Annotated in this window: 49 protein-coding genes and 2 pseudogenes (2 of these 51 cut by a window edge); 25 read left to right on the top strand and 26 right to left on the bottom strand. The window is 72.1% G+C overall.

Going from position 1 to position 56,699, the window contains the following annotated elements; translation table 11 throughout:
- Positions 1-778, bottom strand: the 5' portion of a protein-coding gene (gene pip / locus ACH47Z_RS30960; RefSeq protein WP_399079503.1) for a prolyl aminopeptidase. The gene continues 188 nt to the left of window position 1, outside the view; the window shows 778 of its 966 coding nt (coding positions 1-778); it begins with the start codon at positions 776-778; its stop codon lies off the left edge, out of view.
- Positions 779-959: 181 nt separating this feature from the next.
- Here pip and ACH47Z_RS30955 point away from each other — a divergent pair, with 181 nt between their 5' ends.
- From ACH47Z_RS30955 to ACH47Z_RS30925, 7 genes are all read left to right on the top strand, one after another.
- Positions 960-1,745 (top strand): polysaccharide deacetylase family protein, encoded by a 786-nt coding sequence (locus ACH47Z_RS30955; RefSeq protein ID WP_399079501.1) that lies wholly within the window; start codon positions 960-962, stop codon positions 1,743-1,745.
- A gap of 162 nt (positions 1,746-1,907) precedes the next feature.
- The gene (locus tag ACH47Z_RS30950; protein WP_399079499.1) at positions 1,908-3,116 is read left to right on the top strand and encodes an EfeM/EfeO family lipoprotein; all 1,209 of its coding nucleotides are present in this window, start codon (positions 1,908-1,910) and stop codon (positions 3,114-3,116) included.
- Complete coding sequence (gene efeB / locus ACH47Z_RS30945; RefSeq protein ID WP_399079497.1) at positions 3,113-4,354, top strand: iron uptake transporter deferrochelatase/peroxidase subunit; 1,242 nt, start codon at positions 3,113-3,115, stop codon at positions 4,352-4,354. The genes ACH47Z_RS30950 and efeB overlap by 4 nt, the downstream gene beginning before the upstream one ends.
- Positions 4,355-4,557: 203 nt before the next feature.
- The gene (locus tag ACH47Z_RS30940) at positions 4,558-6,372 is read left to right on the top strand and encodes a phospholipase C (protein ID WP_399079495.1); all 1,815 of its coding nucleotides are present in this window, start codon (positions 4,558-4,560) and stop codon (positions 6,370-6,372) included.
- A 123-nt stretch (positions 6,373-6,495) separates the two neighbouring features.
- Entirely contained in the window at positions 6,496-7,497 is a 1,002-nt protein-coding gene (locus tag ACH47Z_RS30935; RefSeq protein ID WP_399079493.1) for an aminoglycoside phosphotransferase family protein, read from the top strand.
- A gap of 86 nt (positions 7,498-7,583) precedes the next feature.
- On the top strand, positions 7,584-8,606 hold the full coding sequence (locus ACH47Z_RS30930; RefSeq protein ID WP_399079491.1) for a hypothetical protein: 1,023 nt from the start codon (positions 7,584-7,586) through the stop codon (positions 8,604-8,606).
- Positions 8,607-8,735: 129 nt separating this feature from the next.
- Positions 8,736-10,259 carry a N,N-dimethylformamidase beta subunit family domain-containing protein gene (locus ACH47Z_RS30925; RefSeq protein WP_399079489.1) on the top strand — a complete coding sequence of 508 codons (1,524 nt, stop codon included), beginning with the start codon at positions 8,736-8,738 and terminating at the stop codon, positions 10,257-10,259.
- A 22-nt stretch (positions 10,260-10,281) separates the two neighbouring features.
- Here ACH47Z_RS30925 and ACH47Z_RS30920 read toward each other — a convergent pair whose 3' ends face one another.
- The 3 genes from ACH47Z_RS30920 to ACH47Z_RS30910 all read right to left on the bottom strand — a co-directional run bounded on the left by ACH47Z_RS30920 (position 10,282) and on the right by ACH47Z_RS30910 (position 11,741).
- A complete protein-coding gene (locus ACH47Z_RS30920; protein ID WP_399079487.1) occupies positions 10,282-10,449 on the bottom strand; it encodes a hypothetical protein in 168 nt (55 codons plus the stop codon).
- Between the two features lie 112 nt (positions 10,450-10,561).
- Positions 10,562-11,089 carry a DinB family protein gene (locus ACH47Z_RS30915; RefSeq protein WP_399079485.1) on the bottom strand — a complete coding sequence of 176 codons (528 nt, stop codon included), beginning with the start codon at positions 11,087-11,089 and terminating at the stop codon, positions 10,562-10,564.
- Between the two features lie 25 nt (positions 11,090-11,114).
- A complete protein-coding gene (locus ACH47Z_RS30910) occupies positions 11,115-11,741 on the bottom strand; it encodes a TetR/AcrR family transcriptional regulator (protein WP_399079483.1) in 627 nt (208 codons plus the stop codon).
- A 233-nt stretch (positions 11,742-11,974) separates the two neighbouring features.
- Between ACH47Z_RS30910 and ACH47Z_RS30905 the strand changes: the two genes are divergently transcribed.
- The 4 genes from ACH47Z_RS30905 (at position 11,975) to ACH47Z_RS30890 (ending at position 16,323) form a co-directional block, all read left to right on the top strand.
- Entirely contained in the window at positions 11,975-13,447 is a 1,473-nt protein-coding gene (locus ACH47Z_RS30905) for an APC family permease (RefSeq protein WP_399079481.1), read from the top strand.
- 35 nt (positions 13,448-13,482) lie between these two features.
- Entirely contained in the window at positions 13,483-15,060 is a 1,578-nt protein-coding gene (locus ACH47Z_RS30900) for an amidohydrolase (RefSeq protein ID WP_399079478.1), read from the top strand.
- A 25-nt stretch (positions 15,061-15,085) separates the two neighbouring features.
- On the top strand, positions 15,086-15,814 hold the full coding sequence (locus tag ACH47Z_RS30895; protein WP_399079476.1) for a hypothetical protein: 729 nt from the start codon (positions 15,086-15,088) through the stop codon (positions 15,812-15,814).
- 119 nt (positions 15,815-15,933) lie between these two features.
- Positions 15,934-16,323: a VOC family protein gene (locus ACH47Z_RS30890; protein ID WP_399079473.1), complete on the top strand. Its 390-nt coding sequence runs from the start codon at positions 15,934-15,936 to the stop codon at positions 16,321-16,323.
- Positions 16,324-16,332: 9 nt separating this feature from the next.
- On the opposite strand, the gene ACH47Z_RS30885 is transcribed toward ACH47Z_RS30890, so the two are convergent.
- Positions 16,333-17,025, bottom strand: a complete 693-nt coding sequence (locus ACH47Z_RS30885; RefSeq protein WP_399079471.1) for an NAD(P)-dependent oxidoreductase — start codon at positions 17,023-17,025, stop codon at positions 16,333-16,335.
- Between the two features lie 188 nt (positions 17,026-17,213).
- Here ACH47Z_RS30885 and sigJ point away from each other — a divergent pair, with 188 nt between their 5' ends.
- On the top strand, positions 17,214-18,200 hold the full coding sequence (gene sigJ, locus ACH47Z_RS30880; RefSeq protein WP_399079469.1) for an RNA polymerase sigma factor SigJ: 987 nt from the start codon (positions 17,214-17,216) through the stop codon (positions 18,198-18,200).
- A gap of 63 nt (positions 18,201-18,263) precedes the next feature.
- Here the strand turns inward: sigJ and ACH47Z_RS30875 are convergent, their stop codons facing one another.
- The 7 genes and pseudogenes from ACH47Z_RS30875 to ACH47Z_RS30845 form a co-directional block, all read right to left on the bottom strand.
- On the bottom strand, positions 18,264-19,463 hold the full coding sequence (locus tag ACH47Z_RS30875) for a right-handed parallel beta-helix repeat-containing protein (RefSeq protein WP_399079467.1): 1,200 nt from the start codon (positions 19,461-19,463) through the stop codon (positions 18,264-18,266).
- A gap of 207 nt (positions 19,464-19,670) precedes the next feature.
- A complete protein-coding gene (bla, locus tag ACH47Z_RS30870) occupies positions 19,671-20,600 on the bottom strand; it encodes a class A beta-lactamase (protein WP_399079465.1) in 930 nt (309 codons plus the stop codon).
- Positions 20,601-20,813: 213 nt separating this feature from the next.
- The gene (locus tag ACH47Z_RS30865; RefSeq protein ID WP_399079577.1) at positions 20,814-21,011 is read right to left on the bottom strand and encodes a zinc ribbon domain-containing protein; all 198 of its coding nucleotides are present in this window, start codon (positions 21,009-21,011) and stop codon (positions 20,814-20,816) included.
- A gap of 256 nt (positions 21,012-21,267) precedes the next feature.
- Positions 21,268-21,408: pseudogene (locus tag ACH47Z_RS30860) on the bottom strand (RNA-guided endonuclease TnpB family protein); the annotation flags it as partial.
- Between the two features lie 137 nt (positions 21,409-21,545).
- Positions 21,546-21,752 carry a hypothetical protein gene (locus ACH47Z_RS30855; RefSeq protein WP_399079463.1) on the bottom strand — a complete coding sequence of 69 codons (207 nt, stop codon included), beginning with the start codon at positions 21,750-21,752 and terminating at the stop codon, positions 21,546-21,548.
- 288 nt (positions 21,753-22,040) lie between these two features.
- Positions 22,041-22,694, bottom strand: coding sequence for a response regulator (locus ACH47Z_RS30850; protein ID WP_399079461.1), 654 nt, complete (start codon positions 22,692-22,694; stop codon positions 22,041-22,043).
- Positions 22,691-23,833, bottom strand: coding sequence for a sensor histidine kinase (locus ACH47Z_RS30845; RefSeq protein WP_399079575.1), 1,143 nt, complete (start codon positions 23,831-23,833; stop codon positions 22,691-22,693). Before ACH47Z_RS30845 ends, ACH47Z_RS30850 begins: the two co-directional genes overlap by 4 nt.
- Before the next feature lie 276 nt (positions 23,834-24,109).
- Here ACH47Z_RS30845 and ACH47Z_RS30840 point away from each other — a divergent pair, with 276 nt between their 5' ends.
- Entirely contained in the window at positions 24,110-24,673 is a 564-nt protein-coding gene (locus tag ACH47Z_RS30840) for a heme-binding protein (protein ID WP_399079573.1), read from the top strand.
- 100 nt (positions 24,674-24,773) lie between these two features.
- Here ACH47Z_RS30840 and ACH47Z_RS30835 read toward each other — a convergent pair whose 3' ends face one another.
- From ACH47Z_RS30835 to ACH47Z_RS30825, 3 genes are all read right to left on the bottom strand, one after another.
- The gene (locus tag ACH47Z_RS30835; RefSeq protein WP_399079459.1) at positions 24,774-25,484 is read right to left on the bottom strand and encodes a DUF4232 domain-containing protein; all 711 of its coding nucleotides are present in this window, start codon (positions 25,482-25,484) and stop codon (positions 24,774-24,776) included.
- Between the two features lie 221 nt (positions 25,485-25,705).
- Complete coding sequence (katG, locus tag ACH47Z_RS30830) at positions 25,706-27,916, bottom strand: catalase/peroxidase HPI (protein ID WP_399079457.1); 2,211 nt, start codon at positions 27,914-27,916, stop codon at positions 25,706-25,708.
- Positions 27,917-27,949: 33 nt separating this feature from the next.
- Positions 27,950-28,387 carry a Fur family transcriptional regulator gene (locus ACH47Z_RS30825; RefSeq protein WP_399079455.1) on the bottom strand — a complete coding sequence of 146 codons (438 nt, stop codon included), beginning with the start codon at positions 28,385-28,387 and terminating at the stop codon, positions 27,950-27,952.
- Between the two features lie 380 nt (positions 28,388-28,767).
- Here ACH47Z_RS30825 and ACH47Z_RS30820 point away from each other — a divergent pair, with 380 nt between their 5' ends.
- Positions 28,768-29,166 (top strand): amidohydrolase family protein, encoded by a 399-nt coding sequence (locus ACH47Z_RS30820; protein ID WP_399079453.1) that lies wholly within the window; start codon positions 28,768-28,770, stop codon positions 29,164-29,166.
- A complete protein-coding gene (locus tag ACH47Z_RS30815; protein WP_399079451.1) occupies positions 29,163-29,912 on the top strand; it encodes an amidohydrolase family protein in 750 nt (249 codons plus the stop codon). Before ACH47Z_RS30820 ends, ACH47Z_RS30815 begins: the two co-directional genes overlap by 4 nt.
- A gap of 77 nt (positions 29,913-29,989) precedes the next feature.
- Here ACH47Z_RS30815 and ACH47Z_RS30810 read toward each other — a convergent pair whose 3' ends face one another.
- The gene (locus tag ACH47Z_RS30810; RefSeq protein ID WP_399079571.1) at positions 29,990-30,982 is read right to left on the bottom strand and encodes a LacI family DNA-binding transcriptional regulator; all 993 of its coding nucleotides are present in this window, start codon (positions 30,980-30,982) and stop codon (positions 29,990-29,992) included.
- A gap of 290 nt (positions 30,983-31,272) precedes the next feature.
- On the opposite strand from ACH47Z_RS30810, the pseudogene ACH47Z_RS30805 reads away from it, so the two are divergent.
- Positions 31,273-32,143 (top strand): annotated as a pseudogene (locus ACH47Z_RS30805) (sugar phosphate isomerase/epimerase family protein).
- Between the two features lie 303 nt (positions 32,144-32,446).
- On the top strand, positions 32,447-33,616 hold the full coding sequence (locus ACH47Z_RS30800) for an acyltransferase family protein (RefSeq protein ID WP_399079449.1): 1,170 nt from the start codon (positions 32,447-32,449) through the stop codon (positions 33,614-33,616).
- 71 nt (positions 33,617-33,687) lie between these two features.
- On the opposite strand, the gene ACH47Z_RS30795 is transcribed toward ACH47Z_RS30800, so the two are convergent.
- From ACH47Z_RS30795 to ACH47Z_RS30765, 7 genes are all read right to left on the bottom strand, one after another.
- Entirely contained in the window at positions 33,688-33,927 is a 240-nt protein-coding gene (locus ACH47Z_RS30795) for a chaplin (protein WP_399079447.1), read from the bottom strand.
- Positions 33,928-34,010: 83 nt separating this feature from the next.
- A complete protein-coding gene (locus ACH47Z_RS30790; protein WP_399079445.1) occupies positions 34,011-36,173 on the bottom strand; it encodes a discoidin domain-containing protein in 2,163 nt (720 codons plus the stop codon).
- Positions 36,174-36,310: 137 nt separating this feature from the next.
- On the bottom strand, positions 36,311-37,675 hold the full coding sequence (locus ACH47Z_RS30785; RefSeq protein ID WP_399079443.1) for an FAD-binding protein: 1,365 nt from the start codon (positions 37,673-37,675) through the stop codon (positions 36,311-36,313).
- Between the two features lie 70 nt (positions 37,676-37,745).
- Entirely contained in the window at positions 37,746-38,555 is an 810-nt protein-coding gene (locus ACH47Z_RS30780; RefSeq protein ID WP_399079441.1) for an inositol monophosphatase family protein, read from the bottom strand.
- 9 nt (positions 38,556-38,564) lie between these two features.
- Positions 38,565-40,370, bottom strand: a complete 1,806-nt coding sequence (locus ACH47Z_RS30775; RefSeq protein WP_399079439.1) for an RICIN domain-containing protein — start codon at positions 40,368-40,370, stop codon at positions 38,565-38,567.
- A gap of 126 nt (positions 40,371-40,496) precedes the next feature.
- Entirely contained in the window at positions 40,497-41,663 is a 1,167-nt protein-coding gene (locus ACH47Z_RS30770; RefSeq protein ID WP_399079569.1) for an FAD-dependent oxidoreductase, read from the bottom strand.
- A 50-nt stretch (positions 41,664-41,713) separates the two neighbouring features.
- A complete protein-coding gene (locus ACH47Z_RS30765) occupies positions 41,714-42,064 on the bottom strand; it encodes a hypothetical protein (protein ID WP_399079437.1) in 351 nt (116 codons plus the stop codon).
- 306 nt (positions 42,065-42,370) lie between these two features.
- On the opposite strand from ACH47Z_RS30765, the gene ACH47Z_RS30760 reads away from it, so the two are divergent.
- The 5 genes from ACH47Z_RS30760 to ACH47Z_RS30740 all read left to right on the top strand — a co-directional run bounded on the left by ACH47Z_RS30760 (position 42,371) and on the right by ACH47Z_RS30740 (position 48,632).
- Positions 42,371-43,378, top strand: a complete 1,008-nt coding sequence (locus tag ACH47Z_RS30760) for a Ppx/GppA family phosphatase (protein ID WP_399079435.1) — start codon at positions 42,371-42,373, stop codon at positions 43,376-43,378.
- A 341-nt stretch (positions 43,379-43,719) separates the two neighbouring features.
- On the top strand, positions 43,720-44,688 hold the full coding sequence (locus ACH47Z_RS30755; RefSeq protein ID WP_399079433.1) for an ABC transporter substrate-binding protein: 969 nt from the start codon (positions 43,720-43,722) through the stop codon (positions 44,686-44,688).
- On the top strand, positions 44,685-46,265 hold the full coding sequence (locus tag ACH47Z_RS30750) for an ABC transporter permease (protein WP_399079431.1): 1,581 nt from the start codon (positions 44,685-44,687) through the stop codon (positions 46,263-46,265). Before ACH47Z_RS30755 ends, ACH47Z_RS30750 begins: the two co-directional genes overlap by 4 nt.
- Positions 46,262-47,869, top strand: a complete 1,608-nt coding sequence (gene mdlC / locus ACH47Z_RS30745; protein ID WP_399079428.1) for a benzoylformate decarboxylase — start codon at positions 46,262-46,264, stop codon at positions 47,867-47,869. The genes ACH47Z_RS30750 and mdlC overlap by 4 nt, the downstream gene beginning before the upstream one ends.
- A gap of 4 nt (positions 47,870-47,873) precedes the next feature.
- Complete coding sequence (locus ACH47Z_RS30740; RefSeq protein WP_399079426.1) at positions 47,874-48,632, top strand: ABC transporter ATP-binding protein; 759 nt, start codon at positions 47,874-47,876, stop codon at positions 48,630-48,632.
- A gap of 30 nt (positions 48,633-48,662) precedes the next feature.
- Here the strand turns inward: ACH47Z_RS30740 and ACH47Z_RS30735 are convergent, their stop codons facing one another.
- From ACH47Z_RS30735 to ACH47Z_RS30725, 3 genes are all read right to left on the bottom strand, one after another.
- A complete protein-coding gene (locus tag ACH47Z_RS30735) occupies positions 48,663-51,302 on the bottom strand; it encodes a glycosyl hydrolase (RefSeq protein ID WP_399079424.1) in 2,640 nt (879 codons plus the stop codon).
- A gap of 105 nt (positions 51,303-51,407) precedes the next feature.
- Positions 51,408-52,532 carry a GNAT family N-acetyltransferase gene (locus ACH47Z_RS30730; protein ID WP_399079422.1) on the bottom strand — a complete coding sequence of 375 codons (1,125 nt, stop codon included), beginning with the start codon at positions 52,530-52,532 and terminating at the stop codon, positions 51,408-51,410.
- 281 nt (positions 52,533-52,813) lie between these two features.
- Complete coding sequence (locus tag ACH47Z_RS30725; RefSeq protein ID WP_399079420.1) at positions 52,814-53,668, bottom strand: helix-turn-helix transcriptional regulator; 855 nt, start codon at positions 53,666-53,668, stop codon at positions 52,814-52,816.
- Between the two features lie 167 nt (positions 53,669-53,835).
- Between ACH47Z_RS30725 and ACH47Z_RS30720 the strand changes: the two genes are divergently transcribed.
- The 3 genes from ACH47Z_RS30720 to ACH47Z_RS30710 all read left to right on the top strand — a co-directional run.
- Entirely contained in the window at positions 53,836-54,606 is a 771-nt protein-coding gene (locus ACH47Z_RS30720; protein WP_399079418.1) for an SDR family oxidoreductase, read from the top strand.
- 26 nt (positions 54,607-54,632) lie between these two features.
- Positions 54,633-54,848 (top strand): tautomerase family protein, encoded by a 216-nt coding sequence (locus ACH47Z_RS30715; RefSeq protein WP_399079416.1) that lies wholly within the window; start codon positions 54,633-54,635, stop codon positions 54,846-54,848.
- Between the two features lie 641 nt (positions 54,849-55,489).
- Positions 55,490-56,699: the 5' portion of a TIM-barrel domain-containing protein gene (locus ACH47Z_RS30710; RefSeq protein ID WP_399079567.1), read on the top strand. It continues 962 nt past the right edge of the window; the window shows 1,210 of its 2,172 coding nt (coding positions 1-1,210); its start codon is at positions 55,490-55,492; its stop codon lies off the right edge, out of view.

Raw genomic sequence — 56,699 nt, 5'->3', positions numbered from 1 at the left:
CCTTGAGCAGGTGGGCGTCGCGCAGGATCACGCCCTCGTCGTCGCCCTCGCCGAGGAAGTGGCCGTTGCCCCAGTAGTGCGTGACGGTGCGGGCGAAGCCCATACGGAACACCGGGTCCTCGTAGCGGGCGACCGAGCGCGGCGGTGCGGGAACCATGGCCGTCTCCCAGTCGGTCCAGGCCCGCGCGGCCCGCTCCCGCACCTCGGGGTCGGGCGATTCCAGCAGCCGGTTGTAGGCGGCGGCGAGATTGCCGTCGCGCTCGTCGGCGGGCACCAGGGACCTGAACTGCTCGAAGGCGTCCGGGAAGATCCGGCCGAGCCCCCGGGTCAGCAGCTCGACCTCGGCGTCCGACCCGGTGGCGACCCCGGTCAGCACGGTCTCGGAGACGACGCCCGGGTGGGTCTGTGCGTACCGCAGCGCCAGCACCGAGCCCCAGGACACCCCCCACACCAGCCACCGGTCGATGCCCAGGTGACGGCGCAACTGCTCCAGATCGGTGATGAGATGAGCCGTGGTGTTGACGCTCATGTCGGTGTCGTAGCGGCTCGCGTGCGGGGTGGAACGGCCGCAGCCGCGCTGGTCGAGCAGGACGATCCGGTAGGCGGCGGGGTCGAACAGCCGCCGGAAGTACGGGGTGCAGCCGGAGCCCGGCCCACCATGCAGAACGACGGCGGGCTTGCCGTCGGGGTTGCCGCATGTCTCCCAGTGGACGTGGTTGCCGTCGCCCACGCCGAGCATGCCGCTCTCGTACGGTTCGATCTCGGGATAGAGGGACATCCGGGCACCGTAACGCAGCTGGGAGCAGGGCGCTTCGGGATATACGCTCAGTGCGCTCTGTCGCGGAAGCGCCCCGGAATTGTCCGTGATCGGTAACAGACGGATCCCGTGCTCAACCCGGCCCGTCCTGACAGGTGCACAAGAAGTCGGCGACACGGCACGGAACAGAACAGGGGCGGACATGGCGCGGCACAACGGGCGGGGTTGGTACGGCCGGATGATCGCGGCGGCGGTCGGGGTCACCGCGGTCGCCGCCGCGACCTCCGTGTGGACCGCGCAGGCGGGGCCGTCGAGCGACGATGCGCCCGCACGGCATGCCCCGGGTGCGGCGGCGCGGCCCGCCGAGCCGAAGAAGGTGGCGGCCGTGTCCCCCGTCATCGCCCACGCCTCGGACGGCGGCGAGCACGCGGTCAACATCACCATCGACGACGGTCCGGACCCGAAGTGGACCCCGCAGGTGCTCCAAGTGCTGGGCGACAACGGGGTGAAGGCCACGTTCTGCATGATCGGTCCGCAGGCGCAGGCGCACCCGGACCTGGTCCGGCAGGTGGTGGCCGCCGGGCACCGGCTGTGCGACCACACCGTGTCGCACGACACCACGATGGACAAGAAGTCCGAGGCCTACCAGTCGCAGCAGATCCTGGAGGCCGAGCAGCAGATCACCAAGGCGTCCGGTGGCGTACGGCCGCTGTACTACCGCGCTCCGGGCGGCGCCTTCACGCCGTACAGCCGGAATCTCGCCGCCTCGCACGGGATGCGGCCGCTGGGCTGGAACGTGGACTCCAAGGACTTCGAGCGGCCGGGCACGGACGCCATCGTGGCCACCGTGAGGCGTGAGCTGGCCAACGGCCCGACGATCCTCTTCCACGACGCGGGCGGCGACCGCTCCCAGACCGTGGCCGCCCTGCGCACCCTCCTGCCGTGGCTGAAGCAGCAGGGCTACACCTTCGGTTTCCCGGTGCGCTGAAGACACCTCGATTCGAGGGCGTGAGTCTACGGCAGTGCGTCGGTAAAAGCGCCGGTGAACCCCGGGGGAATTCTTGGTCATCGAACTCTTGGGACGGGTGTTCGGATCCGGAGGGGTGCCTACCATGAGGCCGTCGCGTACGTCGTCCCGGAAAGGCTCGCCATGCCGTTGCCCCGCCTCGGCACGCGGTCCGTTCGTCTCCGGACGGCGCCTGGCGTGTTCGTCGTTCTCGCCGTGGCCCTCGGGGGCACGGCGCTGGCGTTCTCCCCGGGCGGCTCGCACCACGGCCGGACCGCCGACGGCTCGTCGGGGCACACCCTCATCGACGTCTCGGAGAGCCGCTGCGGCCGTGGCTGGACCCGGCCCGGGCCCGGGGTGCAGACCTTCGACCTGCACAACTCCTCCGACGGAGCCGCCGAGGTCTACCTCGAGGACCCGGCCGGCCAGGCGGTGTACGGCGAGGTGGAGGGCATCGCGCCCGGTACGACACGGCAGTTGACGGTCCGGCTCGGCAAGGGGTCGTACGCCTTCACGTGCGTGCCCGACGACGCCGACGCCGTCACCGGACCCATCGTGCGCATCACCTCGGGGCAGCCCGGTCCGGGCGCGGCCCCGGTCAGCGAGCACGATCTGATCCCGCCCGCGCTCGCCTACCAGAAGTGGGTCGGCGGCGGCCTCGACGAGGTCGTACGGCTGACCACGCGGCTCCGCCAGGACATCGACGGCGGTGATCTCACCGCCGCCCGGTCGGACTGGCTGCCCGCGCATCTGGAGTACGAGCGGCTGGGGGCGGCGTACGACGCCTTCGGGGACGCGGACGCGGCGGTCAACGGCACCGACGCCGGGCTGCCGGACGGCGTGCACGACAAGGACTTCGCCGGGTTCCACCGGATCGAGTACGGGCTGTGGCACGCTGAGTCGGCCGACGGGCTGCGCGCCCCGGCGGCGGCGCTGGTCAAGGCGGTGACCGGACTGCGCGACAGCTGGGCGCAGACCCGGATGGACCCGGCCCAGCTGGGTCTGCGCGCGCACGAGATCCTGGAGAACACCGTGCAGTTCGAGCTGACCGGCCGCACCGACTACGGCAGCGGCAGCAACCTCGCCACCGCTCGCGCCAACCTCGACGGCACCCGCCAGGTGCTGTCCCGGCTGCGCCCGCTGCTCGCCACCCGGTACGCCGGTCTGCCGGGCCTGGACAAGGAGCTGGACCGCGCCCAGCGGACCCTCGACGGCTTCCGGCACGGCGACGGCTGGACCGCGCTGAACGACCTGAGCCGCGCCCAGCGGGAGCAGGCCGACTCCGTGCTCGGCGACCTGGTGGAGCGGCTGGCCTCGGTGGCCACCCTGTGCGACCCGCGGAGGACCGTGTGAGCGCGACGGACCGTGTGAGCGGCGACGGACGATCCGACGGCCTGCGCCGGCGCGGCTTCCTGCGCGGCGCCGCCCTGGCGGGGGCCGGCATCGCGACCGGGGCGGCCGCACCTGCCGTATCGGCCGACGGCACCCCCGCGATCGCTCCCTTCCACGGCGCCCACCAGGCCTCGGCGATCGCCGCCCCGCGCCGTACCAGCGTCTTCGCCTCCCTCGACGTGACCGCCGGGACCCGGGCCGAACTCGCCGACGCACTGCGCACGTTGACGGACCGGGCCCGTTTGCTCACCTCCGGCGGGACGCCGGACCCGGTCGGCATCACCGGCCCGCCCGCCGACTCGGGCGTCCTCGGTGACCGGCTGCCGGCGGGACAGCTGGCCGTCACCGTGGGCGTCGGCGCCTCGCTCTTCGACCACCGGTACGGGCTGGCCGCCCGGAAGCCCAAGCGGCTGACCACCATGCCCGCCTTCCCCGACGACGACCTCCGGTCCGACTGGTGCCACGGCGACCTCAGCCTCCAGCTCCACGCCGACGATCCGGACACCACGCTGCACGCGCTGCGCGACATCGCCCGGCACACCCGGGGTGCCCTGCAGGTCCGCTGGCGGCTGGACGGCTTCAGCAGCCCGCCCCGCCCCTCGGGCACCCCGCGCAATCTGCTCGGCTTCAAGGACGGCATCGCCAATCCGGATCCGACCAGCGCCCGGGAGATGGACCGGCTGATCTGGGTCGGCAAGGGCGCGGGCGAGCCGGACTGGGCGGTCGGCGGCAGCTATCAGGTGGTACGGCTGATCCGCATGCTGGTGGAGTTCTGGGACCGGGTCTCGCTCAGCGAGCAGGAGCGGATGTTCGGCCGCGCCCGGGCCTCCGGCGCGCCGCTGGACGGGGACCACGAGTTCGACACGCCGAAGTACGCCGACGACCCCAAGGGCGACGTCATCCCGCTGAACGCGCACATGCGCCTCGCCAACCCGCGCACGTCCGCCACGGCCGACCAGAGGCTGCTGCGCCGCGCGTACAACTACGACCGGGGCATGGACGCCAACGGCAACCTCGACATGGGGCTGCTGTTCTGCTGCTACCAGCAGGACCTGAAGCGGCAGTTCGAGACGGTGCAGCACCGGCTGGCGGGCGAGCCGCTGACGGACTACATCAAGCCGTTCGGCGGCGGCTACTTCTTCGCGCTGCCCGGCGTACGGGACACGTCCGACTGGTACGGGCGCGCCCTGCTCGGCTGAACCTGTCCGGACAACTCCGTGGCCGGTTGGGTCAATACACCGTCAAGATTTGCCCTGGGATCCCTGACTCGGTGTTCACTCCCGCGCCATCATGGCTCCGCCGTCGCGCCGTGCGGCGGGCACAGCATCCGTGCTCGTACGACGCACAGACGTTCTGTCCGGAGGGGTTGACCACCATGGCCAGCAGAGGAAGACGAGCCGCTATGCGGAGCCTGGGCGCGCTCGCGGGCGCCGCCGCGCTCACCGTGCTCGGCAGTAACGCGCCCGGCTGGGCGGCCGCGCCCGCGAGCGCACAGGGCGGGCACTCCTCGACCGCCACGCCGATCCAGCACGTGGTCGTGCTGTTCGACGAGAACATCTCGTTCGACCACTACTTCGCGACCTACCCGAAGGCCGCCAACACCGACGGCACGAAGTTCACGGCGGCGAAGAACACCCCCAAGGACATCGACACCCTCGCGCACGCGGGTCTGCTCACGAAGAACCCGAACCAGTACGCGCCGAAGCGGCTCTCCCCGGCGCAGGCGATGACCTGCGACCAGAACCACAACTACGGCGCCGAGCAGCTCGCCGCCGACGGCGGCAAGGCCGACCAGTACGTGCAGAACACCGAGGTCGACAAGTGCAGCGGCGGCCTCTTCGGCGAGCCCGGCCTGGTGATGGACTACTACGACGGCAACACCGTCACCGCGCTGTGGAACTACGCCCAGCACTACTCCCTGGGCGACCGCTCCTACAGCTCGGTCTACGGCCCCTCCACGCCCGGCGCGCTGAACCTGGTCTCCGGCCAGACCCACGGCGTGATCTCCATGGACCCGAAGACCGGCACCGAGAACCCCCAGCAGACCTCGACGCCCGACCCGTACGCGGTGAAGTCCCCCGACGCCAAGGGCGTGGGCACGGTCATCAACGACCCCGACCCGGCCTACGACGACTGCTCCGGCAAGGGCCACACCAGCACCAACGCGCTGGCGTCCATGCAGGGCAAGAACATCGGTGACCTGCTCAACACCAAGAAGGTGACCTGGGGCTGGTTCCAGGGCGGCTTCCGCCCGTCGACCGCGTGGAACGGCACGTCCGGCTCCTACGCCAAGTGCGACACCACGCACACCAACCTGGGCGGCGCGGCCGTGTCGGACTACAGCCCGCACCACAACCCGTTCTCGTACTACAAGTCGACGGCCAACCCGCACCACCTGGCCCCGAAGAGCGTCTCCGAGATCGGCCACAACGGTCAGGCGAACCACAACTACGACCTGACCGACTTCTCCGCCGCGCTCAAGGCGGGCAAGCTTCCGGCGGTCAGCTTCCTCAAGGCGGGCGAGTACCAGGACGGCCACGCCGGCTACTCCGACCCGCTCGACGAGCAGCACTTCCTGGTCCAGCAGATCAACGCGATCCAGAGCTCACCGCAGTGGAAGTCCACCGCGATCGTGGTCGCCTACGACGACTCCGACGGCTGGTACGACCACGCCTACGTCACCCCGAAGAACGGCTCGACGGACACCTCCGTCGGCTCCAACGGCAAGGCGACGGACAGCCCGGCCTGCCAGAAGGCCCCGAAGGCGTCCGGCGGTTACGCCGACCGCTGCGGCCCCGGCACCCGCCAGCCGCTGCTCGTCATCTCGCCGTTCAGCAAGGTGAACAAGGTCGACCACACGCTGACCAACCAGGCGTCCATCACGCGCTTCATCGAGGACAACTGGAAGACGGGCCGCGTCGGTGACCACTCGTTCGACGCCACGGCGGGCTCCCTGTCCGGCCTGTTCGACTTCCGGCACCCGAACAACAAGCAGGTGCTGCTGAACGCCGACGGCTCGGTGAAGTCGGTCGGCCCGATCAAGCACGTCGCCCCGGTGACCACGAACATCACCCCGGGCCCGGCCATGCAGAACGCGGCCGACGCGACCAGCACCTCCGCCTTCCCGACCCTCCCGGTCGGCCTCGGCGTGGGCGCCCTGCTGGCCGCGGGCGCGACCGGCACGTACCTGACGATGCGCCGCAAGCAGCGCGCCTGACCCTCCCCGCACGACAGCGCGCCCCCGGTCGGTGACCGGGGGCGCGCTCGTGTCCGGTCGGGCCAGGGCCTCCCTCCTCGAAAAACGCTGGCCACAGCCCGGTCGTGCTGGTGAGATGGCGCGATGGGAGATCAGCGTGCGATCACGGTGGACCGGGGCGCCTACCCGGACGCCGTCACCCCGTGGGCGCAAGAGTCCTGGCGGGCCTCTGCGCTCGGGTGGGTGGAGGAGCAGCTCGGCATGCGGGGCCTGCGGGTGAGCGGTGAGCTGGGGGTGCGGCTGCGGCCCTGGTCGGTGCTGGTGCGGGTGCCCGTGGCAGAGCGCGGCGCCGTCTGGTTCAAGGCGAATCCGCCGGCCAGCGCGTTCGAGGGCCCGCTGACCGTCGCGCTGGCCCGCTGGGTGCCGGGGGATGTGCTGGAGCCGCTGGCCGTGGACGCCGGGCGCGCGTGGGTGCTGCTCCCCGACGGGGGCGACCTGTTCCGGGACGTGCTCTCGCGGGAACCGGTCGAACCCCGCACCTGGGCCCGGCTGTTGGGACAGTACGCGAGCATGCAGCGGGCGCTGGTCCCGCACACGCCCGAGATCGAGCGGCTGGGGGTGCCGTCCACCCGGACCGCCACTCTGCCCCACGTGTTCGACACACTGCTCGCCAAGAGCCATGGCCTGCCCCCGGAGGCACGGACCCGGCTGGAGCACCTGCGCCCCCGCCTCACCGACTGGTGTGCCGAACTCGCCTCCCTCGGCATCGAGGACACCCTCGACCACGCGGACCTGCACGACGGCCAGCTGTTCCGTCCCGCGCCGGACCGCTTCACCTTCTTCGACTGGGGCGACGCCGCCGTCTCGCACCCCTTCTGCAGCCTGCGCGTCCCCGCCGAGAAGGCTCGCGCGCGCTACGGGCCGCAGGTCCTGCCCCGGCTCCTCGACGCCTACCTGGAGCCCTGGACCGACACCGGCCGCACCCCGGCGGACCTGCGGGGCGCCGTCCGCCTCGCGTGGCGGCTGAGCGCCCTGAGCCGCGCCGCGGCCTGGGGCCGCACGTTCCCCGACCCGTCCGGTACGACACCGGTCGCCGCCCAGGGTTCCGAGTCCCTGCTGGAACTGCTCGCCGAGCCGCCGCTGTAGGCGCCTGGGCGCAGGCCCGGGGCACCTCGGGCCGGGGCGGGCACACCGCTCGCCCGTCCGGTGCCCCACGGCGGAGACTGGGCCGTATGACCCGCGCTCCCGAACCCGTGGCTCCCCCGCCGGGCCGTCGGGCCGTGCTCGCGTCCCTGGCCGGCCTCGCGCTCGGCGCGGCGGGCTGCTCCGGCGGTACGGCCTCCTCGGCCTCGCACCCACCCCGGCGCTCCGGCACACCGGCCCCGTCACCGTCCCGGCCCACGCCCTCGTCCTCCCCCTCGTCCGGCCTGCCGCACACCACCGCCTGGCGTCCGACCTCCGCCGAGGTGCAGCCGGCCGCCAAGCTGCGGGCCGTGCACCTGGTCGAGGCGATCGGTGCCTGGGCCGACGGGCAGGGCGGAGCGGCGGCGGCCCGGTCCCGGGTCGCGGCGCTCGGTCTGCCGACCGGCCTCGTCGGTCAGGCCGGGCCACTGCTGCCGACCGCCGACCAGGCGGCGTTGCAGGTCGTGGACGCGCAGTACGGCGGGATCCTGTCCCGGTCCGCCAGTGTGCTGGTGGTCTGCCGGCAGTGGACCCGGCACGGCGGCACGGTGCGTGCGGGCGGTACGACGGTCGACGTGCGGCTCTCCAAGGAGGGAAACGGGTGGACCGTCGACGCGCTGTACCCGGCGCGGCCGGGACCGGTCGCCGGGTCACTGGCCCCGGACGTCCGCGCGGTGCTGGCCGACGACCGGATCGTGCTGCCGCCCGCCGCCACGGCGGACCTGCGCAGCGGTCAGGTGCACACCAGCGTGGCGCGGGCGATGCTCGCGCTGGCGGGGACGTACAGGCTGGAGGTGAGCGTCGTCCGCTCCGGACATCCGCTGGACGTGTTCGGCACCAGCCGGCCCAGCGACCATCCGCGCGGCCGGGCCTTCGACGTGTGGCGGATCGACGGCCACGCGGTCGTCGACCCCGCGACCCCGCGTTCCCTGATCGAGCGGTTCATGCGGGACGCGGCGGCCGCCGGGGCGTACAACGTGGGCGGCCCGGTGCTGCTGTCGGGCGGCAGCGCCGGCCAGTTCTTCAGCGACGCCACCCACCACGACCATGTGCACATCGGCTTCCGGACCTGATCGCATCGGACACCGTCACCCGTACGGCCGTAGCTCCGGCGGCCGCGCACCGGTGCCGGGGCGCCCTGCGGTTGCGCCGGCCGAAAGGGCACCCGGACGCTGGAGCGGAAACGGCACCCGGGAGGTGAAGTGGCTCCGGTACCCGACCCCGCGCCTTCGCACGGCGGCCCCCGTCTCGGCCGCCGGCGCTTCCTCACCGTGTGCGCCGGTGTGAGCCTCGGTACGGCCGCCGCGTGCACGGCCCCACCGCCCCACACCCGCTCCGTCACCGCGCCCGCCGGACGGCTGCGGCCGGAGTCGGAGCGGGAGGCGCCGGGCACCGCCGACTGGCGGCTGGGCTCGACCGGCCCGGTGGACGCGGTGGCCGGGTATGCGGACCGGGTGAGCGTGACCCCGGGCGAGCGGTTCGCGCTGCACGTGTCGACCACCGCCGCCTCGTTGCGGGTGTCCGCGTTCCGGGTCGGCTGGTACGGCGGCCGGCAGGCCCGCCGGATCTGGGCGTCGGAGCGCATACCCGGCCGCGCCCAGCCGGCCCCTCGCACCCTGTCCGCCACCCGCACCGTGCGGGCCGACTGGCCGGCGACACTGACCGTGGACAGCACCGGGTGGCCGGAAGGCGCCTATCTGCTGCGGCTGGAGGCGGACACCGGTCATCAGCGGTACGTCCCGCTGATCGTCCGCTCCGCCGAGGGCGCGGGCCGTACGGTGCTGCTGCACGCTCCGGCGACCTGGCAGGCGTACAACCGCTGGGGCGGCAGCAGTCTGTACAACGGGACGTCCGGGGCGTACGCCACCCGCTCCCTCGCGGTGACCTTCGACCGGCCCTACGACGGCGTGGGCGCCGAGAAGTTCCTGGTCTACGAGTGGGCGCTGGTGGTGCTGGCCGAGCGCCTCGGCATCCCCCTCGCCTACAGCACGGGCGTCGACGTCCACCGGGATCCGGGGGTGCTGCGGGGCGCGCACGCGATCGTCTGTCTGGGGCACGACGAGTACTGGACGCCGGAGCAGCGGGCCCATGTGACCGCGGCCCGGGACGCGGGGTCGAACATCGCCTTCCTGGGCGCGAACACGTGCTTCCGGCGGGTCCGGCTGGAGGCCGGGGAGGGGGCGGACGACCGTACGGTGGTCTGCTACAAGTCCGACTTCCGCGCCGACCCCTGTTACGGCTCACGGCCGGCGCTGGTCACCACCGACTACCGACTGCCGCCCGCGCCCGACCCCGAGTCCTCCCTGACCGGCGTGCTCTACGAGGGCTACCCGGTGGACGCGCCCTATGTGGTCCGGGCCGCCGACCACTGGCTGTACGAGGGCACGGGCGTGCGCTCCGGCGACGGCTTCGCGCATCTCGTCGGTGTCGAGTACGACCGCGTGACCCCCGGTGCCCCCGCCCCCGGCCCGCTGGAGATCATCGCGCACTCCCCGCTGGTGTGCGAGGGGCGGCCCAGCCACAGCGACTCGGCGTACTACACGACGCCCGCCGGGGCGGGGGTGTTCGCGACCGGGACCATGCGCTGGGTGGAGGGCCTGGTGGCCGGGACGGGCATGCTCGGCCGCGACCACGGGATGGACGCCCGCACCCGGGCCTTCGTCACCCGCACCACGGAGAACCTGCTGCGGACCTTCGCGAAGGGCCCGGCGGCCCGCCGGAGCTGACTACGCGTCAGGCTGTCCGGCCCTACTGCCCTCCCGACCGCATGTGGTCCCTGCGGGCGTTGTTGTAGATCCGCAGGAGATGCTTGGCCACGGCACAGGCCGCGCCGTCGGCATGGCACTGACGGCATGTGCGGACGTGCTGTTCATAGGTGAGGCGCGCGTTTTCCAGCGCGTCGTGGGAAGAAGACATGGGAATCTCCGGGCAGGGCGCGTCACGGGGACCACGCCTAGTTGACTGACGAGTAACACCCGGAGCCAAGGTGATCATGTTACTGGCGGTACTGGGAAACCCGTCCCGCTCGTCACCGCCGCGCGGTGGTGTTCGCCCCGTCCAGCGCCTCCCGGATGATGTCCGCGTGCCCGGCGTGCTGGGCCGTCTCGCGGATCAGGTGCAGCAGGACGCGCCGGGCGGACCAGTGCACGGTCTCGGGCGGCGACCAGGGCGTCCGGGGCAACGGCACGGTCCGGTCCAGGCCGGTCCGCGCGGCCACGGCCTCCTCCAGCGCCCGCGTTCCCGCCGCGTACTCCGCCAGCAGCCCGGCGAGCGTGTCGCCCTCCGCCATGCGGTACTGGCCGAGGTCGAGCATGCCGTCCGGAAGCCCCCCGTCGCCCTTCGCGAGGATCTGCGCCCACACCCGCTCGCCGCGGGCCAGGTGTTTGACGATCCCGCCGAGCGTCAGCTCGCTGACCGTGGTCCGGCAGGCGGCATCGGCGTCGGTCAGGCCGCGGACGGTGATGAGCAGCAACTCCCGCTGTTCGGTGAGGGCTTGGAGCAGCTCGGTCCGCTCGTCGGACAGCAGGGGCGCGTGGTTCCCGGGTGAAGCGACCATGGCCTGACGGTAAGGGGCCAATAGGTCAGTTGCTGTCCGCTGGAAGCGGCTCGTCCCGCAGTGCCCGCGCATGGTCCAGGAACGCCGTCAGCCCCACCTCGAAGGCGCGGTCGGCGCGGCCCTCGCCCACGGCGGCGAGGGCCTCGGCGAGATGCGGGGTGCGGGTGCGGTCGGTCAGCTCCCACATGGTCTCGGGCGCGGTCAGATCGAGGGCGGAGCCCAGTACCAGGTTCTCCAGGGCGATGATCAGCGGCATGATCCCGGCGCGGTCGAAGCCGGCGGCGAGCAGCAGGCTCACGGCACGCTCGTACTGCTCCAGGACCCGGGGCGCACGGACCGGCGAGGTCATGAGCAGCGGAATCGTACGGGGGTGCGCGGCGAACGCGGCACGGTAGGAGCGGGCCCAGGCCTCCAGGGCCTTGTCCCACGGGGTCAGCTCGAGCGTGCCGGGGTCGATCGCCGAGGCGACGCGTTCGCGCAGCAGTTCCACTATGCCGTCGCGGCCGTCCACATGGTGGTACACCGAGCCGGTCTGCGCGCCGAGCCGCCGGGCGATCTGCGGGACGCTGAAGTCGCCCGTCTCGTCGATCAGTTGAAGCGCGGTCGTGGTGATGCGCTCGCGGTCGAGGAGCGGTGTGCGCGGCCGTCCCATGGTCGTCGTCTCTCCCTGAGGTCTGCATGAGGTCTTCCCGGATGCCCAACGGAAGGTTACATTGCGGAAACCGAAAGCCTTTAGGTTTACGGCTCCGGGCACCTGTCATCCCTTTCGGGCGCCCGGAGACGCCGGTATGCCCAGCCCACCCCTGCCCGGCCCGCCGACGCCCGCGAACCCGGCTGCCCCACCACCGGGACCCCCTCCCCTCCGCCGCCAGAAGGGCTCCCCGTATGTCCGTGTCCACCTCCGAACTCCCGGGGGATCTCCCCGGGGAGCAAGCGCCGCCCGGCGCGCCCGGCCTCCGTTCCGGTTCCCTCGGCACGGCCGACATCGCCTTCTTCGTCGTCTCCGCCGCCGCTCCCCTGACCGTCATGGCCGGGGTCGCCCCGCTCGCGATCCTGCTGGGCGGCATCGGCGCCCCCGTCGGCTACCTGCTCGCCGGTCTGACCCTCGCCGTCTTCGCCGTCGGCTTCACCACGATGAGCCGCCATGTGACCAGCGGCGGCGCCTTCTACGCCTACATCACCCGGGGCCTCGGCCGGCCGGCCGGCATCGGCGCCGCCCTGCTGGCCCTCGTCGGCTACAACGGCATGGAGATCGGCGTCTACGGCCTCCTCGCCACCACCGCCCGCGACACCCTGCACACCCTCACCGGCAGCGACGTGCCCTGGCTGCCGATCTCGCTGGCCGGACTGCTGCTGATCGGCTACGGCGGCTACCGCTCGATCGACTTCGGGGCGAAAGTGCTCGGCGTCCTGCTCGTGGCCGAGACCGGGATACTCGTGCTGCTCGCCGGCGGGGTGCTGGTGAAGGGCGGCGCACACGGGCTGTCCCTGGCCTCGCTGGCGCCCTCGCACGTGCTGGTGCCCGGAATGGCGGCCGTCCTCGCCTTCGCGTTCGCGGCGTTCACCGGCTTCGAGTCGACCGTGATCTACCGCCGCGAGGCCCGCGATCCCGAGCGCACGGTCCCGCGCGCGACCTACCTCGCCGTCGGATTCCTGGGCCTGTTCTACGCGTTCATCGTCTGGATCGCCGTCCAGGCGTTCGGTGACGACCATGTCGTACAGGCCGCCGGAAAGGATCCGGCCGGGCTGTTCTTCACCGCGATCACCACCTATGTGGGCGGCTGGGCCGCCGACCTGATGCACCTCTTCATCGTCACCAGCGTCATCGCCTCCCTCCTCGCCTTCCACAACGCCATCAACCGCTACGCCCTCGCCCTGGCCGAGGAGGGAGTCCTGCCGCGCGGACTCGGCCGGATCCATCCGCGGCACCGATCGCCGTACGTCGCCGGCATCGCCCAGACCGTCCTCGGCGCGGTGGTCGTCCTCGCGTTCTGGGCGGCGCACGCCGACCCGTACCAGCAGCTGCTGCTGTGGGTGAACACCCCCGGGATGATCGGCCTGTTGCTGCTCCAGTTGCTCGCCGCGATCGCGGTGCCCTGTTACTTCCGGCGGGTGCGGCACGCGGAGGGCCGGGTGCGCACGGTGGTGGCGCCGGTGCTCGCCGCCGTCCTGCTGACCACCGCGATCGTGCTGGTGGTGACCCACATCGACCTGTTCACCGGCGCGTCCCCGGCGGTGAACACCCTCCTCGTCGTCGTGGCACCCACCGTCTTCGTGCTCGGTCTGCCGCTGGCGTGGTGGCTGCGCCGGTCCCGCCCGGACGCCTACGCCCGGTTCGCCACCGAACCCGCCGATTGACCCCAACACCCATAATCCGCATAGGAGTTGCCCTTATGCCCGCCGCCGACCTCGTCATCACCGGCGCCCAGGTCCGCACCCTCGACCCCGCCCGCCCCACCGCCTCGGCCGTCGCCGTGCGGGACGGGGTGATCACCGCGGTCGGCGAGACGGCCGACGTACGGGACTGGCGCGGCCCCGGCACCGAGGTGATCGACCTGCGCGGGGCGCACCTCGTGCCCGGCCTGGTCGACTCCCACAGCCATCCCGTGTGGGGGCTGGACATGGCGACGGGCACGGATCTGTCGGGCGTGACGGACCTGGCGGGGCTGCGCGCGGCGCTCGCCGGGACCGGGCGGACCGAGGGCTGGGTCCTGGGCCACGGCCTGGACCACAACGCGTTCGAGGGCCGGCCGGTCCATCACGACCTGATCGCGGACGTGCTCGACGGCGCCCCGGCCTTCCTGCGCCTCTACGACGGCCACTCCGCCCTCGCCAGTGCCGCCGCGCTGGCCGCCGCCGGGGTGAGTGGCCCGCGCGCCTTCGCCCAGCACGCGAAGGTGGTGTGCGACGCGGCGGGCCGCCCCACCGGTCATCTGGTCGAGCATGCCGCGATGGACCTGGTGGCGGACGTCACGCCCCGGCCGTCGTACGCCCAACGGCGGGCCCGGCTGCTGGAGTTGCTGTCCGCCATGGCCTCGACGGGGCTGACCGGCGCCCATGTGATGGACGGCGGCGACCTCGACCTCGTGGAGGCGGTCGCGCGGGAGACGGTGCTGCCGGTACGGCTGCGGTTCGCACCCTGGTGCATGCCGGGCGCCTGCGACGACGCGCTGCGGGAACTGGTGCGGCTCCAGGGCAGCGGCGGGCGGCACTGGCTGGTCGGCGGGGTGAAGTTCTTCATGGACGGCACCGTGGAGGGCGGTACGGCGTGGCTGGAGCACCCCGACTGCCACGGCCAGGGCACCGCCGCGTTCTGGCCGGACCCGCGCGCCTACGCCGAGGCCGTCCGCGCCCTGCACGCGGCCGGGGTGCGTACGGCCACGCACGCCATCGGGGACGCGGCCGTACGGCATGTCCTGGACACCGTCGCCTCGCTCGGGCCGGGCGGGCGCGGGGCACACCGGATCGAGCACATCGAGACCGTCCCCGACGAACTCCTGCCCCGTTTCGTGGAGTTGGGGGTCGCGGCCTCGCTCCAGCCGCCGCACACCGGGTACACGCGCGACGACGGCACCGACGAGTGGTCCCGCCGGCTGGGCGGCGACCGGGCCGCGCGCGCCTGGCGGCTGCGGGATCTGCGGGAGGCGGGCGCCACGGTCGCCCTCGGCTCGGACTGGCCCATCGCGCACTACGACGTCCGGGCCGTACTGGCCACCGCCCGCCACCCGAAGGGCGCCGCGGCCCACCGGCCGGGCCTGACGCCGTTGCAGGCGCTGGAGGGCTGCACCAGCCACGCGGCGGCCGCGGCCGGTGAGTCCGCCGTCGCCGGCCGCATCGCCCCCGGCCACCGCGCCGACCTGACCGCACTGACCGTGGACCCCGTGCACGCCCCGGCCGACGAACTGACCGACGCCACGGCCGCGTTGACGGTGACCGGCGGACACGTGGTGCACCGGGTGTCGCCTGGGTGAGCGGCACACCCGGCACACTGGGCGGATGAACGTCTTCCGAACGGTGCGCCGCATGCCTGCCCCGGAGTGGTACGGACGCCTGCGCGTGCGTACCGGCGATCTCTCCCCCGCCGACTGGCTGACGCCGGGTACGCCGGGACACGGAACCTTCGGTACGGTGGCCGGCGTCGCCGCCGGGGGCTTCGCCGCGTACGCCCGGATCCTGCATCCGGCCTCGCTGGACGAGCGGCCGGTGCGCTGGTCGGCGGTGGCCGCCGCGCACGGGACCCGGGTCGCGCCGGACTCGCGCTGGCACGAGGTCGTCGGTATGAACAGCGCCTCCTACAACGCCGGCGAGTACGGCCTCGCCGGCGTCTGGGACGAGCATCCGGCGGAAGGCCCGACCCCGCCGGGCGTCGCCCGGGCCCTCGTTCCCGTGCTGGCCCGGCACACCACGACCCCGGAGCGGTGCTGGTTCGGGCTGTGGGACGGGTACGGCCGCTGGGACTTCGGCCATGTGCCCGTCTTCGAGACCCCCGGACGGGAGGAGGTGCTGCTCGGCGGCGCCCTGGCCGATGCCGTCTCGCCGACCTCCCTGGACGAGTTCGCCGAGCTGCCCGACCTGTGGTGGCCCGCGGACCGCGCCTGGATCCTGGGCGGGGACGTGGACCTGACCAGCACCTATGTCGGAGGATCCGCCGAGCTGATCGCCGACCTGCTCGCCACCGCGGACCTGGAGGCGCACCCGGTGTCGGCGGCCGACCCGGCGGCCTGATCACCTCGGCGTCGCCTCGACGGCCCGCCGCGCCCTGGCTAAGATCGACAGTGGCATCGCGTGCCGGTCACCGACTGGGTGAGGCATGGAGACGCCAGGACATGCCCTGGAGGCATTCCTTGTCGGTTGAGTTGAACCACACCATCGTCCACGGCCGGGACAACCGGGAGTCCGCCGAGTTCTTCGCGGAACTGCTCGGTCTCGAGATCGCCGGGGAGTGGGGCCCGTTCGTCGCGGTCGCCCTGAGCAACGGAGTCACCCTGGACTTCGCCACCGCCCCCGCGGACAAGATCACTCCGCAGCACTACGCCTTCCTGGTCTCCGACGAGGAGTTCGAGGCCGCGTACGCGAAGATCGAGGAGCGCGGCATCGAGCACTGGGCCGACCCCCACCAGCAGCGGCCCGGCACCATCAACCACAACGACGGTGGCAGCGGCGTGTACTTCCTGGATCCCGCGGGCCACGCCCTGGAACTGATCACCGTCCCCTACGGCGGCTGGCCGGCGTGACCGGCGGGCTCACCCGCCGAACGCCTCCCTTCTGATGAGGTCGATCAGGCGCGGGGTGCCCTCGGTGGTGCGTACGTCGAGAAACGTGCGCGCGTGCCCATCGGCGACGGCCTCGCGCACCAGCGCGTGCGCGAGGTCGGCCCGGGAGGTGAACCGTCCGGGCAGCCGGTCCGGCGCCAGCCGGTAGTCGCTCACCCCGCCGGTGTCGAAGAGACCGGCGGGCCGGAGCACCGTCCAGTCGTGGCCGCTCGCGCGGACGATGTCCTCCATGCGGCGCATGTCGTCGTAGACCGTGCGCCCCACGACCCGCGCGAAGAAGGGCTCGAGCACCTTCCGGAAGAAGACGCCCTCGCCGGGTGCCGGCACGTCGAACAGGATGGTCGAGGAGACGCACACCAGGCGCCGGACGCCGTGGCGGGTCATGGCCCGGGTGATGTGGGTGAGGCCCGTCGAGTACACCGTGACGGGCTCGCGGCCGTACGGGACGCCGAGGGTGGAGATCACCGCGTCGTGACCGGCGACGACGCGCTCCACCGCCGTGCCGTCCAGGACGTCGGCCTCCTCGATCCGCAGCCGGGGCCGGCCGGGCGGGAAGGCGTCGGGGTGCCGGGTCACGGCGGTGACGGTGTGACCGTCGGCGGTCGCCTGCTCGGTGACCTGCCGCCCGGTCGGCCCGTTGGCGCCGAAGACGACGAGTCGCATGGGTTTCTCCTTACGCTGTGCGGTGCTGCTGCCGTGGACCGAGAGGGTCCGGGCGGCGGCGGGTGTGACAGCGCCGGCGCGGGACGAGACATACGGCACACGCCCGCCCCCCGATGTCACACTCCGGGGGCCTCGGCCCCTCTGGGTGGCGAGACGTCGTAAGTCGTAAGGGTCGTGAGGAGGGGGCCATGGCCGACAGCCGGACGCCCGTGGCGACGGACGCCGCCACACAGGCGTTCCTCGACCATCGCGAGCTGCTGTTCGCGGTGGCGTACAACATGCTGGGCACCGTCGCCGACGCCGAGGACGTGCTGCAGGAGACCTGGCTGTCCTGGGCGGGCCGGACGCGCGCCGAGGAGGCGGGGAAGGCGCCGGAGATCAGCCATCCGCGGGCCTACCTGGTACGGATCACCGTGCGGCAGGCGCTCGCACGGCGGGCGCGGATCGCCCGGCGGCGCGAGACGTACGTCGGTCCGTGGCTGCCCGAACCCCTGCTGACGGACGGCCCCGACCCGGCGGTCGGCGAGGACGCCTCGGAACAGGCGGTGCGCGCCGAGTCCGTGTCACTGGCGATGCTGGTCGTCCTCGAGACCCTGACCCCGCTGGAGCGGGCGGTCTTCGTCCTGCACGAGGTGTTCGGCTACGCGCACACCGAGACCGCGGACATCCTCGGCCGCAGCCCCGCGGCCGTACGCCAGCTCGCCCACCGCGCCCGTGCCCGGGTGCGCGCCCGGCGCCCCCGCTACCAGGCCCATCCCCGGGTCCGGCGGCAGGCGACACAGCGGTTCGTGGCCGCGGCGCTCGGCGGAGATCTCGGAGCGCTGCTGGAGATCCTGGCGCCCGAGGCCACGCTCTGGATGGACGGCGGCGGCAAGGCGCACGCGGCGCCCCGGCCGATCCACGGCCGGGACAGGGTGGCGCGGGCGCTGACCGGCTACGCCACACGCTCGGCGCAGGAGTTCCGGTTCGAGCACCGGGACGTCAACGGCGACGCGGCCGTGGTGGTGTTCGAGGACGGCTCCCCGCACGCGGTGATGGTCATAGACCTCGACGCGGACGGTGAGCAGGTCCGCGAGGTCTACCTCGTCATGAACCCGGACAAGCTCTCGGCCATGGAGGCCGCGGAGGCCATGGAGCCGGACGGGACGCCTCCGGAGGTGGAGCGGCGCGCGTGAGCGGGACGCCGCCGTGGAGCGGCGTCCCGAGGGACGAGCGTCGTACCCCGGACCGCGGAGCGGCTACGGCGTGACGACCTTGCCGCCGAAGGTCACCACGAGGTGGCCGTCCGAGGCGAAGGACCAGCCGAGGGCCCCGGAGTACGAGGAGCAGCGGGAGCCGTTCGTACCGGAGTAGAACTGGTCGGTGCTGTCGGAGTTGCCGGAGATCTTGTCGTTCTGGCCGCTGACGGCGAAGCGGCACGAGGTGTCGCTGCGGAATACCGAAGTGCCCTTGTCGAAGGCGAAGTTGCGCTCGGTGTTGTCGATGCTGACGTTGTTGGAGATGGTCATCGTGCCGGGGTTGCTGTTGTAGGTGAACCCGTGGTGGCCGTTCTGGTAGGCGATGTCGTGCCGCACGATGTGGTTGACCGCGATGTCGTCGCCGCCCAGCTTGTAGCCGTTGCGGTCGCCGTTGGGGTTCTGGGTGCCGTCGGTGAGCGTGCCGTTGCCGTACGACAGGGAGTACTCGATGGTCACCGGGCCGATGGCGCCGGTGTCGGTCTTGGTGTAGAGGTCCCAGCCGTCGTCGATGTTGTTGTGGGAGACGTCGTAGCGGAAGGCGTTCCCGGTGCCGGTGGTGAGCTTCGAGGCGAAACCGTCGGCGTTCTCGCCGGTGGAGTCCTTGTTGTCGTGCGACTCCGAGCTGACGATCAGGTTGTTCGACGGCCACTGGCTGCTCGGCGTGCTGGAGGAGATCCGGCCGAGCTGGAGTCCCGTGTCCCGGTTGTAAGCGGTTACCACGCGTTCGACGACGTTGTTGCTGCCGCCGACGAAGATCCCGTTGTCCCCGGCGTGTTCGACGGTGAGGCCGTACAGGTGCCAGTAGTTGGCGTTGGGCTGGATCCCACGGTTGGACGAACCCTCGCTCTGGCCCGAGAAGTTGAGCACCGGGGTCTCGCCCGGGTAGGCGGACAGGGTGGTGCGGGCACTGGACGTGCCGTTGCTGCCGGCCGGGATCGTGACCGTGGAGGAGTAGCTGTACGTCCCGCCGCGCAGGTAGATCGTGCCGCCGGCGGCGATGCGGCTGATGGCCGAGGTGAGCGTGGTCGGCGCGGACTGGGTGCCGGCCGCGCTGTCGGTGCCGCCGGGCGACACGTACAGCACACTGGCCGCCGCGGCGGCGTCGGTGTGCGCGGTCGCCGCCTGTGCCGTGATGCCGGAGAACACGGCGAGCGTGCCGGCGAGCAGAGCCGCGCACGCGATGGCTGGCCTTGGTTGCATCGGCTTGTCTCCTGAAGTCTGGCTCGGCTGTGCGGGATTCGAGCGGTCCAAGGGGGTGAACTCCACTGCCGGGCGTGGCATCGTGAAGGCGGGGGGAAAGCGCTTTCCCTCCGCCTTCACGACGTTAGAGATTCGCCATGTACGCGTTAATGGTCATGTACATGATTCATATTCAGCAGACGGAACCGGCATGGGTGGGCCGGGCGGTCACTCGCCGGGTGCGAGCGCGCGGGCCAGGATGCGGGCCGCCTCCGCCACCAGAGCGTCGTCCGCCGGCGCGTCCTGGGCGTTCTTGGCCGACAGGACGGTCAGCAGGAGTGGGGTCCCGCGGGTCGTCCAGGCCACGCCGATGTCGTTGGCGGTGCCGTAGTCGCCGGTGCCGGTCTTGTCCGCGAGGACCCAGTCGCGCGGCAGCCCCGCGCCGAATCGCTTGGCACTGGTGGTGTTGCCCTTCAGCCAGCCGACGAGCCGCTCGCGGTCGGCACGGGCGAGCGCCCGGCCCAGGGTCAGCCGCTCGAAGCTGTGGCCGAGGGCCTCGGGAGTCGTGGTGTCACGCAGGTCGCCGGGGATCGCACTGCCCAGGTCCGTCTCCCACCGGTCGAGCCGGCTCACCTCGTCGCCGAGTGAGCGGAAGAAGCGGGTGAGGCCGGCCGGACCGCCGATCTGACGCAGCAGCAGATTGCCCGCCGTGTTGTCGCTGTACTGGATCGCCGCCGCGGCAAGGTGCGCGACCGTCATACCGGTGTCCACGTGCTCGGCGGTGCGCGGCGAGTTGGACAGGATGTCGCGCGGCGGATAGTGGATCACCTTCTCCAGCGGGGCGCAGTCGCCGTGATCGCGCAGCACCGCGGCGGCGGCGAACGCCTTGAACGTCGAACACATCGCGAACCGCTCCCCCGCCCGGTGTGACAGGGTCCGCCCGGTCCGGGCATTGTGCGCGTACACGCCGAGCCGGGCACCGCGCCGCCGCTCCAGTTCGGCCAACTCAGCTTCTACTCCAGTCAGTTCAGTGTCCTGCGCCGCCGACGCGGCGGGCCCGGAGACGGCCGTGGCGGCGACGGCCGCGGTGGTCAAGGCGAGGCCCGCCTTGACCAGGCCGCGCCGGGCGAGGGAGTCGGAGTGGTCGGGGCTGGTCATGAGCAGGGCCCTCCTGATCGTCCGTCCGTGATCGGCTTCCTGCGATCTTCGACGGGGACAGCGAAGCAGCCGGACACCACTCATGTCCTGGAGTCACCCTCTCGGCCGTGAACGGCCGAGCTTGTGCGCTCGGTCGTTCACACCTCGTCGCGCTCCCGACTGTCCCCTACGACAGGACGGTCACGGGTCGCATCCACCCAGCCCCAGCAAATGTCAGGGGGAAGGTGCGGGTGCGGTGACAAGCACCCACGCCGAGCGTGCGCGATCGCGCACGTTGACCCCGGCGACGACATCGGCCGGACCAGCGAGCCCGCACCGACGACAACAGAAATGGTCCCGGTCGGGCCGGTTGGCCCGACCGGTGTGCCCGCAGCGCGGACAACGCTGCGAGGTATGGCGCGCGTCCACCACCAAGAACGGCACCCCGGCCCGCCTGGCTTTGTAGGCGAGGTGCTGTCCAAGCTGATGGAAGGCCAGGAGGAGAGGGTGCCCCGCTGGTCGCGGCGAAGCCGTACCCGCTCGCGGATCCCGCCGAGTTCCTCGACGGCGATTCCACGCGCGGTGCTCCCCCAGCCTTCGGCCGGGGGTACCCCCACGCGCGAAAGCCGCACACGATCTCCTTGCTGATGCAGTGGTTCACGTGAGCGGCATGGCGTTTCTCCTTCTGTGCTCGGCGGGCGAGGCGGCGGGTGGCCGAGCGGGTCTGCCTGGCCTGGAGTTCGGCGCGCTTACGGGCCTGCCAGTGCCGGTAGCGGGACAGGCCGCGGCCCTGGCGGTTGGTGCCGTCGGAGGTGGTGGCGAGGTTCACGATGCCCCGGTCGGCTCCGATCCAGTCGACCGGCTCGTACACGTCTGGGTCGGGCAGGTCGCAGGTGGCGATCAGGAACCACTTTCCGCCGTGCTGGACGAGGTCGCTCTCGCCCTTGCGGTAGGTCACCAGCGCCTTCAGCTGGTTCGGCGAGCCGAGAGTCCGAAGGTCGCCTTCAGGTCCGCGTAGACCTCCTTCTGCAGACCGTTGCGATCCTTGAGCTCCTTGGCGAACGCGACGGCGGAGGCGTAGGTGGCGGCCCGATTGCAGGCACGCAGGGTCGACTCCGGCACCGACGCCTGTCCGGGCGTCGGCAGTAGTCTCACCTGCACGACCAGCTTCATGACATCGGACCGTAGTACGGCTTCCGCACGCACGATCGCTACGTGCCCGCCAGCCACCACAACCGGCGATCCATAGAGCAACTGTTCGCATTCTCTGACTCCGCCTGGCAGTTGTGGGGCGCTCCGCGCCGGGCGCAGAAGAGGCGGCTGCACCGGTGAGGGAACGGCCGTTTCGCGTCAGCGCCATCGGGCTTGTGGCCGGTGGGCGTCTGCGCATGTGATGTGGCTGATCGCGCCCACGCGGCGGAGCCGCACATCACATACACCCCCCACGCCCCTTCGGGGCGCTCATGGCACCAGCCGTTGTTCCTTCGCCACCGCCACCGCTCCCGCTCTCGTGTCCACGCCCAGCTTGTCGTAGATGCGGCGCAGGTGGGTCTTGACCGTGGCCTCGCTGATGTAGAGGGCGCGGGCGATGGCGTGGTTGGGGAGGCCCTGGGAGAGGTGGGCGAGGATGTCGCGTTCGCGTGGGGTGAGGGTGGGGCGGGGGTTGCGGAGGCGGGACATCACGCGGTCGGCGACGGGGGGTGAGAGTGCCGGGCGGCCCTGGGCGGCCGCGTGGATCGCGGTGAAGAGGTCCTCTGCGCGTTCCGCCTTCAGGAGATAGCCGGTGGCGCCCGCCTCCACGGCTCGGGTGACGTCGGCGTCGGTGTCGTAGGTGGTCAGGACCAGTACGTGCGGGGCGGGGTCGAGGGTGCGCAGGCGGCGGGTGGTCTCCACACCGTCGATGCCCGGGCCCAGTTGCAGGTCCATCAGGACCACGTCGGGGGTGGTCTTGCGGGCCAGGGCGAGGGCCTCCTCGCCGCTGCCGGCCTCGCCGACGACCTCGATGTCGGGGGCACTGTGCAACAGGGCCAGCAGTCCGGCGCGTACGACGGCGTGGTCGTCGCAGACGAGGATGCGGACCGGTGCCGGGGCGGCCGGTGGCGGGGTTGACGTCATCGGGGCTCCAGGGGGATCGCCGCCGACAGGGCGGTGCCCTCGCCCGGTGCCGACTCGATGGTGAGGGTGCCGCCCAGTTGGCGCAGGCGGGCACGGATGGCGGGCAGGCCGTGGCCGCGCTGTGCGTCCAGGGTGGCTTCGGGGTCGGCGGGTGAGCGGGGGTCGAAGCCCTGGCCGTCGTCGGTGACGTCCAGCACGATCTGGTCGTCCAGGCAGGTCAGGGTGAGGGTGGCGGTCGTCGCGTGGGCGTGTTCGCGAACGTTGGCGAGGGCGCCCTGGGCGATGCGCAAGAGGGCCGATTCCACGGGGGCGGGCAGCGGGTCGGGCGGGGTGCCCTCGGTGTGGACGCGGACGGTGAGCGTGGGGGTCGTCTCGCGCTCGGCGACGGCGTGCAGGGCCTGGAGCAGTCCACCGCCCTCGGCGAGGTCGGCCGGGGTCAGGTCGTGGACGAAGCGGCGGGCCTCGGCGAGGCTGCGCTCGGCGATCGCGGCCGCGGTGCGGACGTGCTCCCGGGCCGTTCCGGGCTCGGTGTCCCAGAGCCGGTCGGCGGCCTGGAGCAGCATGCGCTGGCTGGACAGGCCCTGGGCGAGGGTGTCGTGGATCTCCCGGGCGAGCCGTTCGCGTTCGGCGAGGGTGCCCTCCCGTCGCTCGGTGGCGGCGAGGTCGCGCCGGGTGCGGACCAGGTCGTCGATCAGGGCGTCCCGGCGGGCGGCCTGGCGGTGCATGACGACGTACACGGTGGCGGCGACGGCGGCGACCGCCGGTGGTGCGAGCAGCACGTTGGGGTCCGGCCAGCCGGCCAGGCTGAGCTGGGCGGTCACCGCGAGCGCAGTCAGCAGCGCCACCAGCGGGAGCGCGGCGCGCGGCGGGAGGGTGCGCAGGCCGGTGTAGAACAGCGGGACCGCGCACCAGGCGAAGCTCGGGGCCAGGACGACGAGCAGGGCCCACGTCGCGACGACGAGAGCGAGCCAGGTCAGGCGGCGTGGGGTGGGCCGGGTGCCGAGGGCGGGGCCGAGGACGTAGAGCACGGCCAGCAGCGCGGACAGGGCGATGATCCAGGGGGTGTGAGGTCCGCCGGCGTGCCGGGCCAGGTACCGGGCGAGGGAGGCGGCCAGCAGCACGAAGAACGCCGTGTGCATGACGACGGTGAGGGCGCGGGTGTCGTCGCGCTCGGGTTCCGGCACGCGTCCCACCTCCCTGGTCACCGCGCTGAGCTGGGCAAACACCTTCCATTGTTCCCCGGCCCTGAGCATGCCGGGTCATCCGATCGGATGACCCCCGGGGCGACCGGTCCGATGACGGGGTGCAGGCGGATCCGGGCCCAGGATCGATGGCGGAAGCGATTCCGGAAGCGGTTCCGGAGGAGATTCCCCCGACTCGCCCGCACAGGAAGGTTCCTCGTCATGTCCAGCCGCATGTCCAGCCGTAAGAAGTCCTCTCGCCGTACCCGTGTCCTCGTCGGCGGTGCCGCCCTGGCCGTCGTCGGCGCCGGTGTCGTCGGTACGGTCGCCGCCAACGCCGCGGACGCCACCGGCACCGCGTCCGCCGCTCCCGTGGCGGCCCGCGACGGTGACCTCACCCAGAGCACGCATCTCACCCTGGCCGCCGCCGAGAAGGCGGCGCGGGCCGCGCTGGACGCCGCCGCGAAGGACGGCCGGCAGGTCTCGGTGGCCGTCGTCGACCGCAACGGGAACACTCTGGTCACCCTGCGCGGGGACGGGGCGGGCCCGCAGTCGTACGAGTCCGCCGAGCGCAAGGCGTTCACCGCCGTGTCGTGGAACGCGCCCACCTCTCAGCTGGCCAAGCGGCTGGAGCAGGCGCCGACGCTGAAGGACATCCCGGGCACGCTGTTCCTGGCGGGCGGCACCCCGGTGACCGCCCAGGGCGCCCCGGTCGCGGGCATCGGTGTCGCGGGTGCCCCGTCGGGCGACCTGGACGAGCGGTACGCACAGGCGGGCGCGGCGGCCCTCGGCCGCTGACCTGTCCGGGACCCCACCGTGCCGCCTGCCGGATCGCACGGGTGGAGCGGGCGGCCCCGGCCGCCGTCTTCGCCGGGGCCGCCCGCTGGTCGAGTGCCGGTCAGGAAGGCTTCGCCGCCGAGACCGCGGTCGCGGTGACGGTGTTGTCGCACTCGGCGAACTCGCCGTCCGAGAGGGCGACTTGGTGTGCTCCCGAGCCGGGCAGTCCGATCACGAGCGTCGGGTAGACGGCGGGCTTCGCACCGGACACGCAGTATCCGTCGGCCTCGCCCTGGACCTGGTGGAAGGTCAGCTTCACCCATGCCTTGCCGCCCGGCGCGAGGGGCACGGCCGACGCGGTGCCCGTGGGGGTCACCTTCAGCGGGCTGTTGTGTTCGGGGGAACCGTTGCCCGCTCCGGCCACCGACGGGTGGCCCCGTAGGACGCACGTGTGTCCGGAGACGTTGGTGAACTCGACGATCGCCGCGCCCGTGCCGGTGCCGTCGGGACGGTTGGCCGCCTGGTAGGCCGTCGCGTTCACGGCCGACAGCGAGCACGTCGGCTTCGTACCGGCCGTGGCGCCTGAAGTGGGAGAGGCGGGGGCGCCCGGAGCGGTCGACGTGCCGCCGCCGGAGGATCTCGAGGCCGACGGGGCCGTGGGGGTGGGGCTCGTGGCGGCGGGGGCGGTGCGCGAGGGGGTTGCGGAGGCCGGGGCCGGGGAGGACGTCTTGGCCGCCCCGTCGTCGCCCGGGTTGCATGCCGTCAGCGACAGTGCGGCGGCGATCACGGCTGTCGCGGACGCGGCGAGGCGGATGGTGGTGCGGTGCTGCATGGGGTCCCCCGATTGCGGTGTGCGCGGTTCGACCGGCTCCGTGCCGGTACTCACGGACGGAGACAGGGCCGGGGGACTCAGGGTTTCCGCTGTGGCCCGTCCGTGACGGTTGTGGATCACCTGTGACGTTTCTGTGAGGGGGAGACCCTGCGTCCGTCCGCAACGACGAGGGCGTCCGGGCCGACCTGTGCGGGTCGGCCCGGACGCCCTCGAAGCGGTGATCAGACGAGGTCGTACCGGTCCGCGTTCATGACCTTGACCCACGCGGCGACGAAGTCCCTGACGAACTTCTCCTTGGCGTCGTCGCTGGCGTACACCTCGGCAACGGCACGCAGCTCGGAGTTGGAGCCGAAGACCAGGTCGGCACGGGTGCCGGTCCACTTGACGGCGCCGGAGGCGTCGCGGGCCTCGAACTCGTCCTGCGCGGAGGACGTGGCCTTCCACTCGGTGTCCAGGTCGAGCAGGTTGACGAAGAAGTCGTTCGTCAGCGTGCCCGGCCTGTCGGTGAGGACACCGTGCTTGGAGCCGCCCGTGTTGGCGCCGAGGACACGCAGACCACCGACGAGGACGGTCAGCTCGGGCGCGCTCAGCCGGAGCAGGTTCGCCTTGTCGACCAGCAGGAACTCGGCCGGCAGGCGGTTGCCCTTGCCGACGTAGTTCCGGAATCCGTCGGCGGCCGGCTCCAGCGCGGCGAACGACTCGACGTCCGTCTGCTCCTGCGAGGCGTCGACACGGCCCGGCGCGAAGGGCACCTCGACCTCGACGCCGCCGTCCTTGGCCGCCTTCTCGACGGCCGCGGAGCCCGCGAGCACCACGAGGTCGGCCAGCGAGACCTGCTTGCCGCCCTTGGCGTTGAAGGACTCCTGGATGCCCTCCAGGGCACGCAGTACCTGGGCCAGTTCGTCCGGGTTGTTGACCTCCCAGTTGCGCTGCGGCTCCAGACGGATACGGCCGCCGTTGGCGCCGCCGCGCTTGTCGCTGCCGCGGAAGGAGGAGGCGGCCGCCCACGCGGCGGAGACCAGCTGCGAGACGGTGTGGCCCGAGCCGAGGATGTCCTCCTTTAGGGAGGCGATGTCCGCGGCGTCGATCGGCTCACCGGTGCGCTGCGGCAGCGGGTCCTGCCACAGCAGCTCCTCGCTGGGCACCTCGGGGCCGAGGTAGCGGACGACCGGGCCCATGTCGCGGTGCGTCAGCTTGTACCAGGCGCGGGCGAAGGCGTCCGCGAACTCCTCGGGGTGCTCGTAGAAGCGGCGCGAGATCGGCTCGTAGATCGGGTCGAAGCGCAGCGAGAGGTCCGTGGTGAGCATCGTCGGACGGTGCTTCTTCTCCGGGTCGAACGCGTCCGGGACGTCCTCCGGAGCATCCTTGGCGACCCACTGGTTGGCGCCGGCCGGGCTCTGGGTCAGCTCGTACTCGTACTCGAAAAGGTTCTTGAAGAACTCGTTGCTCCACTGCGTCGGCGTCTGGGTCCAGATGACCTCGAGGCCACTGGTGATGGCGTCCTTGCCCACACCCGTGCCGTAGGTGGACTTCCAGCCGAGGCCCATCTGCTCCAGCGGGGCGGCCTCGGGGTCGGCGCCCACGTTGTCCGCCGGGCCGGCGCCGTGGGTCTTGCCGAAGGTGTGGCCACCGGCGATGAGGGCGACGGTCTCCTCGTCGTTCATCGCCATACGGCGGAAGGTCTCACGGATGTCGCGGGCCGCGGCGATCGGGTCCGGGTTGCCGTTCGGGCCCTCGGGGTTGACGTAGATGAGGCCCATCTGGACCGCGGCGAGCGGGTTCTCCAGCTCACGGTCACCGGTGTAGCGCTTGTCGTCCAGCCAGACGGTCTCGGGACCCCAGTAGACGTCCTCGTCGGGCTCCCACTCGTCGACGCGGCCACCGGCGAAGCCGAAGGTCTTGAAGCCCATCGTCTCCAGCGCCACGTTGCCCGTGAGGATCATCAGGTCGGCCCAGGAAATGGACTTGCCGTACTTTTTCTTGACCGGCCACAGCAGGCGGCGGGCCTTGTCCAGGCTCGCGTTGTCCGGCCAGCTGTTGATCGGCGCGAAGCGCTGCTGGCCACCGCCGGCACCGCCGCGGCCGTCGCTGATGCGGTACGTACCGGCGCTGTGCCAGGCCATACGGATCATGAGCGGGCCGTAGTTGCCGAAGTCGGCGGGCCACCAGTCCTGCGAGGTGGTGAGCACCTCGGCGATGTCACGCTTCACCGCGGCGAGGTCCAGGGCGTTGAAGGCCTCGCGGTAGTCGAAGTCCTCGCCGAGCGGGTTGGCCACGGCCGGGTTCTTGGCAAGGATCTTCAGGTTGAGCCGCTCCGGCCACCACTGGCGGTTGCCACCGCCCTGGGTCGGGTGCGCGGCGCGGCCATGGGCGACCGGGCAGCCGCCCTCCGCCTTCGCGTCTGCGACGTTGGCGTCGATGTTCTCAGTCATGGCATTCCTTCCGAACTGTGCGGAACTCGGTGCTCAGGAACTGCGGCCGGTGGAACAGTCGGGGCACATGCCCCAGTAAACGACCTCGGCTTCGTCGATGGAAAAGCCGCGGTCGTCGGAGGCGGCCAGGCAGGGCGCGTCGCCGACGGCGCAGTCGACGTCGACGACGGCACCGCACGACCGGCACACGATGTGGTGGTGGTTGTCGCCCACGCGCCCCTCGAACCGCGCCGGGTGTCCGGCCGGCTCGATCCGGCGGACCAGGCCCGCCGCGGTGAGGGCGTGAAGGGCCTCGTAGACGGCTTGCAAGGAGATGTGGCCCACGCGGGCACGGACCCCGGAGGCGATCGCCTCGACGCCGAGGTGGTCGCCGTCCCGGACGGTCTCCAGCAGCGCGACGCGGGCTGCCGTCACGCGCAGGCCGGCACCGCGAAGCTCCTCGGCGGTGGTCGGGGTCGGGGAGGCGGTCATGACGCCGAACCTACCCTCAAAAACACGAGAGGTTCAAGAAAACGAGCAGTGCAATTTGGGTCGCGCACCGCATCCCGCCGTCCACCCGCCCGTAAGCCACCGCGTCCACCCCGGCACGCGCCCAGCCGTTTGCCTTCACCTTTGCCTTCGCGTCGATCTCCAGGCTGATCTCGACGCCGACCTGCGCGTTGACCTCCGCGCCGGCCCTCGCACAGCCCGCCCGGGGCGGCGGGCGCGGGCGGTCCGACGGCCGGTCGGAACCCTGCCCGCATCATCCGACCCCGGCCCGCCCTCGGCCGCACGGCAAGCCGGGATATCGCCCGAACGGGTGAGCTGGGCGCTGCGCGCGAGAGGCCGCGCGGGGGCCGACGCTCGGTGTGTTGTGCGCAAGGGCCGGCATCACCGAGGACACTCCCGTACCGCCGGGCGGTGTCATCGGACGGGACCCGGACGGCAGGCTGAACGGCCGGCTCATCGACAACGCCCTGCCCCTGGTGGAGCGCCTGGTCCCGGCCCCGGACCTGGCCGAGCGCATCGACGGACTGCGTCTGGCCGGCGGCTACGCCGCGACCGGCATCGGTACCGTGCGCGACGCGGCCGTCACCCCCGACGACTACGCGGCACTCCTCGCCGCCCGTGCGGCGGGCGCGCCGAGCACCCGGGTGCGGGTCCTGATCTCGGCGCTCGGGCTGACCAGCGCGGCCCAGGTGGAGGACCTGCTCGACGTCATGGAGGACTGGCGTTCCCGCAACGACGCGGGGCTGTGGGTGTGGGGGTGAAGTTCGGCCTCGACGGCGGCCTGGAGGCCGGGGCCACGGAGGAGCCGTACGCCTGCGACCACGCCTTCTCCGGCACGCTGATCTGGGAGCCCGACGCGCTCGTGGAGGCCGTGGAGGCCGTGGTCCGCCGCGGCCGGCGGGTCGGCACGCACGCCTACGGTGACCGCGCGGTCCGTGTCCTCCTGGACGTCTACGAGCGTGTCCTCGCCCGCAACCCCGGCCTGCCCGCCGGCACGCTGGTGATGGAGCACGGCGGCCTGGCCGGCCCCGAACAGCGCGCCCGTGCCGTGGCCCTGGGCATCCCGGTCACCATCCAGCAGCCGCTGCTGCACGACACCGCCGAGGTGGAGGAGGGCTTCTGGGGTCCGGAACGCGTCGCGCGCCTCTTCCCCGCCCGCGGCTGGCTCGACCTGGGCGCCGAGGTCAGCGCCGGATCCGACTTCCCCGTCGGCCAGTTCGGTGCCATGCGCCCGGTGTGGGGCATGACCACCCGGCAGACCGTCATCGGCGTCAAGGGCCCCGAACACGCCATCTCCTACGACGAGGCCCTCGCCCTGCACACCACCCACGCCGCCCGTCTGCTCGGCGAGGAGCACCTGCGCGGCACCCTCACCCCGGGCCGCTACGCCGACCTCACCCTCTGGGACCAGGACCCCGCCCACTGTCCCGGCGACACCCTGCGTGACCTCAACCCCACACACACCTTCGTCGGCGGCCGCCTGGTCACGCCCACCGACGTGCGGTAACCGGACACAGCGCAAACAGAGTGACGGTCACCCATTCCGGGTGACCGTCACTTCGTACGCTCAACTCCTCTGCGGGCTCAGGCAGGTGGCGGCCCGCTGGTCCCCCGCACCACCAACTTCGGATCCAACTCCGCCTCTCTGGGCTCCAGTTCAGGGTTCTCCAGGCGCTGTACGGCGAAGCGGACCGCGTGTTCGGCCATCAGCCCGGCGTCCTGGCGCACGGTCGTCAGGCCGATCGGCATCAGATGCGAGAGGTGGTTGTCGTCGTAACCGACGACGGACAGGTCCCGGGGCACCTCGACACCGGCCCGGGTCAGGGCCATCAACAACCCCATGGCGCTACGGTCGTTGCCCGCGAGTACGGCCGTGGGCAGCGGCAGGCCGGCGTCCCGTTCGGCGAGCAGGAGCCGGCCCGCCTCGATGCCGGACCGCTCGGTGTGATCGCCGGGGATCACACGCTCCTCGGCCTGGAGACCGTGCCGGCGCATGGCGGCCCGGTAGGCCCGGCGCCGCTCGGCCGAGCCGGGACCCCGTCCGCCGTCGATGTGGGCGATCCGACGGTGCCCCAGCTCCAGCAGGTGCTCCATGGCCTGCCGTACACCCTTGCCCTCGGCCGTGTGCACGGAGTCGACCCGTGAGCGGGGCACCCGGCGGCCGACGGAGACGACGGCCGCGCGCCGGGCCAGCTCGTCCAGGTAGTCGGGCCCGGAGGCGGGGCCCAGCAGGATCAGTGCCTCGCTGCGATGACTGAGCAGGGCCTCGACCGCCTTGGCCTCGCTGCGGCCCTGGGCGACGGCCGACAACAGCACGTCGTAGCCGAGGCGTTCGGCCTCGGGATAGATGCCCTCGATCAGGTCCGACTGGAAGATCTGGTGGGCGGTGAACAGCACGCCGATGGTACGGCTGCGCCCGCGCGCGAGGAGCCGGGCGGCGCTGTCGGGCCGGTAGCCGATCTCGTCGGCGACCCGCAGCACGCGCTCCCGGGTCTCCTCACTGGCCCCGGGCTGATTGCGGAACACGATCGACACCAGGGCGCGGGAGACCCCCGCCTTCTCGGCGACGTCCGCCATCGTCGGCCGCTGCTTGCCGTTTACATCCACTTGCGCACCCACCCTCCGACGCGCCCACCCTAGCCGGACTCCGGGAAATCTCCCGGCGACAAGCTATTGACATAACATTTGGACAGGGGTCATCGTACGCACTAGAGCGCGCTAGTAGAGCGCAACAGGCCTCCTGATCGGGCCTCTCTAGGACGTTCTGTTGCCACCCGGACTCAAGCCGCGACCGTCGAGGCCCTGGAATCGGGGCGCGTCGTCGCCACGGACCTCAAGCCCCGCCCCGCCTTCTACGGAGGTGCCGGGTGAAGATCGCCCTCGACCCGTACATGTTCCGCGCCCTGCCGATCGACGACATGGTGCGCACGGTGACCGAACTCGGCTACGAGTACATCGAGTTGTCGCCCCGCGACGACTTCATGCCGTTCTTCCTGCACCCGCGGGCGGACGACGAGCGGATCGCGGAGCTGAAGAACTCCCTGCGCACGCACGGGGTGAAGCTGTCGTCCGTCCGTGCTGCCGCTGTACAAGTGGTCGTCCCCGGACGAGACCGAGCTGCAGGCGGCCGTCCGCTACTGGAAGCGGATGATCGAGATCACGGCGGCCCTCGAATGCCCGCTCATGAACTCGGAGTTCAACGGCCGTCCCGAGCGTGCCGCGGAGAGCGAGGCCGCGTTCTGGCGTTCGCTGGAGGAGTTGCTGCCCCTGTTCGAACGGGAGGGGATCGCGCTGAACCTGGAGGCACACCCGGACGACTTCTGCGAGGAGAACACCCCCGCGATCGACCTGGTCCGCGCGATCAACAAGCCGTGGGTGAACTACCTGTACTGCGCCCCGCACTCCTTCCACCTGTCCGGGGCCGACCCGACCGCGGACATCGCGGGGATGATGCGCTACGCCGGCGACAAGCTGAAGCACGTACACATCGCGGACTCCTTCAACCACAAGGGATCCAGCGGGCTCCGCTACATCCTGAACCCGCCCGGCACCACGGCCCGGATCCACCAGCACCTGGACATCGGACAGGGCGAGGTCGACTGGGACGCCTTCTTCGGTACGCTACGGGAGCTGAAGTTCGACGGCGTGGCCACGGCCTGCGTCTTCGCCTGGGAGGAGCGGGCCCGCGAGTCCTCGGCGTTCATGCTGGAACGGATCACGAAGGAACTGGCCGCGTAGTCCGTCCCGTGCCCGGCCGTGCCCGGCGACCCGCGCGCTGACGCGGGCCGCCGGGCGTTTCCGTGTCCACGACTCACGCCGGTCACCGTCCGCGACCGGGCCGCCACCCTGCGCGTGGACGGCCCGGACATCGGATGGGGCGCCGCCACCCGTACGGGTGTACCCGGTCCGGCTGTCCGTGGCGTCCGGAGGGGCGCGTCGTTCGGCAGCAGTGTGATGTTTGCCATGTGACGCAATGAATGGAGGTGAACGGGCAACGTTCCCCTTCATGCCCCACGCCAATCCTCTGCGGCAGGTGATTCGATGACCACGGCGACGACCCGGGCGCTCCGGACGACGCCGCCCTCCCCTGACGGCGAAGCGACCGCCAGGGACTCCCCGCGCGCCGCCAACCCCTCACTGCCGTCCCTCACGGGACTGCGGTGGATGGCGGCGCTGCTCGTGTTCGGACTGCACGTGAACAACTTCGGCTACTTCGGCGGCACCGGCGGCCGCCTGGTGTACTGGGGTTTCAGTTCCGGTGCGGTCGGAGTGTCCTTCTTCTTCGTGCTGTCCGGTTTTGTACTGACCTGGTCGGCGAGACCCCACGACCGCACGCTCGGCTTCTGGCGGCGCCGCATCGCCAGAATCTATCCGGTGCACCTCGTCACCGTCGGCCTCGCGTTCCTCCTGGCGCTCACGCTGGAGCGCAACGCACAGCCGACGCCGAAGCAGGCGGTGGCCAACGTGCTCCTGCTGCACTCCTGGTGGCGGCCCTGGTGGCAGACGCTCAACCCGGTCAGCTGGTCGCTGGCCTGCGAGGCCTTCTTCTACGCCTCCTTCCCGCTGCTGATCGTGCTGCTGCGCCGGCTCGGCGTGCGCGGTTCGGTCGCACTGGGCGGGCTGTCGCTGGTGGCGATCGTGGTGCTGTCCCGCGCGGACGCCCACCACTGGTGGACCTACGCGCTGTACTCGTTCCCGGCCGCGCGGCTGCCCGAGTTCGTCCTCGGCGCGGTCACCGCGCGGCTGGTCCTGCTCGGCCGCTGGCGCGGACCCGGCCTCGAGGCGTCGCTCGCCCTGGCGGTCATCGGCTACTTCATGGTCCCGCAGGCCCCGCTCGGCTACTCCGCGACCATGTGCACGATCGTCGGTTTCACCCTGCTGATCCCGGCGGCGGCGAACGCGGACCTGAAGGGGCTGCCCTCGATGTGGCGCGGCCGCTGGGTGGTACGGCTAGGGGAGCTGTCCTTCGCCTTCTACATGGTCCATCTGCTGGTGCTGCGCGCGGGGACGCACCTGCTGGGCGTCAAGCCGCACTTCGGTGCCCTGGCGGGCGCGGCCGTCACCGCGACCGTGTTCGCCCTCTCGCTGGCCCTGTCCTGGCTGCTCTACGAGATGGTCGAGCTCCCGGCGAGACGCCTGCTGCTCCGCCGGCGCCGCCGGGCCCGGGCGGCGGCTCACCGCGAGGCGGCCCAGCCGGCGACGAAGGACTGAGCCACCGCTCGGCTCCTGAACAGCCGTGCGCCGGCTCCCGCGCCTGTGCGGGAGCCGGCGCAAGGGGGGCGTCACCCGTTGACGCAGACGTTCCCGGTGGCCGGGTTCAGCAGACCGACGAGGTCGATGCTGTTGCCGCAGAGGTTGGCGTCGACATCGACCGGGATCTGGATGATGTTGCCCGAGAGGACACCCGGGTTGTTGTTGGCGACACCGACCGGGTTCGGGTCGGCCGCGAAGGCGGTCGCCGAGCCTCCCATGGCCAGGACACCTGCGAACACGGCCGTTGCGGCGAGGGTGCGAAGACGCATGATCTGCCTCACTGGTTGACGTTGGGGCGGTTCCATCACACCCGCGCCCCGCGCCGTCCGCCTCTTCGGGTACGCCGTCCGGGTCAGGGGAACGACGTGACCTTCGACGGGACGGTGCTGGTTCCCGAGGTCGGTGCGCCGGTGTTGTTCACGACGTGGGCGTACTGGCCGTTGCCGCCGAGCGAGATCACCAGCAGGTCGTGCATCGTGACACCGCCGGCCGCCGGGACCTCGAAGCCGTCGGCCTGGACGATCGTCGGATCGGCCGTGTAGTTGCAGTAGCTGCCCAGACCCCAGGCCGCGTGGCGGGTGACGGAGTCGGCGACCTTGTAAGCGGCGTAGCCGACGGTGCCGTCATGGGTGAGGGCGGCGGCGTTCGGGGCGTCGTACGCCTTCTCGTTCTGGAAGAAGATCGTCCGGCCGCGTTCGCCGTTCCAGTACACGTCGTACTTGTTGAAGTGTTCGACGAACAGGCCCGTGGCGAGTACGTCGTCGCCGTTGACGCGCAGCCCGTAGTCGGCGCGGTTGGTGTCCCAGCCGACGCCGCTGCCGTGGTCGGCGCGCCAGATCCAGGTGTGGTCGATGATGACGTTGTCGCTGTCGACGACCACGGAGTTGGTGGCGAGGGCGGGTCCGGCGCCGCCGACGCGGATGAAGACGTCCTGCATGGTGGTGGGGTCGGCGGAGTGGTCGCCGGTGGAGCCGGGGGTGCCGATCCGCAGCAGGGTGTCGGATTTGACGGGGCCCGCGTCGATGAGGAAGCCGGCGAGCCGTACGCCGTCGACGTCGGCCACGTGCATCGCGTCGATGCCGTTGTCCGGGACCAGGGTGGCGAGACCGAGTCCGAGGACGACCGTGTCGGGGCGGGTGACGTCGATCGTCTGGTCCAGGTGGTAAATGCCGGGCGTGAAGAGGAGGTTGAGGCCCTGAGCGAGGGCCGCGTCGATGGTGGCGGCCGTCGCTCCAGGCTTCACGACGTAGAACCGGTCGAGGGGGAGGGACGTGCCGGAGGTGTTCGGCCAGGAGACGCCCCGGGCGTCGGTGCGCTTGCCCGGGACGAACACCTTGTAGGCGTTGCCGTCCAGGTAGAGGAACGGTTTCTCGCGCGAGACGGGGGTGGTGTCGAGCGTGGTGTACGGGCCGCTGTCGAAGTTGGTCGCGGGGGCGCCCTGGACGCCGGAGAACGTCATGTTCCAGACGCCGTTGGTCCAGCCGCCGACCGAGCTGTCCCGGGTGTACCACTGCTGCTGGGAGTACGGGCCCACCGTGCCGTCGATCTTCGAGTCGGCGATGTAGCCGCCGGAGGCCCAGCCGTAACCGGTCGGGGCGAGGTTGAGACCGCCCTTGACGTGGATGCGGCGGAAGGGCGCCGCCTGGGCGACGGCCCAGCGGTCGGTGCCGTTGGAGGGCGTGATGGCGAGGTTCTCCGCCGAACGCCAGAAGTTCTGGGTGGCGTTGCCGCCCGACCAGCCGGCGTCGACCGTGACGTCACCGTTGATCTGGGTGTCGTCGGGGTTGAGACCGAGCCCGGAGAGGGAGGTGTAGAAGCCGATCTGGGCGTTGATGTTGTCGTAGGTGCCCGGCTTGAGGAGGAACTGGTAGCGGCCGGTGCCGAACTGGGCGGACTCCTGCTGCTTGAAGACGTCGTCGAACCTCTGCTGCAGGTTGGGCGTCGAGGGGTCGACGACGATGACGTTCGGGCCGAGGTCGCCGCCGCCCTGGACGGGTCCTGTCGACCCGGTGGCCGTGGTGTGCACGGCCATCTCCCACAGGGAGTAGCCGTAGCCGGTGCCGCGTGCGGTGCCGTACATACGGACGTACCGGCCGGAGCCGCTGACGCCGTACGTCGTCGTGCCGCCGGTCCCGCCGGTGACGGTCCTGAGGGTGGTCCAGTTCTGCCCGTCGGTGGAGGCCTGGAGCTGGAAGTCCTTGCCGTAGGCGGTCTCCCAGTCCAGGTCGATGGAGCACAGGTCCTGGACCGAGCCGAGGTCGACCTGGAGCCACTGCGGGTCGGAGAACCGGCTGGACCAGCGGGTCGAGGTGCTGCCGTCGAAGGCGGCGGAGGCGGGGGTGCCGGCGTTCTCGGTGGAGGAGGCCGTGGCGGGCCTGCCCTGGGCGGCGTCGGCGGTGTCGCAGGTCGCCTGGCTCACGGCGGCGGCCGGGGTGTGGGCGAGGGGCAGGGTGATCAGCGCGGCCATCGCGGCGAGCGCGACACCCAGTGATCTCGGTCTTCTGCGGCTTCTCATCTGGCGGCTCCGAAGGGGAAGTGGGTCAAGCGACTGACCCCAAGGCTTAGTTCATACTTTGATTTAAGTAGTGAGCCAAGCAGGCGGCAAGCCTTCGGAAGCCACAACCTTCGGAATCCGTTCGGTCCCGGGAACCTTCAGAACCGCAGACCGTGTCCCCGTGCCAGCACGAGATGCGGGTCGAAGCGCCGCTTGGCGTCGGCGAAGGCCGGCCAGCGACTGCCGTAGTGCTCCCGCCAGTCGGTGTCCGACAGGGGCAGGGCGTTGACCGGATAGGCTACGGCGCCCTGGGACCGGGCCAGTTCGTACGCGGCACGGTTGGCGGCCACCATCGCCGCGGCCGTCTCGACGTTGCCGGGCGGAGCCGTGCGCAACAGGGCGAACAGATACAGGACTTCGCCGGCCGGACGCCGGAAGAGGGGTGCGCGCAGCGGGCGGGAGAGCAGTGGGTAGAGCAGGACGAGGCCGGTGTCGCGCAGGTCGTGGAAGGCCGGGTCGGCGAGTACGGCGCGCACGACCGACTCGGCTCGGTCGGACGGGAGCAGCAGGTTGAGCCACGGGTGCGGGTGCAGCCACTCCCCCGTCTCCGTGAGGACCTCCTCGTCCGTGTCCACGCGGTGCGCGAACTCGGCGTAGGTGAGGTCGGCGGTCTCCACGGTGGTGGGGTCGTGGGCGAGTCCGTGCAGCAAGTCGGCGTCACTGGGCGGGAGTTGGTCCGGGTGCGGGGCCACGGCCTCGATCATGTACTGCCAGCCGTCGTCGGCGGGACGGGCCTGACCCTCCAGATAGCCGAAGCGTCCCTCCTCAGCGAGCATCCGCTGGTCGGCCAGGTAGCGGGTGAGGTCGGTGTAGTACAGGCAGTAGCGGCGAACCCGCGTGGGTGCCGGGGCCAGGCGCAGGGTGGCGGAGACGAGGACGGCGCACTGGCCGAGGCCGGCGAGTACGGCATGGAAGAGCTCCGGGTCCCGGTCGGGTGAGCAGACGCGGTGCTCGCCGGCGCCGGTCACCACCTCCAGCTCCAGGACCTGGTCCGCGACCAGGCCGTGCCGGTGCGTGGCACCGCCGAGCCCGCCCGCCGACAGCACCCCGCCGACGCTCGCGCCCAGGTAGTCGGTGAGGACGGGCGGGGTGAGCCCGTGGGGCAGGGTGGCGGCGAGCACGTCCCGCCACAACGCGCCTGCCGGTACGGTCACCTGGCCGTCCGTCACGGGGCCGGTCCGCCGCATCCCGTGCAGGTCGACGACGATCCCGCCGCCCGCCTGCCCCTGGCCGTACATCGAGTGCCCGCCGCCGCGCACGCTCACCGGGATGTCCCGGGGCCCGGCGAACTCCAGCAGTTCCTTGATCTCTTCGACGGACCCTGGACGCAGGACACCGAGTGGTGTCCCCCGCACGATGTGGCCGAAGTCCTCCGCGACGTCGTGGAGGACTTCCGGACGGGTGTCCAGGGCCGGGCCGAAGTGTGCGGCGAGGTGTGCGGGGAGGTCGCGGGCCGTCGTCATGCCGGAATCACATCAGACGCGGCGGCGTGCGTCGAGAAGGCGGTGAAGTCCGTGAAGAACGTGAACTGCCCTACGGTGTCTGGTGCTTGACCAGTTCCAGCAGCGCGGCGTGCGTCTCGGCGTCGGCGGCCGCGATCAGCCCGCCCGCGCCGCTGAGCACGGGCTCGCCGTACAGGCCGGTCACGGTGCAGCCCGCCGCCCGGCACAGCGCGATGCCGGCCGCGAAGTGCACGCTGTCGCGCAGGTCGCCGTCGGTGACGTAGGCGGCCCGGCGTCCGGCGGCGACCCAGGCCACGGCGAGGGTGCTGGAGATCACCCGAGGCCGGAACCGCTCGGCGAAGCCCGGGTCGGCCAGCAGGCGGACGGCCCGGAAGCCGGGCGCGTTGGGGAACGACGGGTCGAGGTTGACGTCCACCAGCGCGGAACCGGCCGCCGGCGTCAGCCGCTCGTCGGCGCCGTCGGCCGGGCGCACCCAGGCGGCCTCCCCGTCGGTCCAGAACACTTCGCCGCTGAACGGGTCGGCCGTGGCGGCGGCCGTGACCCGATCCCCTTCCCGCAGGGCGACGTTGACGGCGACGAGCATGGTCCGCACGGCGTAGTTGAGGGTGCCGCACAGCGGGTCGACGAGCCAGCGGCGGTGGGCGTCGGCGGCACCGGAGCGTCCGCTCTCCTCGCCGGTCACGGCGTCGTCGGGACGTGCGGCGCGCAGCACGTCCAGGACGGCCCGCTCGGCGGCGAGGTCCGCCTCGGTCGCGAAGTCGCCGGCGGACTTGTCGTAGCGCGCGAGCCGGCCGCCGTAGAGGTCACGGACCACGGCGGCGCCCGCCTGGACCGCTCGCACGGCCAGGTGGTCGTCGGATTCCCCGTTGATGATCGACATGGACTCAGGTTAGTCCCCGCGGAGCGCTTGGGTCGTGGTGAGGGACAGGGTCTGCTCCGCGGCGGTGCGGCCCGCGCCCACCAGGGAGCCGGTGCCGTCGGTCCAGGTGCGTGCCGGGGTGGTCTCGGCGAGGCGGCCAACCGTGCCGGAGAGGCCGAGCACGAGGCCGCTGTAGCGGTTGACCAGGCGGTAGGTGCCACCCTTGGCGTTCGGGATCACGTACCACTGCTGTCCGACGGCCGGACCGCCGGCCGGTGGCCTGGTGGCGCTGGGCCGGGCGCCCCAGGCGCGGCCCGCCGTGGAGCCGGAGTCGACGCCGAGCAGCCGGCCGCTCGCCGCGTTGGCGATGGTGAAGGCGCCGTCGCCGGTCGGCGTGAAGACCCAGCTGTCCCGGCCGGAACCGGTGGGCCGGGCCAGCGAGGTGGTCGCGGAGCCGCCGGCCGCCTGGGCGAGGATGCGGCCCGCGCCGCTGGCGATGCGATAGCCACGGCTCGTGTCCATGGGCGCGGCCGCGGGCTTGGCGGAGTCGACGGTGATGTCCACGTACTCCCCGGAGGCGTCGTGCGAGCAGCCGAAGGCGCAGTAGGAACGGAAGGTCCTGCCGACGATCGCGGAGCTGGTGCGGTTGGCGCTGTCGAGGAACCAGCGGTACCAGGATGCGTTGGTGTAGCTGCCGGTGTCCCCGATGAGGCGCCACTTCTGGGTGGCCAGGTCGTCGGTGGCGTAGAGGTACTGCGGTGAGTTCCCGCTCTGGTCGACGGCCTGCGGTTCGCCGATGTAGAGGCCGAGATACGCGTCGTAGGCGATGTTCATGACGAACAGCGGCGAGGTCGGGGGCATCGTGCCGGCCGCGATCTGCTGGGCGGCGGTGCCGGTGTTGGCCGGGTCGTACTCGGCGGAGGCGGGCGTGTACCCGGTGGGGTGGTCGGCGTCGACGGGGACGATGTCGCTCTCCCTGCCGCCGGTGCCGGGCTGCGACCAGGCGCCGTCGTACCACTTGCGCCAGGAGCCGGGGGCCATCTTGGCGGAGATCGGGGCGCGGGCCACGTGCTCGTAGAACGCCTTCCAGCCACCGCTCTTGTCGATGATCCGGGAGCCGTAATAGACGTAGAAGTAGCCGGAGGCGGTGTCGACGAAGAGGCGCTGGTCGCCGTCGCCGTAGGAGTACGTCTGGTTCGGGAAGGCCGTCGTGTCCCCGCGCTCGGTGCTGTACGGGGACGTGATGACGTGGTCCGCGATGGTCCAGGTGCGGCCGTGGTCGGTGGAGACGGCGTAGTCGATGGCGTCGTAGTGCAGTCCGTCACCGAAGGGCTGCGGGGTGAACTCGTTGTGCACCAAGCCGTACCAGTCGCCGGTGTCGGGGTCGACCCACACCCCGGACAGGTCGCAGTAGTTCTTCTGGGCGTAGCCCGAGCCGCTCGGCGCGTACGTCGCCTCCCGGCCGGTGGGGCTGTTGTTGCAGCGCCAGGTGGTGTCGTCGTTGCGGTCGGCGGAGTTGGCCGGGTTCACCGCCTTGCTGAGCCTGTTGTCGAAGACGGCGGTGTCGAAGTCCTTGCCGGTGTAGAAGTCCCAGGTTCGCGGGTCCTTGGCGCCGTACAGTGCTGCGGACTGCTGGTAGTGGAAGGTGCCGTCCCGGTCCAGGTACGGGGTGGCGGGGGTGTCCGTGGGGTGGGTGAAGGGTACCGGGGTCCCCACGGTCACGCTGTAGGTGGCGTCGGCGGGCGTCACGGCCGCCGCCGGGGACGCGAGGCCGCCGCCCAGGACCAGGGCGACGGCCGCGGCGACGGCGCCGCTCGCTCTGTTCAAGAGTCGCAACTGTGCTCCTTGTTGCCGAAGGGCCGGTTGCACGGAACGATCCGGCCCCGGCGGTTTCCCCGGCAATGGACTCCAGTGCTCCGCCTCTTGCACTTTCGCGAGCGTACGCGCACGGGGAGGCTCCGGTCAGGAGTCCTCGGGCGCGGTGGCGGACAGCGGGCTGTCCCAGGCCAGTTGGCGGATGAGGGCCGCGTCCGGGTCGGCGGGGCGGGCCACGACGGGAGCGGGCCGGGCCGGGTCGCGGCTGCCGCGCGAAAGGACGCCGCTGACGCTTATGCTGCGCTCCACGCGCGGGCGGCGGTGCGCCTCGTAGGCGGCGAACGCGGTGGGCACATCGGGCAGATCGCGCAGCGCCTTGGCGAGGACGACGGCGTCCTCCAGTGCCCTCGAGGCGCCCTGGCCGGTGGCCGGGGAGGCCGCGTGGGCCGCGTCGCCGATCAGCAGCACGTGTCCGGTGTGCCACACGGAGCCGAGCGGCAGTTCGGTGGCGTTGGTGACCAGGACCGGGCCGACGGAGGCGGCGGCGATACCGGCGGCCGGGGATGAGTCCTTGCGCAGCAGCGGCAGCAGTTCCTCGCGCCAGTCGACCTCGTGCGCGGTGCCGTCGGTGGGCAGCGCGTCCCTGTTCACGCGGGCGAACCAGTACGTCTCCCCAGCCGGGGACACCGCGTACCCGAAGGTGGTCTCGCTGCCCCGGACGAAGGTGATGGCGCCGCCCGGGTCCGTGGCGGGAGCGGTGGCGGTGTAACCGTAGAAGACCCGCTGGCCCGAGTAGCCGGGCCGGACGCCGGGGGTGAGGATCCCGCGCACGGTGGAGTTGAGTCCGTCGGCGCCGACGAGGAGGTCCGCGTCGGCGGTGGTGCCGTCGGCGAAGTGCGCGGTGACGCCGTCCGGGCCGTCGCTCACGTCGACCAGACGGACGCCGTGGCGCACCGGGATGCCGCGCCTGGTCGCCTCGCGCTGGAGGGTCGTGTTCAGCTCGCCGCGGCGCAGGCAGCGGTAGTGCAGGGCGGGGTCGGCCAGGTCGCCGAGCGGCCTGTGCGTCTGCTCGGATCCCTCGCTGTCGAGCAGCCGGAGCGAAGTCAGCGGAAAACCGACGGCCGTCACCGCGTCCGTGGCGTCGAGCTGGGCCAGGGCACGCATCCCGTTGCTCGCCAGGGTCAGAAACGCGCCGATGTCCGCCGCCGTGTCGGGGTGTGCCTCGTACACGGTGACGTCGTACCCGGCCTTGCGCAGCCCGAGCGCGGCGGCGGTCCCCGCGATGCCGCCGCCGATGACCAGTACGTTCGTCACATCCGTCCCGCTCAAGTGCCGCTCCCTGCGCCGACAGTGGTGGTGACCATCTAAGGGCAGAGCGCGGGCCGCGGGGGCGGGCACGGCCGAGATCCGGACAGGGACTCCGGGCGGTGGAGCACGACCGTGTCGCCGTGGCCCACGATGTCGCGGGCCTGCGAGGTCTGGTCGGTCAGCGCCCCGGACAGCACCTTCCAGCCCGCCTCGAGCCACTCCACGAAGTTGCCGCCCTGCGGGCTCGCATCCCCGGTGACCGCGTACAGGTCCGCGAAACCGGCCCGGCGGATCGGAGCGTCCGGGGTGACCAGCGAACGGATGACGTCGAAGCGGCCGTTCGGCATCGCGCCCTCCAGCAGCAGCCGGGCGGTGTCGATGTTGCGCTGGACAGTGGTGTCGTTCATGTCGTTCCGCACTGGATTTCGGGGAAGTGCACCGACCACGAAACCGAGGAGGCTTCCGGGCGGCACGTCTCCAGTCCTGACACGAGCGACGGCCCGTCGCCCCGCAAAGCCGGCCCAGCCGGTCCCAGGTTCAGCCGGTCCACGCTGCCCGGGCCCGTGGGCCGCGGCCTGGCTCCCGCCGCGTACGCGTCGCGCCTCCGCCAGTCGCGCCCCCCGTGGCACGCCGCGGGGCGCTGTGCACAGGTGCTGCCCACGTGCGCCCCCTGTGTGACGGGTTTTTGACGGGGAAGTGGGTACGTCCCGGCCATGCGGGTGAGCGTGGTGGATGCGGGGTCGAACACGGTCCGGTTGGTGATCGCGGATGTGGAGGGAGGCGTTCCGCTGCCGGTGCACACCGTCAAGTGGAAGCTGCGCCTGTCCGAACACGTCGGTCCGGACGGCGCCATCGCCGACGCGGCGGTGGAGTCTCTGGTGCAGGCGGTGGCCGCGGCGGGTACGACGGCCCGGCGCTGGCATGCGACGGGGCCGCTGGCCTTCGCGACCGCGGTGGTGCGCGGCGCCCCGAACCGGCAGGACGTGCTGCGGCGGGTGGCCGCCGGGACCGGCATCCGCATGTGCACCCTGCCGGGCGAGACCGAGGCCGAGCTGACCTTCCTCGCGGCGCGGCGCTGGCTCGGCTGGCACGCGGGCCCCCTCGCGGTGCTCGACATCGGCGGCGGCTCACTGGAGGTGGCCTTCGGCCGGGGCCGCCTGCCCGACTTCGCCGCCTCTCTCCCGCTCGGCGCCCGGCGGCTCACCCGGGAGCATCTCGGTCTCCAGGATCCGCCGGGGCCGGCCGAGTTGAAGGAACTGCGCCGCCGGATCCGGCACGATCTGCGGGACGTGGCCGCACGGATCCGCTGGGAGGCGCCGCGCACGGCCGCCGTCAGCTCCCGTACGTTCCAGCAGCTGGCCCGGCTGTGCGGGGCGGCGCCCGGGCGCTACGGCCCTTTCGTGCGGCGGGAGATGTGCTGCGAGGACCTCGGCGAGGCGGTACGCACGCTCGCCGCGCTCCCCGCCGCCGAGCGCGCCCAACTGCCCGGCATCTCCGCACCGCGCGCCGAACAGAGCCTGGCCGGGGCGGTGGTGGGGCACACCGCGCTGAAGCTCATGGGGCTGCGCCGGGTCGTCGTCCTGCCGTGGGCGATCCGCGAGGGCGTCCTGCTGCGCTACCTCGAGGACGGCGCCGACTGGTGGACGGACATCACCGGGAGCGCGGACACGGCGGTCCCGTCCCCGACGGCAACCCTGCGCATCGCCGGCCCACCGGCATAACCGGACCCCGCCCACGCCACCGGGGGCGCGGACACGACGATCCCGTCCCCAGCAACACCCCTGCGCATCACGGACCCGCCGGCACAACCGGACCCCGCCCACACCCCCGGCCCTCACCTCGCCCGCACCCCGGGCCTCGCTCACACCCACGCCCGAGCCTCGGCCCACACCTCCGCCCACGCCCCCCGGGCGCCCCGACCCTCGCCCACGCGCGCCCTTCCTCCCCGCCCGCGCTCCGGCCCGCACCCTCAGCTCCATCTGCGCCCTCGCCCCCGCCCGGGGACCACAAAAATCCCCCCGACCTGTAGCGATCATGACAAATCACGGGTACGCATCCCCGTATGCCATTACGTCGATCACCATCGGGAACGAAACGCCTCGCCGCCCTCGTCGCCGCGGCGGCGCTGATCCTCATGGGCTGCGACAGCGGCGGGACGTCGCACTCCACGGACGGGCGGCAGCAGCTGACCGTGGCGGCGCTGCCGCTCACCGACTCGGCCGCGCTCTATCTCGCGCGGGACCGGGGGCTGTTCGCCAAGGAGGGGCTGGACGTGCACATCCAGCCGGTGCAGCAGAGCATCCAGGCGCTGCCCGCGCTGCTCAAGGGCCAGGTGAACGTGATCGCGAGCGCGAACTACGTCACGTATCTCCAGGCGTACGAGAAGGGCACCCTGGATCTGCGCATCCTCGCCGAGGGCGTCCGGATCGCCCCGCACATGATGGACGTCCTCGTGCCCAAGGACTCGGGCCTGAAGTCGCCCGGAGACCTGGCCGGCAAGAAGGTCGCCGTCGCCGTCCTCAACAACATCCAGTCCCTCACCCTGAACGCGATCCTCGCCGCCCAAGGCGCTGGGCGGCCCGTCTACCGGCAGATCCTGTTCCCGCAGATGGGCCCCGCCCTGGAGAAGGGCCAGGTGAACGCCGTCCACGCGGTCGAACCCTTCGACTCCGCGATCCAGGGCCAGTTGGGTGCGCGCGTACTGCTGGACGGCGGCTCGGGACCGGCGCGGGGCCTGCCCGCCAGCGGGTACGTCACCACGCACGACTTCGTCCGCAGGAACCCGAAGGCCGCCGCGGGCTTCCGGCGGGCGATCGAGGTGGCCTCGAAGCTCGCCGCCGCCGATCCGGGCGCGGTGCGCACGGAGCTGCCGAAGTACACCAAGGTGACCGCGGATCAAACCAAGTCGATCCATCTGCCCGACTATCCGGCCACCGCCGACGCGTCCGGGCTCCGTCGGCTCATCCACCTCATGCGTCAACAGGGGCTGTTGCAGAAGGACATCGATCCGGCGCCGCTGCTGGTGACATGACGCCACGTCAGAGCCGCGCGCTCGGCCTGCTCGGCGCGGCGATCGCCTTCGGGGTGTGCGAGGCGGTCTCCCGGGCCGGGATCGTACGGCGCGACTATCTGCCGCCCGCCTCCAACGTACTCGCTCGTGCCGTGAAGTTGGCGGGCGACCGGGCCTTCCTCGACGGGATCGGCGTGACGCTGCGGGCGTGGGCGCTGGGCCTGGGCCTCGCCTGCGTGATCGCCGTACCGCTGGGGCTGCTGCTGGGCACGGTGCCGGTGGTGGAGGCCGCCGTACGCGCGGTCGTGGAGTTCCTGCGGCCGCTGCCCTCGGTCGCGCTGATCCCGTTGGTGTCGCTGCTGCTCGGGTCGGGCACGCGGACCGAGGTGACGCTGATCGCGTACGCCTCGCTCTGGCCGGTACTGTTCAACACCGTCTACGGCCTCGGCGAGACCGACCCCCTGGCCAAGGACACCCTGCGCGCCTTCGGCTTCGGGCGGTTCGCGGTGCTGTGGCGGGTGGAGCTGCCGGGCACCGCCCCGTTCATCGCCGCGGGCGTACGGATCTCCGCCGCGGTCGCCCTGATCCTGGCCGTCGCCACCGAGCTCCTCTCCGGCTTCGGCCAGGGCCTCGGCATCTTCATCGCCCAGGCCGAGACCGCGACGGACGGCACCCGTGATGTCCTGGCCGGGGTCGTGTGGGCGGGCTGCCTCGGCCTCGTCATCAACGGTGTACTGGTGGGCGCGGAACGGCGGTTGTTCGCCTGGGCGCGGGAGCGGCGTGGCACGGACGGGCAGTTCACACGAGAACGAACCCGGAGGACCGCCGTTCCCTTCCTGCTGCGCTGGTCGGTACTGCTCGTCGCCGTCGGCTGCTGGGAGCTGGCCGCCCGCGCGCGGGACAGTGTGTACTTTCCGCCGCCGCTGCGGATCGTCCGGCACGTCTACGACCTGTGGTTCTCGGGTCCGGCCCGGCATCTGTTCCTCACCGCGGCCGCCGAGGACACGATCCTGCCCAGCCTGGGCCGGATGGCGGCCGGGTTCGCGCTCGCCGCCGTCGCCGGGATCGCCCTCGGCATCACGGTGGGCCGCTCCCGGCGGGCGTACGCGCTGTGCGACCCGGTGCTGCAGTTCGCACGGGCCGTGCCGCCGCCCGCGCTGGTGCCGGTGTTCGTCGTCGTCTTCGACTTCGGTACGCCCATGCAGGTGGCGTCGATCGTGTTCAGTGCCGTATGGCCGGTGCTGGTCAACTCGGCCGAGGGCGCCCGCGCCACCGATCCGCTGCGGCTGGAGGTCGCGGCGGTGCTGCGGCTGACGTGGCCCGAGCGGCTGTGGTTCCTGGTCCTGCCCTCGGCGCTGCCCCGGATCTTCGCGGGACTGCGGCTCAGCCTGTCGCTGTCCCTGATCCTCATGGTGTTCTCGGAGCTGCTGCCGGGCAGCGACAACGGCATCGGCTTCGCCCTCACCGACGCCCAGACACGCTCCGACCTGCTCACCGTGTGGGCGGCGCTGCTGCTCCTCGGCGCGCTCGGATACCTGCTCAACACCGGTCTGCTGGCGGTCGAGAAACGGCTCATCGGCCCAGGGAGGACAGCATGACGACGGCCACGGTGCGCGAGGCGGTCGTACGGTTCCTGCGGGACACCGGCATGACCACGGTCTTCGGCAATCCCGGCTCCACGGAACTGCGCATGTTCCGTGACTGGCCGGACGACTTCACCTATGTGCTGGGCCTCCAGGAGTCCGTCGCCGTCGGTATGGCGGCAGGACATGCGCTCGGCACCCGGCGGGCCGCGTTCGTCAGTCTGCACTCGGCCGGCGGGGTGGGGCACGCGCTCGGCGCGGTGTTCAACGCCTACCGCGACCGGGTACCGCTGGTGATCGTGGCGGGCCAGCAGGCGCGCTCGCTGCTCCAGTTGCGGCCGTTCCTCGGCGCCGACGAGCCGGCCCTGTTCCCACGCCCGTACGTGAAGTCCGCCCGTCAGCCGGAGCGGGCCGAGGACGTACCGGCCGTACTCGCCGAGGCGTACCGGACCGCGATGGCCCATCCGCGCGGGCCGGTGTTCGTGTCCGTGCCCGAGGACGACTGGGACCGGCCCGCCGAGCCCGTCCCGCCCCGCACCGTGCACACGGAGTTCACGGCCGCCCCGCACGCCCTGGCCGCGCTCGCCGCCCGGCTGGACACCTGCGCCCGCCCGGCGCTCGTGGTCGGCCCCGGGGTGGACGACGAGGACGCGCTGGAGGAGGTCCGGGCGCTGGCCGAGCGGCTCCGGGCCGGGGTGTGGATCAGCCCGCTCTCCGGCCGCTCCGGGTTCCCGGAGTCGCATCCGCTGTTCCAGGGCTTCCTGCCGCCGGTCGCCCGTCAGCTGGCCGCGCGCCTCGCGCCGTACGACGTCGTCGTCGCCCTCGGCGCACCGGTGTTCACGTATCACGTGCCGGACGACGGCCCACCGCTCGCGCCCGGCACCGAGCTGTTCCACCTGGACTGCGATGCCGGTCAGGCCGCCTGGCTGCCCGTCGGCACCAGCATCGTCACCACCCTGCGTCCCGCCCTGACCCGGCTCACGGACCTGCTGAAGGAGCCCGACCGGGAACCACCGCCACCCCGGACCGCCTCCGCCCCGACCCGCGCCGGAGCGCGGATCACCCCGGAGTTCTTCTTCGATCTGCTGCGGGCCCGGCTGCCGCGCGACCGGGTGCTCGTCGAGGAGGCGCCGAGCCACCGGGACGCACTGCACGCGCGCGTACCCGTGGACATGGGCGGCGGTTTCCTCACCACCGGCAGCGGGGCGCTCGGCTGGGGTCTGCCGCTCGCGGTCGGGCGGGCCCTTGCAGACCGGCGCCGGGTGGTGTGCGTGGTCGGCGACGGTTCGGCGCTGTACTCGGTGCAGGCGCTGTGGAGCGCGGCCCGGCACGCGGCCCCGGTGACGTACGTCCTGCTGGACAACGGGGGTTACGCGGCCGTCCGGGCGCTGGGCCGCCGTATCGGCATCGGGCCCGTCCCCGGTACGGGCATCACCGGCATCGGCTTCGTGTCCCTCGCCGAGTCCTTCGGCTGCCCGGCCGCCCGTGCCGAGGACCCCGGCGAACTGCCGGCCGCCCTGGACCACGCACTGGGCCTCGGGGACGACGCGGGGCCCTTCCTGCTGCACCTGCGGGTCACCGGCAGCGCGGGGACCCTGTACGAGCCGTGGGCCGGGTGAGGGGATGCTGCGCCTCGACTCCGTCAGCCGGTACTTCGGCGACCAGCACGTCCTGGACGGCATCAGCCTCACCGTGCCCGACGGTCAACTCCTGTGTGTCGTCGGGCCGTCCGGCTGCGGCAAGTCCACCCTGCTGCGCACCATCGCCGGGCTGCTGCCCGCGCAGGAGGGCACGGTCACGGTGGACGGCACCCCGGTGACCGGGGTCCCGGACCGGCTCGCGGTCGTCTTCCAGGAGTACGGCCGCTCGCTGCTGCCCTGGCTCACCGTCCGCGACAACGTGGCGCTGCCGCTGCGCCGGCTCGGACTCGGCCGGACCGCGCGGCGGGCCGAGGCCGAGGCGATCCTCGAACGCGTCGGCCTGCCCGGGGCCGGGCGCCGCCGTCCAGGCGAGCTGTCGGGCGGGATGCAGCAGCGCGTCGCCATCGCCCGCGCCCTGGTCTGCCGCCCGTCCCTGCTGTTGATGGACGAGCCGTTCGGCTCCCTGGACGCCCGTACCCGCGAGGATCTGGAGGACCTGCTGCTGGAGGTGCACCGGGCCGACGGCACGACGATCGTGTTCGTCACCCATGACATCGACGAGAGCGTGTACGTCGGTGACCGCGTCGTCGTCCTCTCCCCCGGGCCCGGCTCCCGTGTCGTCCGCGACCTGCCGATCGGCCTGCCCGCCGACCGGGACCAGATCACCACCAGGAGCCTGCCCGGGTTCGTGTCGCTGCGTACGGAGGTGGGACGCGCAGTGCGGGGTGGGGGTGAGGGGTGACCCCCGGGCTTCAGGGGCCACCCCTCGCGTTCACCGCAGGTCGCGCACCTTCACGGTGTAGATCCCCCGGCCGTGCGTGGCCGCGTACAGCGTGCTGCCGTCGGGGCTCGTCCTGAGCTGGAGGACGGCGACGGCCGGAAGGTCCCCGATCCGCTGCCAGGTGGTGCGGCCCGGCGCACGGTAGACCACGCCCAGGTCGGTGGCGACCGCGAGGCCGCCGTCCGCCGTCACCAGCGTGGAGTCGGCGGGCACGTCGGGCAGGTTCGCCGAGATGTCCTTCCAGGTCGTACCGCCGTCGGTGGACTCGAAGACATGGCCGACGCCCGCACCCGGCCCCTCCGTCCAGTGCCGGGAGAAGCCGTTGACGGCGAGGAAGACGTGGTCGGCGTTGCGCGGATCGACGGCGAAGCCGCTGAGGTAGCGGTTGGGCACGGTCCCGTCGACGGGCAGGCTGATGTCGTGCCAGCCGGTCCCGTCCGCGTTGCCGACGGCGATGCCCCGGGCGAAGCCCTGGTTGTTGCAGGGGCCGCACCAGGCGGCGTAGATCTTGCCGCCGGACGCGGCGACGGCGGTGGCGACCCGGCCGGCGCCGAAGTCGTGGACGCTGGTCCACTCGGAGCCGCTGCGGATGGCGTAGCCATGGGTCTGGACCCAGATGTGGCGGCCGCCGGCGATCCAGGTGTTGCCGTTCTTCAGGTCGGCCGCGAGCGGGGCGATGAAGCGGGCCTCGCTGGTGGCGTTGTCGGCCGGGGCGACGGAGTACGAGGTGGCCTTGCTCGCGTCGGTGGCCCAACTCCCGTTGTTCACCGCGCAGTTCTGGGTGACCTGGACGGCCAGGTAGACGTACTCCTGCGCGATGTCGCACCCGTTGGCGGGATCGGTGAGCGTGTCGCCGCCGTCGCCGCCGAAGTTGGAGCCCATGACGGTGTCGTTGCTGCGCAGGACGGACTGGCCGTTGTCCTGCAGGCCACCGGTGACGGACACCCCGCCGTGGTCGAGGTCCCTGCCGATGCCGACGGAGTAGTACTGGAGGGTGTCGATGGTGCCGTCGTTGAGGGAGGTCCAGTCGGTGGCGTGGCCGGAGGCGTCCTGGGCGCCGTTCACCGGGCGCCTGTAGATGCCTCCGTCGTTGCCGACGTACACGAAGCTGTGGCCGTGGTAGCTGCCGATGGCGACGCCGTGCTGGTCGGAGTGGGTGGTCTGGCTGCAGGAGCCGGTCTGCCGGGTCGGGTCGATGCTCCAGCAGGAGAAGGGGAAGTTCCAGTACGGTCCGACGGTCGACCAGGTGGTGCCGCCGTCCTTGGTCTCGTACACCTCTTCGAGGCCGGCGTACACGTGCTGCGGGTCGGCGGGGTCGACGGCGAGGAACTGGTTGTACCAGGCCTGCACGCCCGGCATGTAACCGGCGGTCGTCAGCGCCGAGTTGTCGGCGGCGAGGCCCTTGTAGTCGGCGATCTTCGTCCAGGGGCCGGTCGGGGAGGCGGAGGTGGAGACGTAGATGCCCTCGAGGCCGCTGTCCGGGTTGGTGTTGAGCTGCTCCGGCGACTGGTCGATGGCGTAGTAGCGGGAGCCGTCGGCGGAGCGGGCGAAGGTGACGTTGCCGACGTTGTCCGCGTCGGCCGGGAGGTCACCGAGGCCGCTGGTGATCCGGGTCCAGGCGCCGTTCACCTTGGTGTAGAAGCCGTTGTAGTCGTCGCCGCTGCGCCAGCCGACGGCCAGCACCACCTTCGAGGGGTCCCTGGGGTCGACGGCGATGTCGTTGGCGATGTTCTTGTACGGCGCGGAGGGGTCGTTCGCCTTCGAACCGCCGGGCAGATAGTCGGGGTTGGGCGCGTACTCCAGCTTCCAGGGGCCGTCCAGGTCTCTCGTGGAGTGGCTCCACACGCCCTTGCTGGTGGCCGCCCAGACCGTGCCCCCGCCGAAGCGCAGCTCGTGGATGGTGGTGCTCTCCAGCTCGTCGCCGCCGACCCGGCGGCGCGGGGAGAAGGTGCCGTGGTGGGGGTGGTCCAGGACGTAGACGCCGCTGCCGAGGTAGGCGTCGGCGTTGGTGGTGGCCTCGCCGGTGCCCAGCCACAGCCGGCCCGTGCCGTCGAGGGCGAGGGCGCCGGTGGACTGGGCGGGCAGCCGGTCGCTGATGGGCTGCCAGTGGCCGCCTCCGGTGCGCGAGCGCCACACACCGCCGCCCGCGCTGCCCGCGTAGACGTAGCCGTCGTCGTCGGCGGCCACGGCGGCCATCCGGCCGGTGACGTTGCCGGATCCGCCGCTGGAGTTGGAGTCGATGTCGCGGTAACGCGGATCGTCGGAGTTGTACGGCAGGTCGGTGATGTTGCGCCAAATGCCGCCCGTCCTGCGGAGGTTGGTGAGGTCCTGCCAGGCGGCGCCGTACGCGCCCGGTGCGACGACACCGGGCGAGGTGCGGGCCTCGGCGTACTGGTCCGCACCCTCGGCGATCTCGTCCGCCTCGTTGCCGCCGTCGGCGTCCCCCGCCACGTGCGGCGACATGGCACCCACCGACTGCTGGCGCTCCTCGGCCAGTTGGCCGAGGACGCGGACGCCGAAGGGGCTCGGTGAGCGCCCGGAAGCGGCCGACGGGGGGATCGCGACGAGCGCGGCGGACGCGGTGAGCGCGCAGAGGGTGAACCACCGTCTTCTGCGGGTTGGCACGGACACCAGGAGCCTCCTGAGGGCATCGACACTGCCGACGCAGGAGACCTGATCACGCAGACACGGAAACGTCCGCCGCTTGGCCAAATATTGACGAGAACCTGCCAGTAACTACCGGTCCGGCGGGCGATTCTTTCGCGCGGCCGGGGCGGCCGCCACGCCCTCCGTGCGGAACCTGCCCACCGTCTTGAGGAGTTGGTCGGCCGGATCACGGAGACCTGGATGGGCCAGCACCGTGTTGCGCAGGCCGCGCACCGGTCTGCGCCACAGCCGCTGGGCCAGGGCCACCGGATGGGCACGGGCGGCGAAGCCCTCGCCGACCCGCAGTTCGCGGGTCTTGAGCCAGTCCTTGTACTCCTTGTCGCCCCGGCCCAGGTCGACCAGGGTCACCCCGGCCCGCGCCGCCGCCTCGGCGGTCCGCAGGTGCATCATCAACCCCGGTGAGTAGTAGTGCAGTTCGGGGTCGTACGCGGTGAACCAGGCCGCCAGTACGCTGCTCGACCGGGGACCGAAGTGGGCCGCCACCGGCCGGTCGCCCGCGTACAGCACGGACAGCACGCCGGTGAAGTGCTCCTCGCGGACGCGGAAGAGATGGTCGACGAGCCCGACGATCCAGGGCCGGGAGAACCGGTCCATCCGGCCGGTCCTGCGGTACTGCGCGGACTTCCAGCGCATCAGGGTGCGCAGCACCTCCGGATCACGCTCGTCGAACTCGAACCGCACCTCGCCGATGTCCCGGCCGAGCCGCCGTTCCTTCTTCAGCGTCGTCTTGGCCTGCCCCGGGTAGGTGGCCCGCAGCCACTCCGGGTAGCCGCCGTCGCCGGGTTTCACATCGATCACCGGGGAGGCGAAGGTGCCGGTGACATGCGGGGCGAACGGCCGCTGTTCCTGGACGAGATGGTCGAACTCGAAGATGCTGAGCCCGCAGGCCCGCAGCAACTCCTGCGCGTTCCAGGTGACCCCGGGCCGGTGCACGAGGGCCTGGCAGTCGGACAGTCCGAGCCCGATGGCCCGGCCCGTGCCCAGCGGCCCGCGCTCGTACGGGAAGAAGCCGGCCGGCGTCCCGCCCTCGCGCAGCACCGCCACGCGCGCCCCGCGCCGGAAGAGGCCGACGCCGGCCGCGAACTCCGGCGCCAGAAAGGGATTGGCGTACTCCGGTGAGTCGTCCATCGCGCGATGCCAGGCGGCGCGCACCTCGGCTGTCAGCTCGCCGGGTCTGTGGATGGTGATCTCCACGTCAGCTCGACCGCCCTTCCGCCGGCTTCGCGAGCGCTGTGCCGCAGGCGGCACGGGCCGGAGGCGAGGCGTGTGGATCACCGCTGACCGTTCGTGGATCACGACTGATGGATCGCATGCGCGACCGCTCCCCCCATGACGCGCCGGGCGCGTCCTGCCATTCGTACCGATGTCGACTGCGTCCCCACCGTGCGCGACTGCTCAAACGGCGCGAAACAGTACGCACACCCTCAAGGGTGCCTCAGGCGACGGAGGCTCCGCCATGGGTCTGCGGACATCGTTCAGGAGTCCACCACCGCGCCCAGGTCCTGCGTGCCGATCACCGAGAGCAGTTCCAGCTGGGCGGCCCCCTCGGTACCGGGCGGGGCGCTGAACCACAGCAGCCGCTGCCGGCCGTCCTCGCTGAAGAGGTTGTGGCAGTCCAGCTCGACGACGCCGAGCGAGGGATGGACGATCCGTTTGTGGTCGGTGCGGCGCAGGGCCACCTCCCGCCGCTCCCACAGCTCGGCGAACTCCGTGCTGCGTCGGCGGAGGTCGGCCACCATCCGGGTCACGTCGGTGTCCTTCGCGCGCCGGGCGGCGACGGCCTGGAGGTCGGCGGTGAAGACGCGCGAGTGGTGCGGGTGGTCCTGGGCCGGATAGATGCCGCGGGCGGCGGGGTCGGTGAACCAGCGGTACACGAAGCTGCGTTCGGGCCCGCGGCCGGCCGGCATCGCGCCGAGCAGCGCGACGGCGAGCGGGTTCTGCGCGAGGGTTTCGTGCAGATCGGTGATGACCTGGGCGGGGGTCGTGGTGAGCCGGTCCAGCAGGCCGAGCAGGGCGGGCTGGACGAGTGCGGTGGGGCCGCTCGCGGCGGGCGGCAGTGGGCGCTCGGCGAGGTGGAAGAGGTGGTCGCGTTCGTCGCCGCTCAGCCGCAGGGCGCGGGCCAGGGCGGCCACGACCTGTGCGGAGGGCTGGGCGCCCCGGCCGCGCTCCAGCTCGGTGTAGTAGTCGGCCGACAGTCCGGCGAGCTGGGCGACCTCCTCGCGGCGCAGGCCCGGCACCCGGCGGCGTGGTCCCGCGGGCAGTCCGACGTCGGCGGGGCGGACCCGGTCGCGCCGGGACTTGAGGAAGGCGGCCAGCTCTGCGTGGTTCACGCCTTCCATGGTCGCGCCTCGGGACACCGGTATCCAGGGGTTGCCGACCCCAGGGTGAGCACAGCCGTGGCTGCCCCGTGCGCGGCGGCCGAGGGTGGAGTCACTCAGCGGGCGGGACGCCACGCCTCACGGCAACGGACGTCACGCCCACAGCAACGGGAGTTCTCATGTCCACCGAAGCAACCACCCCCTCGGCCGCCGCCTCTTCGACGCCCCGTGTCGCCGTCGTCACCGGAGGCTCGCGCGGCATCGGCCGGGCGACGGTGACCCGGCTCGCCGCCGACGGGTACGCCGTGGTGGTCGGATACGCCGGCAACCGCGACCTCGCCGAGGCCGCCGTCGAGGAGGTCACCGCGGCCGGCGGCCGTGCGCTCGCCGTCCGCGCCGATGTCGCCGACGAGCGGCAGCTCGCCGCGCTGTTCGAGACCGCCGCCGAGACGTTCGGCGGAGTCGACGTAGCGGTCCACGCGGCGGGCCGGATGTATCTCGCGCCGATCGCGGAACTGGACCTCGCGGAACTGGACGCGATGCACCGCACCAACGTCCGCGGCACGTTCGTCGTCGCCCGGGAGGCGGCCCGTACCCTGCGCCGGGGCGGCGCGTTCGTCGCCTTCTCCAGCTCCGTGGTGGGCCTGGCGTTCCCGTCCTACGGCGCGTACAGCGCGAGCAAGGGCGCGGTCGAGGCGCTGACCCTGGTGCTGGCCCGGGAACTGCGCGGCCGGGACGTCACCGCGAACACCGTCGCCCCGGGGCCCACGGCCACCGACCTGTTCCTGGACGGCAAGGACGAGGCGACCATCGCCCACCTGGCCGCGCAGTCCCCGCTGGAGCGCCTGGGCACGCCCGACGACATCGCCGAGGTGGTGGCGTTCCTCGCCTCCCCGGCCGGCCACTGGGTCAACGGCCAGGTGGTCCGCGCCAACGGCGGCATCATCTGATCCCCCTTCAGCAAAGGAGAAACATCATGCCGTTCGCGAATTTCAAGGTCCCTGCCGGAAGCCTGGACGAGCAGCAGAAGGAGCTGATCGTCACCCGCACCACCGAGCTGTACGTCGAGATCTACGGAGAGCGGGCCCGCGCCGCCACGATGGTCCTGGTGGAAGAGGTGACGGACGGCGGCTGGGGCATCGGCGGCGGCGTGCTGACCTTGGCCAAGCTCCAGGAGCCGTCGGAGGACTGACCGGCTGAGCCCCGGCCCGCGCTCTTGACATGAACCTGCGTCACCCCTGAGGCTGCGTGCGTGAAGTTGCTCGAATGACGCTCATTTCGAGCGCATCCGAGCAACAGCCCGCAAGAACAGTCAGTCCGCAGTGCTGCGAGGGGAGCTGTTCCGACGTGCGAAGAGTGCCAAGACCGCGAAGACCGCACCACCGTGTGCCCTGGCCGGCCTGGGTACCGCTGGGGCTGGCGACCGCCCTGGCGGCGACCGTGCTCGCCGCCCCGGCGCCCGCCCGGGCCGCCGGCTCGGCCGGTGTCGTCCTGGACTCGGCCCACAGCAGCGTCAGCTGGCAGAGCCCGGTCTACGCCAAGGGCACCGGTGGCGGCACCGAGAGCTGTCCGGACGCCGCCGCCGACCCCGACAACACGGTCTGCGACCGCTTCGACCTGACCGTCTCGGTGCCGGACGGCTACTGGAACGACAACCCCGAGGGCGGCGTCCCGCTGTCGATCAGGTGGGACAGGCCCTCCGACGACTTCGACCTCTACGTCTACGACGACCACGGCAAACAGGTGGCCTCCAGCGCGGGCACCGCCGACCCCGAGGCCACGGTGATCCCGCGCGCGTCGGGGACGTACCACGTCGTGGTCGTGCCGTACGACGTGCACGACAACTCCTTCACGGGCACCGCGTACCTGCCCGCGACCACGGACGCCGGTGACCTCACGTCCTTCTCGGGCGGCGACGGCAGCTACACCATCGGGGCCGGACAACTGACCGCCCGGGCCGACTTCCTGACAGGGGGTCAACTCCGCCTCCAGGCCGATCCGTCCGGCTCGCTCGGCGATCCCGCCGGCACCGCCATCGTGCGCACGGAGCCCGCCCTCCAGCAGGCCACCTCGTCCTTCGACGCGGGCGACTACTACGGCATCCGCTCCCCTCAGGCCGTGCTGCGCGTGTACAAGAAGCCGCTGCGCTTCGGCCTGTACAAGCCCGACAACCGCACCCGGATCTGGCAGGAGGACAAGCCGCTGCGCTGGTCGACCGGCGGAATGCGGCAGAGCCTCACGCGAGGTGCGGACGAGCAGTTCTTCGGCGGCGGCGAGCAGAACGGCAGCTTCTCGCACCGCGACCGGACGATGTACGTGGCCAACAACTTCGACTGGGACGAGGGCGGTTACAACAACTCCCAGCCGTTCTACCTCTCCAGCGCGGGCTACGGCGTCTTCCGCAACACTTTCGCGCCGGGCGTGTACACCTTCGGCCAACCGGTCACCACGGGCCAGCAGGAACGGCGCCTGGACGCCTACTACTTCCTCGGTGACGCCAAGCAAGTCATTCGTAAGTACACAGCGTTGGTGGGCAAGCCCTTCATGCCTCCGGTGTACGGCCTGGAACCCGGCGACTCCGACTGCTACCTGCACAACGCCAACCGGGGCGAGCGGCACACCCTGGACGCGCTGAAGATCGCCGACGGGTACACGCGGAACCAGATGCCGCTCGGCTGGATGCTGGTCAACGACGGCTACGGCTGCGGATACGAGAACCTCGAGCAGACCGCCAAGGGCCTGCAGGATCACCACGCCCAGCTCGGTCTGTGGACCCAGGACGGCATCGACAAGCTCGCCGACCAGGTCAAGGCCGGTCAGCGGGTGGCCAAACTGGACGTGGCCTGGGTCGGCAACGGCTACAAGTTCGCACTCGACGCCTGCGACGCGGCGAAGAAGGGGATCGAGGACAACAGCGACGCGCGCGGCTTCGTGTGGCTGCCGGTGTCCTGGGCGGGCGCCCAGCGCTGCGGGGTGCTGTGGAGCGGCGACCAGAAGCTGTCCTGGGACTACATCCGCTGGCAGATCCCGACGTACGCCGGGG

The sequence above is a fragment of the Streptomyces sp. NPDC020192 genome (assembly GCF_044388685.1).
Classification (GTDB): domain Bacteria; phylum Actinomycetota; class Actinomycetes; order Streptomycetales; family Streptomycetaceae; genus Streptomyces.
Note: the sequence above shows the minus strand (reverse complement) of the source record. Positions and strands in the feature narration are given on the sequence as shown.

Excerpts from the sequence above, each read along its gene's own strand:
- ACH47Z_RS30855 (WP_399079463.1), bottom strand. The coding sequence starts at position 21,752 with ATGAAGCTGGTCGTGCAGGTGAGACTACTGCCGACGCCCGGACAGGCG.
- ACH47Z_RS30850 (WP_399079461.1), bottom strand. The coding sequence starts at position 22,694 with ATGACGTCAACCCCGCCACCGGCCGCCCCGGCACCGGTCCGCATCCTC.
- ACH47Z_RS30790 (WP_399079445.1), bottom strand. The coding sequence starts at position 36,173 with ATGAGAAGCCGCAGAAGACCGAGATCACTGGGTGTCGCGCTCGCCGCG.
- ACH47Z_RS30795 (WP_399079447.1), bottom strand. The coding sequence starts at position 33,927 with ATGCGTCTTCGCACCCTCGCCGCAACGGCCGTGTTCGCAGGTGTCCTG.
- ACH47Z_RS30755 (WP_399079433.1), top strand. The coding sequence starts at position 43,720 with ATGCCATTACGTCGATCACCATCGGGAACGAAACGCCTCGCCGCCCTC.
- ACH47Z_RS30940 (WP_399079495.1), top strand. The coding sequence starts at position 4,558 with ATGCGGAGCCTGGGCGCGCTCGCGGGCGCCGCCGCGCTCACCGTGCTC.
- bla (WP_399079465.1), bottom strand. The coding sequence starts at position 20,600 with ATGACCAGCCCCGACCACTCCGACTCCCTCGCCCGGCGCGGCCTGGTC.
- ACH47Z_RS30910 (WP_399079483.1), bottom strand. The coding sequence starts at position 11,741 with ATGGGACGGCCGCGCACACCGCTCCTCGACCGCGAGCGCATCACCACG.
- ACH47Z_RS30715 (WP_399079416.1), top strand. The coding sequence starts at position 54,633 with ATGCCGTTCGCGAATTTCAAGGTCCCTGCCGGAAGCCTGGACGAGCAG.
- ACH47Z_RS30785 (WP_399079443.1), bottom strand. The coding sequence starts at position 37,675 with ATGACGACGGCCCGCGACCTCCCCGCACACCTCGCCGCACACTTCGGC.
- ACH47Z_RS30915 (WP_399079485.1), bottom strand. The coding sequence starts at position 11,089 with ATGGTCGCTTCACCCGGGAACCACGCGCCCCTGCTGTCCGACGAGCGG.
- ACH47Z_RS30845 (WP_399079575.1), bottom strand. The coding sequence starts at position 23,833 with ATGCACACGGCGTTCTTCGTGCTGCTGGCCGCCTCCCTCGCCCGGTAC.
- sigJ (WP_399079469.1), top strand. The coding sequence starts at position 17,214 with ATGGCCGACAGCCGGACGCCCGTGGCGACGGACGCCGCCACACAGGCG.
- ACH47Z_RS30935 (WP_399079493.1), top strand. The coding sequence starts at position 6,496 with ATGGGAGATCAGCGTGCGATCACGGTGGACCGGGGCGCCTACCCGGAC.
- ACH47Z_RS30895 (WP_399079476.1), top strand. The coding sequence starts at position 15,086 with ATGAACGTCTTCCGAACGGTGCGCCGCATGCCTGCCCCGGAGTGGTAC.
- ACH47Z_RS30885 (WP_399079471.1), bottom strand. The coding sequence starts at position 17,025 with ATGCGACTCGTCGTCTTCGGCGCCAACGGGCCGACCGGGCGGCAGGTC.
- ACH47Z_RS30720 (WP_399079418.1), top strand. The coding sequence starts at position 53,836 with ATGTCCACCGAAGCAACCACCCCCTCGGCCGCCGCCTCTTCGACGCCC.
- ACH47Z_RS30800 (WP_399079449.1), top strand. The coding sequence starts at position 32,447 with ATGACCACGGCGACGACCCGGGCGCTCCGGACGACGCCGCCCTCCCCT.
- ACH47Z_RS30905 (WP_399079481.1), top strand. The coding sequence starts at position 11,975 with ATGTCCGTGTCCACCTCCGAACTCCCGGGGGATCTCCCCGGGGAGCAA.
- ACH47Z_RS30950 (WP_399079499.1), top strand. The coding sequence starts at position 1,908 with ATGCCGTTGCCCCGCCTCGGCACGCGGTCCGTTCGTCTCCGGACGGCG.
- ACH47Z_RS30920 (WP_399079487.1), bottom strand. The coding sequence starts at position 10,449 with ATGTCTTCTTCCCACGACGCGCTGGAAAACGCGCGCCTCACCTATGAA.
- ACH47Z_RS30825 (WP_399079455.1), bottom strand. The coding sequence starts at position 28,387 with ATGACCGCCTCCCCGACCCCGACCACCGCCGAGGAGCTTCGCGGTGCC.
- ACH47Z_RS30930 (WP_399079491.1), top strand. The coding sequence starts at position 7,584 with ATGACCCGCGCTCCCGAACCCGTGGCTCCCCCGCCGGGCCGTCGGGCC.
- ACH47Z_RS30780 (WP_399079441.1), bottom strand. The coding sequence starts at position 38,555 with ATGTCGATCATCAACGGGGAATCCGACGACCACCTGGCCGTGCGAGCG.
- ACH47Z_RS30750 (WP_399079431.1), top strand. The coding sequence starts at position 44,685 with ATGACGCCACGTCAGAGCCGCGCGCTCGGCCTGCTCGGCGCGGCGATC.
- ACH47Z_RS30760 (WP_399079435.1), top strand. The coding sequence starts at position 42,371 with ATGCGGGTGAGCGTGGTGGATGCGGGGTCGAACACGGTCCGGTTGGTG.
- mdlC (WP_399079428.1), top strand. The coding sequence starts at position 46,262 with ATGACGACGGCCACGGTGCGCGAGGCGGTCGTACGGTTCCTGCGGGAC.
- ACH47Z_RS30900 (WP_399079478.1), top strand. The coding sequence starts at position 13,483 with ATGCCCGCCGCCGACCTCGTCATCACCGGCGCCCAGGTCCGCACCCTC.
- ACH47Z_RS30955 (WP_399079501.1), top strand. The coding sequence starts at position 960 with ATGGCGCGGCACAACGGGCGGGGTTGGTACGGCCGGATGATCGCGGCG.
- ACH47Z_RS30875 (WP_399079467.1), bottom strand. The coding sequence starts at position 19,463 with ATGCAACCAAGGCCAGCCATCGCGTGCGCGGCTCTGCTCGCCGGCACG.
- ACH47Z_RS30835 (WP_399079459.1), bottom strand. The coding sequence starts at position 25,484 with ATGCAGCACCGCACCACCATCCGCCTCGCCGCGTCCGCGACAGCCGTG.
- ACH47Z_RS30765 (WP_399079437.1), bottom strand. The coding sequence starts at position 42,064 with ATGAACGACACCACTGTCCAGCGCAACATCGACACCGCCCGGCTGCTG.
- ACH47Z_RS30810 (WP_399079571.1), bottom strand. The coding sequence starts at position 30,982 with ATGGCGGACGTCGCCGAGAAGGCGGGGGTCTCCCGCGCCCTGGTGTCG.
- ACH47Z_RS30840 (WP_399079573.1), top strand. The coding sequence starts at position 24,110 with ATGTCCAGCCGTAAGAAGTCCTCTCGCCGTACCCGTGTCCTCGTCGGC.
- ACH47Z_RS30740 (WP_399079426.1), top strand. The coding sequence starts at position 47,874 with ATGCTGCGCCTCGACTCCGTCAGCCGGTACTTCGGCGACCAGCACGTC.
- katG (WP_399079457.1), bottom strand. The coding sequence starts at position 27,916 with ATGACTGAGAACATCGACGCCAACGTCGCAGACGCGAAGGCGGAGGGC.